43 protein-coding genes and 1 tRNA gene (1 of these 44 running past the window's edge) are annotated in these 45,270 nt (G+C 70.3%); 12 read left to right on the forward strand and 32 right to left on the reverse strand.

Annotated elements, in window-relative coordinates; genetic code table 11:
* The 5 genes in view from ACWCRB_RS01235 to mhpA are tightly spaced (at most 42 nt apart) and all read right to left on the reverse strand, a layout consistent with a single transcriptional unit that may run on beyond the window.
* On the reverse strand, window positions 1–710 hold the 5' portion of the coding sequence (locus ACWCRB_RS01235; RefSeq protein ID WP_450994009.1) for an EthD domain-containing protein. It extends 37 nt beyond the left edge of the window; the window shows 710 of its 747 coding nt (coding positions 1–710); its start codon is at window positions 708–710; its stop codon lies off the left edge, out of view.
* A gap of 42 nt (window positions 711–752) precedes the next feature.
* On the reverse strand, window positions 753–1,808 hold the full coding sequence (locus ACWCRB_RS01240) for a maleylacetate reductase (RefSeq protein WP_450994010.1): 1,056 nt from the start codon (window positions 1,806–1,808) through the stop codon (window positions 753–755).
* Complete coding sequence (locus ACWCRB_RS01245) at window positions 1,805–2,674, reverse strand: dioxygenase family protein (protein ID WP_450994011.1); 870 nt, start codon at window positions 2,672–2,674, stop codon at window positions 1,805–1,807. The genes ACWCRB_RS01240 and ACWCRB_RS01245 overlap by 4 nt, the downstream gene beginning before the upstream one ends.
* 15 nt (window positions 2,675–2,689) lie before the next feature.
* Window positions 2,690–3,772 (reverse strand): alpha/beta hydrolase family protein, encoded by a 1,083-nt coding sequence (locus tag ACWCRB_RS01250; protein WP_450994012.1) that lies wholly within the window; start codon window positions 3,770–3,772, stop codon window positions 2,690–2,692.
* Window positions 3,769–5,328, reverse strand: coding sequence for a bifunctional 3-(3-hydroxy-phenyl)propionate/3-hydroxycinnamic acid hydroxylase MhpA (mhpA, locus tag ACWCRB_RS01255; RefSeq protein ID WP_450994013.1), 1,560 nt, complete (start codon window positions 5,326–5,328; stop codon window positions 3,769–3,771). The genes ACWCRB_RS01250 and mhpA overlap by 4 nt, the downstream gene beginning before the upstream one ends.
* A 175-nt stretch (window positions 5,329–5,503) precedes the next feature.
* Between mhpA and ACWCRB_RS01260 the strand changes: the two genes are divergently transcribed.
* The 5 genes from ACWCRB_RS01260 to ACWCRB_RS01280 all read left to right on the forward strand — a co-directional run bounded on the left by ACWCRB_RS01260 (window position 5,504) and on the right by ACWCRB_RS01280 (window position 10,071).
* Window positions 5,504–6,151: a TetR/AcrR family transcriptional regulator gene (locus ACWCRB_RS01260; RefSeq protein ID WP_450994014.1), complete on the forward strand. Its 648-nt coding sequence runs from the start codon at window positions 5,504–5,506 to the stop codon at window positions 6,149–6,151.
* A 200-nt stretch (window positions 6,152–6,351) separates the two neighbouring features.
* A complete protein-coding gene (locus ACWCRB_RS01265; protein WP_450994015.1) occupies window positions 6,352–7,545 on the forward strand; it encodes a cytochrome P450 in 1,194 nt (397 codons plus the stop codon).
* A 1-nt stretch (window position 7,546) separates the two neighbouring features.
* Window positions 7,547–7,741 carry a ferredoxin gene (locus ACWCRB_RS01270; RefSeq protein WP_450994016.1) on the forward strand — a complete coding sequence of 65 codons (195 nt, stop codon included), beginning with the start codon at window positions 7,547–7,549 and terminating at the stop codon, window positions 7,739–7,741.
* Entirely contained in the window at window positions 7,738–8,868 is a 1,131-nt protein-coding gene (locus ACWCRB_RS01275) for an NAD(P)/FAD-dependent oxidoreductase (protein ID WP_450994017.1), read from the forward strand. The genes ACWCRB_RS01270 and ACWCRB_RS01275 overlap by 4 nt, the downstream gene beginning before the upstream one ends.
* Before the next feature lie 12 nt (window positions 8,869–8,880).
* Entirely contained in the window at window positions 8,881–10,071 is a 1,191-nt protein-coding gene (locus ACWCRB_RS01280) for a cytochrome P450 (protein WP_450994018.1), read from the forward strand.
* A 155-nt stretch (window positions 10,072–10,226) separates the two neighbouring features.
* Here ACWCRB_RS01280 and ACWCRB_RS01285 read toward each other — a convergent pair whose 3' ends face one another.
* From ACWCRB_RS01285 to ACWCRB_RS01350, 14 genes are all read right to left on the reverse strand, one after another.
* Window positions 10,227–10,388 (reverse strand): hypothetical protein, encoded by a 162-nt coding sequence (locus tag ACWCRB_RS01285; RefSeq protein WP_450994019.1) that lies wholly within the window; start codon window positions 10,386–10,388, stop codon window positions 10,227–10,229.
* Between the two features lie 201 nt (window positions 10,389–10,589).
* Entirely contained in the window at window positions 10,590–11,369 is a 780-nt protein-coding gene (locus tag ACWCRB_RS01290) for a carboxymuconolactone decarboxylase family protein (RefSeq protein ID WP_450994020.1), read from the reverse strand.
* Between the two features lie 42 nt (window positions 11,370–11,411).
* Entirely contained in the window at window positions 11,412–12,893 is a 1,482-nt protein-coding gene (locus ACWCRB_RS01295; protein ID WP_450994021.1) for an aldehyde dehydrogenase family protein, read from the reverse strand.
* A 130-nt stretch (window positions 12,894–13,023) separates the two neighbouring features.
* Entirely contained in the window at window positions 13,024–13,851 is an 828-nt protein-coding gene (locus ACWCRB_RS01300; RefSeq protein ID WP_450994022.1) for an NAD(P)-dependent oxidoreductase, read from the reverse strand.
* A gap of 64 nt (window positions 13,852–13,915) precedes the next feature.
* Window positions 13,916–14,692: an SDR family oxidoreductase gene (locus tag ACWCRB_RS01305; RefSeq protein ID WP_450994023.1), complete on the reverse strand. Its 777-nt coding sequence runs from the start codon at window positions 14,690–14,692 to the stop codon at window positions 13,916–13,918.
* Window positions 14,689–15,474: an SDR family oxidoreductase gene (locus ACWCRB_RS01310; protein WP_450994024.1), complete on the reverse strand. Its 786-nt coding sequence runs from the start codon at window positions 15,472–15,474 to the stop codon at window positions 14,689–14,691. The genes ACWCRB_RS01305 and ACWCRB_RS01310 overlap by 4 nt, the downstream gene beginning before the upstream one ends.
* A 45-nt stretch (window positions 15,475–15,519) precedes the next feature.
* Entirely contained in the window at window positions 15,520–16,218 is a 699-nt protein-coding gene (locus ACWCRB_RS01315) for a TetR/AcrR family transcriptional regulator (RefSeq protein WP_450994025.1), read from the reverse strand.
* Between the two features lie 102 nt (window positions 16,219–16,320).
* Window positions 16,321–16,557 carry a ferredoxin gene (locus ACWCRB_RS01320; protein ID WP_450994026.1) on the reverse strand — a complete coding sequence of 79 codons (237 nt, stop codon included), beginning with the start codon at window positions 16,555–16,557 and terminating at the stop codon, window positions 16,321–16,323.
* Complete coding sequence (locus ACWCRB_RS01325; RefSeq protein WP_450994027.1) at window positions 16,554–17,747, reverse strand: cytochrome P450; 1,194 nt, start codon at window positions 17,745–17,747, stop codon at window positions 16,554–16,556. The genes ACWCRB_RS01320 and ACWCRB_RS01325 overlap by 4 nt, the downstream gene beginning before the upstream one ends.
* Before the next feature lie 26 nt (window positions 17,748–17,773).
* Window positions 17,774–18,610, reverse strand: coding sequence for a mycofactocin-coupled SDR family oxidoreductase (locus ACWCRB_RS01330; protein ID WP_450994028.1), 837 nt, complete (start codon window positions 18,608–18,610; stop codon window positions 17,774–17,776).
* A gap of 71 nt (window positions 18,611–18,681) precedes the next feature.
* Window positions 18,682–19,371 carry an SRPBCC family protein gene (locus tag ACWCRB_RS01335; RefSeq protein ID WP_450994029.1) on the reverse strand — a complete coding sequence of 230 codons (690 nt, stop codon included), beginning with the start codon at window positions 19,369–19,371 and terminating at the stop codon, window positions 18,682–18,684.
* Window positions 19,368–19,847, reverse strand: coding sequence for a (2Fe-2S)-binding protein (locus tag ACWCRB_RS01340; RefSeq protein ID WP_450994030.1), 480 nt, complete (start codon window positions 19,845–19,847; stop codon window positions 19,368–19,370). Before ACWCRB_RS01340 ends, ACWCRB_RS01335 begins: the two co-directional genes overlap by 4 nt.
* Window positions 19,840–20,715 carry an FAD binding domain-containing protein gene (locus ACWCRB_RS01345; protein WP_450994031.1) on the reverse strand — a complete coding sequence of 292 codons (876 nt, stop codon included), beginning with the start codon at window positions 20,713–20,715 and terminating at the stop codon, window positions 19,840–19,842. Before ACWCRB_RS01345 ends, ACWCRB_RS01340 begins: the two co-directional genes overlap by 8 nt.
* The gene (locus ACWCRB_RS01350) at window positions 20,712–23,069 is read right to left on the reverse strand and encodes a xanthine dehydrogenase family protein molybdopterin-binding subunit (RefSeq protein ID WP_450994032.1); all 2,358 of its coding nucleotides are present in this window, start codon (window positions 23,067–23,069) and stop codon (window positions 20,712–20,714) included. Before ACWCRB_RS01350 ends, ACWCRB_RS01345 begins: the two co-directional genes overlap by 4 nt.
* A 145-nt stretch (window positions 23,070–23,214) precedes the next feature.
* Here ACWCRB_RS01350 and ACWCRB_RS01355 point away from each other — a divergent pair, with 145 nt between their 5' ends.
* Window positions 23,215–23,826, forward strand: coding sequence for a TetR/AcrR family transcriptional regulator (locus ACWCRB_RS01355; RefSeq protein ID WP_450994033.1), 612 nt, complete (start codon window positions 23,215–23,217; stop codon window positions 23,824–23,826).
* A 13-nt stretch (window positions 23,827–23,839) separates the two neighbouring features.
* Here ACWCRB_RS01355 and uidA read toward each other — a convergent pair whose 3' ends face one another.
* The 6 genes from uidA to ACWCRB_RS01385 all read right to left on the reverse strand — a co-directional run bounded on the left by uidA (window position 23,840) and on the right by ACWCRB_RS01385 (window position 32,131).
* Window positions 23,840–25,633, reverse strand: a complete 1,794-nt coding sequence (gene uidA, locus ACWCRB_RS01360; RefSeq protein WP_450994034.1) for a beta-glucuronidase — start codon at window positions 25,631–25,633, stop codon at window positions 23,840–23,842.
* A gap of 29 nt (window positions 25,634–25,662) precedes the next feature.
* Window positions 25,663–26,865: a glycoside hydrolase family 1 protein gene (locus ACWCRB_RS01365; RefSeq protein ID WP_450994035.1), complete on the reverse strand. Its 1,203-nt coding sequence runs from the start codon at window positions 26,863–26,865 to the stop codon at window positions 25,663–25,665.
* A gap of 150 nt (window positions 26,866–27,015) precedes the next feature.
* Window positions 27,016–27,855 (reverse strand): ATP-binding cassette domain-containing protein, encoded by an 840-nt coding sequence (locus tag ACWCRB_RS01370; RefSeq protein ID WP_450994036.1) that lies wholly within the window; start codon window positions 27,853–27,855, stop codon window positions 27,016–27,018.
* Window positions 27,852–29,618, reverse strand: a complete 1,767-nt coding sequence (locus ACWCRB_RS01375; protein ID WP_450994037.1) for a dipeptide/oligopeptide/nickel ABC transporter permease/ATP-binding protein — start codon at window positions 29,616–29,618, stop codon at window positions 27,852–27,854. The genes ACWCRB_RS01370 and ACWCRB_RS01375 overlap by 4 nt, the downstream gene beginning before the upstream one ends.
* On the reverse strand, window positions 29,615–30,559 hold the full coding sequence (locus ACWCRB_RS01380) for an ABC transporter permease (protein ID WP_450994038.1): 945 nt from the start codon (window positions 30,557–30,559) through the stop codon (window positions 29,615–29,617). The genes ACWCRB_RS01375 and ACWCRB_RS01380 overlap by 4 nt, the downstream gene beginning before the upstream one ends.
* Window positions 30,560–30,580: 21 nt before the next feature.
* On the reverse strand, window positions 30,581–32,131 hold the full coding sequence (locus tag ACWCRB_RS01385) for an ABC transporter substrate-binding protein (protein WP_450994039.1): 1,551 nt from the start codon (window positions 32,129–32,131) through the stop codon (window positions 30,581–30,583).
* Window positions 32,132–32,532: 401 nt separating this feature from the next.
* On the opposite strand from ACWCRB_RS01385, the gene ACWCRB_RS01390 reads away from it, so the two are divergent.
* From ACWCRB_RS01390 to ACWCRB_RS01400, 3 genes are all read left to right on the forward strand, one after another.
* Complete coding sequence (locus ACWCRB_RS01390) at window positions 32,533–33,135, forward strand: TetR/AcrR family transcriptional regulator (RefSeq protein ID WP_450994040.1); 603 nt, start codon at window positions 32,533–32,535, stop codon at window positions 33,133–33,135.
* Window positions 33,136–33,384: 249 nt separating this feature from the next.
* On the forward strand, window positions 33,385–33,807 hold the full coding sequence (locus ACWCRB_RS01395; protein WP_450994041.1) for a hypothetical protein: 423 nt from the start codon (window positions 33,385–33,387) through the stop codon (window positions 33,805–33,807).
* Window positions 33,808–33,822: 15 nt separating this feature from the next.
* Window positions 33,823–34,224, forward strand: coding sequence for a hypothetical protein (locus ACWCRB_RS01400; RefSeq protein ID WP_450994042.1), 402 nt, complete (start codon window positions 33,823–33,825; stop codon window positions 34,222–34,224).
* A 191-nt stretch (window positions 34,225–34,415) separates the two neighbouring features.
* Here ACWCRB_RS01400 and ACWCRB_RS01405 read toward each other — a convergent pair.
* A tRNA-Pro gene (locus ACWCRB_RS01405) sits at window positions 34,416–34,489 on the reverse strand.
* 169 nt (window positions 34,490–34,658) lie between these two features.
* Here ACWCRB_RS01405 and ACWCRB_RS01410 point away from each other — a divergent pair.
* Window positions 34,659–35,165 carry an excalibur calcium-binding domain-containing protein gene (locus ACWCRB_RS01410; RefSeq protein WP_450994043.1) on the forward strand — a complete coding sequence of 169 codons (507 nt, stop codon included), beginning with the start codon at window positions 34,659–34,661 and terminating at the stop codon, window positions 35,163–35,165.
* A gap of 12 nt (window positions 35,166–35,177) precedes the next feature.
* On the opposite strand, the gene ACWCRB_RS01415 is transcribed toward ACWCRB_RS01410, so the two are convergent.
* The 5 genes from ACWCRB_RS01415 to ACWCRB_RS01435 all read right to left on the reverse strand — a co-directional run bounded on the left by ACWCRB_RS01415 (window position 35,178) and on the right by ACWCRB_RS01435 (window position 40,791).
* On the reverse strand, window positions 35,178–35,945 hold the full coding sequence (locus tag ACWCRB_RS01415; RefSeq protein WP_450994044.1) for an NPP1 family protein: 768 nt from the start codon (window positions 35,943–35,945) through the stop codon (window positions 35,178–35,180).
* A gap of 112 nt (window positions 35,946–36,057) precedes the next feature.
* The gene (locus ACWCRB_RS01420) at window positions 36,058–36,969 is read right to left on the reverse strand and encodes a YceI family protein (protein WP_450994045.1); all 912 of its coding nucleotides are present in this window, start codon (window positions 36,967–36,969) and stop codon (window positions 36,058–36,060) included.
* A gap of 71 nt (window positions 36,970–37,040) precedes the next feature.
* A complete protein-coding gene (locus tag ACWCRB_RS01425; protein WP_450994063.1) occupies window positions 37,041–38,081 on the reverse strand; it encodes a maleylacetate reductase in 1,041 nt (346 codons plus the stop codon).
* A 35-nt stretch (window positions 38,082–38,116) separates the two neighbouring features.
* Window positions 38,117–39,028, reverse strand: a complete 912-nt coding sequence (locus tag ACWCRB_RS01430; RefSeq protein WP_450994046.1) for an intradiol ring-cleavage dioxygenase — start codon at window positions 39,026–39,028, stop codon at window positions 38,117–38,119.
* Between the two features lie 23 nt (window positions 39,029–39,051).
* Window positions 39,052–40,791 carry an FAD-dependent oxidoreductase gene (locus ACWCRB_RS01435; protein ID WP_450994047.1) on the reverse strand — a complete coding sequence of 580 codons (1,740 nt, stop codon included), beginning with the start codon at window positions 40,789–40,791 and terminating at the stop codon, window positions 39,052–39,054.
* 146 nt (window positions 40,792–40,937) lie between these two features.
* Here ACWCRB_RS01435 and ACWCRB_RS01440 point away from each other — a divergent pair, with 146 nt between their 5' ends.
* The gene (locus tag ACWCRB_RS01440; RefSeq protein ID WP_450994048.1) at window positions 40,938–42,686 is read left to right on the forward strand and encodes a helix-turn-helix domain-containing protein; all 1,749 of its coding nucleotides are present in this window, start codon (window positions 40,938–40,940) and stop codon (window positions 42,684–42,686) included.
* 111 nt (window positions 42,687–42,797) lie between these two features.
* Here the strand turns inward: ACWCRB_RS01440 and ACWCRB_RS01445 are convergent, their stop codons facing one another.
* Complete coding sequence (locus tag ACWCRB_RS01445; protein WP_450994049.1) at window positions 42,798–43,847, reverse strand: LacI family DNA-binding transcriptional regulator; 1,050 nt, start codon at window positions 43,845–43,847, stop codon at window positions 42,798–42,800.
* A 111-nt stretch (window positions 43,848–43,958) separates the two neighbouring features.
* Here ACWCRB_RS01445 and ACWCRB_RS01450 point away from each other — a divergent pair, with 111 nt between their 5' ends.
* Window positions 43,959–45,110, forward strand: a complete 1,152-nt coding sequence (locus tag ACWCRB_RS01450) for a Gfo/Idh/MocA family protein (protein WP_450994050.1) — start codon at window positions 43,959–43,961, stop codon at window positions 45,108–45,110.
* Window positions 45,111–45,270: the final 160 nt, after the last annotated feature.

Raw genomic sequence — 45,270 nt, forward strand, 5'->3', positions numbered from 1 at the left:
GTGAGGAGGAAGAAGCACAGTGCGGGCTGGAGGAGCACGCCGTGCTTCTCCGCGTGACCGGCCAAGGCCTGCTGATGGGCGCGGAAGCCCGTCAGGGCATCCGCCTCGTCGAACCACAAGGCGGAGTAGGCCTCGTACGCGGGCTGCTCCGACGCGCTTCCGAAGTACGCGGACATGCCGTCCCCGGGGAGGGCCGTGTTCCACTCGTGGCCGCGCAGGTACCGGGCGGGCCCGGACGGGTCGTCGAGCACGTCCTCGTACGCCCGTCGCAGGCCCTTCTGGAAGGCTTCCGGGGCGAGCCCGTCGGCGGCCTTCAGAAAGTGGAGGACCTTCACCGTGCCGTCCCCGGGTCGGGGCGCCTCGGCCTCGCCCTCCTCCTCGACGAGCAGGCTGAGCGCGGCCGGCTGGTCGCTGAAGTTGGCTGCGTCGGGGCCGACGACATCGCGCGCGTACGGGTCCGCGAAGGTCCGCCCCATGGACGCGAGATCGTCGAAGTACAGCTCGGTCACGGAGTCCCTGGGCAGTGTCAGCTGGTAGCCCACGTCCCCGATCGCGCCGTAGGCGCCGTCGAGGACGTGGTTCTGGACGTACCTGCGCACGGTCAGCCTGTTGGCGAGAGCTATCCCGCCGTGCACCTTCTCGATGTACCCGGCGTACTCGGTGCGGGTCATACCGGGACGTCGCCTGACGGCGGCCACCAACTTGATCATTTCCAGACTCCTGATGTGGGTGTACGGGTCGAGACCGCCTGGTCAGGGTGGGAGGGTGCCCTTCAGGGCCTCGGCGAGCAGGGAGCGGAGGGCTCCAGGGGTGACCGGTCGCGGGTTGGCGTAGGGCCGGGCCTCCGCCTGGGTGACGACCTCGTCCAAGTCGCGCTCGGCGAGGCCGAGTTCGGCGAGGGAGCGGGGAGCGCCGAGTTCGGCGGACGCTCGCGCGAGGTGCATCGGTACGTCGTCCGTGGCCAGCGCACGACGCAAGACCTGCTCGGCAGCAGGCACAGCGGGCAGGTTGAAGGCGGCGACGTACGGGAGCAGGACCGTGTGGGTGGCGGCGTGGGGCAGGTCGAAGGTGCCGCCGAGGATGTGGCAGAGCTTGTGGTGCAGCGACATGGTGGTGGCCGCCAGGCACGCCCCGCACAGCCATGCTCCGCGCAGCGCGTCGGTGCGGGCCCCCATGTCGCCGGGGTCGGCGGCGATGGCCGGCAGAGCTGCGGCCAGCGAGCGCACGCCTTCCTCGGCCATCAGGGACACGATCGGCGAGGCGTCGGGTGCGTACAGCGCTTCCACGGCGTGCGCGATGGCGTTGAATCCGCTGGTCACGGACACGTCCACGGGGAGTTGGAGGGTGAGTTGGGGGTCGTAGATCACGCTGCGCGGCAGGACGGACCGGTCGCGGCCGGTGCGTTTGCGACCCTGGTCGGTGAGTCCCCAGACGGGGGTCATCTCGGAGCCGGCATAGGTCGTCGGCACGCTGATCAGGGGCAGGCCCGCGGTCAGGGCGATCGCCTTTCCCAGGCCGACCGCGGAGCCTCCGCCGACGGTCAGGCAGCCGTCCGCGCCGGTGTCGCGTGCGGCTGCGCGGGCCTCGTCCGCGACGGCGACCGGTACGTGTGTCCGGGCCTCGGTGAACAACCCCGCGCACGTCTCACCCAGCAGGGTGGCGGCCTGCTCGGCGAGCGCACGCCGGCCCGGTGCGGCGAGTACCAGGAGCCGCCGCAGCCCCAACCGCTCGGCCTCCTCGGCCAGTTGAAGCAGGCTGCCGACGCCGAAGACCACGCGCATCGGCAGGGCCTCGTAGGTGAAGGTCATCGCGTCGGCTCTGCTTCCGGAGCCAGGACCATGTCGAACTCGGCGTGGATGAAAGGCACGTTAACGCCGAAGCGTTCGGCATCCCTCGTGTCGTGGGACTCGGTGAAGTCGGTGATCAGGCCCCGCTTGACCGCGAAGACCGCGTCCGAGTCGACGTACGGGCTACCGGCGACGAACGCGTGCGTGGTGACCGGCCGGTGGTGCTCGGCGCTCGCGATGAAGTGGACGTGAGCGGGCCGGTAGGGGTGCCTGCCGGTGGCTTCGAGGAGGCGGCCGACGGGGCCGTCGGTGGGGATCGGGTAGTGGGAGGGGACGACGGTCCGGAACCAGTAGCGGCCCTCGACGTCCGTGCGGAACAGGCCGCGCCCGTTTCCCTGCGGCTGTACGTCGGGTTGCTGCACGTCGTAGAAACCGTCCTCCGAGCACTGCCACACGTCGAGTTCGGCGTCCGGCAGCGGTGTGCCGTCGGCGGCGAGGACCCGCCCGGACACCACGCAGGGGCGGCCGGTGCCGAGGAGGTCGATGGAGGCGCCGAGTTCGCGGCGGGGGGACTCGGTCATGTGGAAGGGGCCGAGGACGGTGCTCTCGGTCCCTTCCTCGGACCCGTTCAGGGTCTCGACGAGCATGGAGACGCCGAGGACGTCGGAGAGGAGGACGAACTCCTGCCGGGTGTCGTCGCAGGTCCGGCCGACGGCGGTGAGGAAGCCGATCGCGGCCTCCCACTCCTCCATCGTGGGTTCGATGTCCCGTACGAAGTCGTGGAGGTGACGGGTCAGGCTCTCCACGATCTGCCGAAGCCGTTGGTCCTTGGTCTCCCGGAAGCTCTCCACCACCGCGTCGGTGGCGGTCTCGACGGTGAAGTCCACTGGTGGTCCTAACTGTTAACTGTTCGTGGTGAGGTGGTCGGTGAACCAGTCGCCGGTGAGCGCGTCGCGTTCGGCCGCGTGGTTGTAGAGGGTGTGCTCGCCGTCGGGCCAGATCCGGAGCAGGGAGGTGTCGGGGTCGGCGGCTCGGAGGAACGGCTCCTGGTCCTCGTAGCGGGCGAGGGGGTCGCGGCCGCCGTGCAGCAGGAGCAGCGGGCAGCGGATGCGGTGCTTGTCCGGGTCGAAGCGCAGAGCGTCCATGACCTCGGCCACCCGGCCCAGGTCGTCGGCGCCGGTCACGGCGGCCATCTGCTCACGGGCGGTACGGAATTCCGGGACGGCCGGTACGGCCGGAGCGCCGTTGACGACCACCGCGCCGACGCGCGGGTCGGCGGCGGCCAGGTGGGCGGCGAACAGGCCGCCGAAGCTGATGCCCTGGACGCCGATGGTCCCGTCGAGGCGGGGATGGGCCTCGACCAGGTCGACGAAGCGGGCGAAGCCGTCGGTGACGTGTTCGTCGGCGTACAGCCCGTGCCGCAGCCGCGACTCGCCCTGGCCGGGCCCTTCCGCCAGGAGACAGGCCAGTCCGCGCGCGGTGTACGCGTCGGCGACCGGCAGATACGCCGCTCCCCAGCCGCTGAGCCCGCCCCACACGATCACGGTGGCCCGGGGCGGGCCCGCCGGCAGGCACAGCCAGCCGCCGAGGACGCCGTCGCGGTACGGGATCTCCACACGCTCCACCTCGGGCGCGAGAGCGGCGGTCGCGGCGGTGTGCCGGGCGTACAGCTCCCGTTTCTCCGCGGTGTCGGTCTGGAACGCCATCTGCGCGAACATCAGGGCTGCGGCAGCGAACCGGTGCGCCTGCCGGGCGGTGACGGCGTGACCGTTCCTCTCGGCGAGCCGGGCGCGCTCCAGTTGGGTGTCGGCGAGTATTTCGGCGGCGTCCTGCCAGGAGAGTCCGGCGGCGCTGTCGGCGAGCAGGCGACGGGCGTCGGCCGGGTCCATCCCGCAGTCGGTGAGCCGGGTGAAGGGCATCGCCCGGTGCTGGGCTGCGACCAGCGGTGGCAGCTCCGCCTCTGCTCCAGGTTCTCCGGTCGTCATACGGCCACTCCCGCCGTCGTTCCGGACAGCGCGGCGTCGAGGTCGTCCACGAGCGCGCCCAGGTCCGTACTGTCGGCCGCCGTACCGAACAGCACGAAGTCAGGGCGTGCCAGATACGCGACCGCGTCGAGCCGCCGGAGGTACTCACCGTGCCGTCCGTCGAGGTCGGCGACCGTGTCGAGGGCCACCACGGCGCAGCCCAGGCGCTCCAGCCGGGCGAGCCGCTCCGGCCCGAGAGCAGCGGTGGGATCCTCGGCGGCGACCAGGGTGAAGCCGTAGCCGGTCAGGTCGTCGAGGCGTCCGGTGCGCCCGTCGGGCAGACGGATGCGGCCCTGCGGGGTGAGGGTGCCGATCGGTGCGTCGGTTCCCTGCCGCAGTACTCCGTCGCGCAGTGGCGGGAACGGCGGCGGAGGAGGCACCTTGCCCGCGAAGAAGGCCGCGTCCCGGGCGGCCGCCGCCTCGGCGTCGTGCGTGTTGGCGACCTTCCCGAGGCCGATCGCCGCGTGGGTGAGGGCGGTGACGTGCGGGCGGCGCTCGCTCTCGTAGGTGTCCAGGAGCGCGTCCGGCGACAGGCCGCCGAGTACTTGGTGCAGTTTCCAGGCGAGGTTGGTGGCGTCGCGAATGCCGCTGCACGCGCCCTGGCCGAGGTAGGGGGGCATGGTGTGGGCGGCGTCGCCGGCCAGGAAGACCCTGTCGGTCCGCCATCGGGTGGCGATGCGCGCCTCGAAGCCGTAGACCAGCTGCCGGATGATCCGCACGTCGTCCGGGCCCAGGTCGTGGTACTGGCGGAGCAGACGCCAGGCGGTCTCGGGGGCGGCCATCTCCTCCCGGGTCTCGCCCGGCAGCACAGCGAACTCGAAACGCTGGCGGGTGGCGCCGATGTTGATGGTCATGTGCCCGCGCGCGGGGTCGCAGTACTGGGTGCCGTACGCGAACTCCGGGGGCTGGGGGCGCAGCCACTCCGTGTCGATGTTGAGCCAGGGTTCGTTGAAGCCGAGGTCCTGGCGTTCCACGCCGAGCAGTTCACGTATCCCGCTGCGACTGCCGTCGGCGGCGATCACATGGCGGGCCCGGACCTCGTCGTGCGGGCCGTCCGCGCACACCGCGTCGGCGTTCCAGCCGCGCAGGCGCAGGGTGACGCCGTCGTCGTCCTGGTCGAGGCCGGTGACCGCCCAGCCCTGGCGGACGTCGACCGTCCCGTAGGCGCGCAGCCGCTTGTCGATCGCGTTCTCCACGTCCGGCTGGTACATGGAGATGTGGTCCGGGTATCCCATCGGGCCGTCGGGGTTCGCCGGGATGTCCACCAGGGTCTCGCCCTTGCCGTTGACCCACACGTACTGGCACATCGACGAGTCGTGCAGCGCCTCGTCGACGTCGCCCGCCGCCTGGACGGTCCTGGCCGTCTCGTCGTCGATGTGGGTGAGCCTGGGCAGCCCGTACAGCCCGGGCCAGCGCTCACAGACCACCACCCGGTGACCGAGCCGGCCGAGCAGGGACGCGGCCGCGAGGCCGGTCGGACCGTAGCCGACAACGGCGACGTCGTGGAGCGGAGTCATGGGACACCTCCAGGAACAGCCCCGCGCCGTTGCGAGGGGTGAGGTGGGAGAAGAGGGGCAGGGCGCGGACGGGCACACCCTCATGGATACGTGAGCAGCGGCTCACAGTTAATGTGAGTAGAGATTCACTTATCAGCAACATGGACGTCAAGAGCCCGGTCGATAAAATGCGCGAGTGACCGAGTCCACCGCCGCCAGGCCCGCCGCCCTCCAGGAACGCAGCCGCCGTTCGCAGCAGGGCATCCTCGATGCCGGGTACGCGCTGCTCGAGGAGGGCGGGGTGGACGCGCTGACCGTGGCCGCCGTCGCCGAGCGGGCCGGCATGGCGGTCGGCAGCATCTACCGCCGGTTCGGCGACAAGGAAGGACTCCTGCTGGCCATCCAGCACGCCTTCACCGAGAGCCTCCAGGCCGAGATCGTGGAGCGCATGTCCGTGGAGCGGTTGCGCATCCTGCGCGATCCGGCCGTGGCGATCGCGGAGGCGGTCGGCGCGATCAGTGACGCCTTCCAGTCGCACGAGGCCCTGCTGCGCGTCTTCCTGCTGCTCGGCACCCGGCACGAAGAGGTGCGGAAACAGGGCTCGCGCGTCAGCGTCGAGGGCAACCACCGCTTCGCCGAGGCGCTGCGCCACGCACCGATCACACATCGGGACCCCGAGGCCGCGCTGGACTTCGCCTTCCGCCTGATCTACGCCACCATCGCGCACCGCGTCACCCACGGCGAGTTCCTGGAGTCGGACCGCCCGCTGCCCTGGAACGAACTGCGCAGTCACCTCCAGACCGCGGTCGTCTCCTACCTCCTCAGCACCCCGGAAGGCCGCTGACCCTCGGCTCGCCGCCGCACACGAGTGCCTGCACGGGGCTTGACGGGCCATCCCGCATCTGTGAACTTATGCTCATCACCGACGTGAGCACCCATTCACATTTTACTTCCTCGCTGCCAACGTTCTCGTGACGACGGTCGAGCCCCTCCCCCGCCTCCGGAACCCCGTCGTGGCACGAGCGACTCAAGGGAGAGTTGTTGATGCATGCGACCGTGCCCCTGCCCACCTCCGACGTCGACCTGTTCGCCGACGACGTGCTTCGGGACCCGTATCCCGCGCTGCGCCGACTGCGAGAAGCCGGCCCTGCGGTCCGGCTGACGGCCTACGACGCCTGGATCCTTCCGCGCTACGAGCACGTCCGCTCCGCTCTGGCCGATCACGAACGCTTCTCGTCGGCGCACGGCGTCGGCTACGAGGACCGGTTCAACGCCCAGATGAAGGGAACCGTGCTGGCCAGCGATCCGCCGGACCACACCCGGCTGCGGGCGCTGCTCTCCGACAAACTCGCCCCCAGGGCCCTGGCGAAGCTCCGCAACCGGATCACCACCCTCGCGGACGACCTGGTCGCGGATCTCGTGGCCAAGGGCGGTTTCGACGCCGTCCCGGAGCTTGCCGCGGTGTTCCCGGTGACGGTGGTCGCCGACCTGGTCGGGCTGACCGAGGAGGCACGGGGACCGCTGCTGTCGTTCGCCGACGCGGCGTTCAACACCTTCGGCCCGTTCAACGCACGCGCGGCGGCCTCCATCCCCACGGTGGGCCAGATGTTCGAGTACCTCAACACCGTGATGGTGCCGGAGAACCTCGACCCGGACGGCTGGGCCGCCGCCATCCACCAGGCCGCGGACCGGGGTGAGATCGAGGCCGCCTCCGTCGTCCCGCTGCTGTCCGCCTACGTCATCGCCAGCATGGACACCACGATCAACGCCCTCGGCAGCACCATCCTGCTCTTCGCCCTGCATCCGCAGGCCTACCAGGAGGTGCGGTCGGAGCCGGGACTGATCGGCCCGGCGTTCGAGGAGTCACTGCGCCTGGAGTCCCCCGCACAGGGCTTCTTCCGGCGCACCAGCCGGGCGGTGGACATCGAGGGCATCACCATCCCCGCCGACACCAGGGTCCTGCTGTCCTTCGCCTCGGCCAACCGGGACGAGCGCAAGTGGGAGCGGCCTCAGGAGTTCCTGGTCCGGCGAAATCCGGTCGATCACGTCGCCCTCGGCTACGGCGTCCATGGCTGTGCCGGACAGGGCCTGGCCCGACTGGAGGCGCACGCCGTGCTCGGCGCACTGGTGCGGCGTGTGTCGTCGATCGAACTGGCCGGCGAGCCGGTCCGCAAGCTCAACAACGTGATCCGGGGCCTGGCCTCACTCCCCGTCACGGTACGCGCGGAAGGACAGTGAGATGCCCCGGATCCTGGTCGACTTCGACCGCTGCGAGGGCCACGGACTGTGTGAGCAGACCGCGCCCGAGGTGTTCCGGCTCGATGACGAAGGGGTGTTGCACCTCACCGGTGATGAAGTGGCGCCGAGCGAGGAGAGCGCCGTCTCGGCCGCTGTGCGGGTGTGCCCGGTCGCGGCACTGAAGGTCCAACTGTGAAGCGGGTCGTCGTGGTCGGCGGATCCATCGCCGCACTCACGGCGGTGCAGAGCCTGCGAGTCGAAGGCTTCGACGGCCGCGTGACCGTCCTGTCCGAGGAACCTCACCCGCCCTACTCGCGCGTTCCGCTGTCCAAGGGCGTCCTCGCCGGCCGGGAACCCGCGGAATCCGCTCTGCTTCCCCCGCCGGGCGACGACATCGAGTTCCGTACCGGGGCGCGGGCCGTTCGGCTGGACCCCCGCGGCCGTCTGGTGGTCCTGGCCGACGGCACAGAGGTGCCGTACGACGGGCTGGTCGTCGCCACCGGCGCCCGGGCCCGCCGCCTCACCGGTGACAGCGACCTCGTGGTGCGCACCCTGGACGACGCCGGGGCTCTCGCCTCCCGGCTGGCCACCGCGCGCAGCACGATCGTGCTGGGCGGCGGCTTCCTCGGCATGGAGGTCGCCACGACCTGCCGCGCCCTCGGCCTGGAGACCACCGTCGTCGACCTCGCGCCGCCGCTGCGCAGGCTGCTCGGGCCGTGGCTGGCCGAACTCGCCGTCACGGCCGCCCGTGATCACGGCATACGGGTCCTCGTCGCGCCGGACGGCGTCGCCGTGCTGGACGAACACCGCGTGCGCTGCGGCGATTCGGTCCTGGAAGCCGACGTGATCGTCTGCGCGGTGGGAGACGTGCCCAACACCGACTGGCTGAGGGACTCCGGCCTGCCCCTGAACGCCGGGGGCGGCGTCGCCGCCGACGCATGCTGCCGTGTCGCTCCCGGCGTGGTCGCCGCCGGGGACGTCGTATCGCGGCAGGGGCGTCGCACCCCGCACTGGACCAACGCGGTCGAGCAGGGGCGGGCGGCCGCGCTCGGCCTGTTGCACGGCGAGTCGGCACGCCCGTACCGGCCGGACCCCTATTTCTGGACCGAACAGTCCGGGCTGGACATCAAGATCAGCGGGGAACTGCCACTGACCGGCACTCCCGAAGTCCTCGCCGGCTCGGTGGACGCCCGCAGCGCGCTCCTCGCCTGGCATCACGACAGCGGGACGACCACGGCCGTCGCCGTCAACCACCGGCTCCCCGTCATCAAGCTCAAGCGGCTCGGGGCCGGGGCCCTCTCCGCTTCCCCGGCCCGTACCTGAAGGAGGACAACCATGCCCCTCCCGCACCACGCCCCCTACGATCCGCTCGATCCCGCCCACCACTCCGATCCCGCGCCCCGGCTCGCCGAGGCCCGCGACCGCTGTCCGGTGTCCGAGCCACGCCCCGGGGTGTACTTCCTCGCCCGGCACGACGACGTACGGGACGCCCTCGCGGACCACGGGGCGTACGCGTCCGTCGACAACTTCGCCCTGGAGGGCGGCACGAGGACGGCCGACCTGCCCGCGGTCCCGATCACCATGGCGGACCCGCCCTACCACACGGCGCTGCGCGCCCGTCTGCGGCGCTGGTTCGCTCCGGCCCTGCTCCGCAAGCAGGAACCGCGCGTCCGCGAGATCGTGGCCGGGGTCCTCGATGCGTGGCAGCCCGGCCAGAAGGCCGAGATCTACCACGATCTCGCCCGCCAGGTCCCGACGAGGGTGGTGTACGCCTTCCTCGGTCTGCCGGAGCAGGACTGGGAGCGCCTGCACCAGTGGGCCGACGCCATCGACGACATCCTCCCCGAACTCCGGACCGATATGCCCGAGTTCCTGGCAATCACCGGCTATCTCGGTGAGCAGCTCGCCGCCAGGGCCACCGCCCCACCCACCGGCAAGGACGTTCTGGACGGTCTCGTGCACCCCGCCGACGGCGAGCCGCCGCTCACCCCGGTCGAGACCGTCATTCACGCTTTCCAGCTGATCATCGCCGGCACGGACACCACCGCCAGTCTGATCACCAACCTCCTCCACGAACTGCTCGTGGACCGCAGCCGCTGGGAACGGCTGCTCGACGACCGGTCGCTCATCCCCGCGGCCATCGAGGAGTCGCTGCGCCACGACGCGCCCCTTCAGTACGTGCTGCGCACCGTGTCGCAGGAGCGGGAGATCTCCGGGTGTCCCGTGAAGCCCGGCGACCGCCTCGCCGTCAGCCTCCAGTCGGCCAACTGGGACGAACGGGCCTGGGGCGCCGACGCCGCGGACTACTCACTCGACCGTCCGGCGGGACAGGCCACCACGATGACCTTCGGCTACGGCATCCACACCTGCCTGGGCGCACCGCTGGCCCGGCTGGAGGCCCGCGTGGTCCTGGAGCAGTTGTTGGAGCGCTTCCCTGATCTGCGGCTCGCCCCCGGTTACCACCGCGCGCCGCCTCCAGGCCTCGTCATGGTCCGCCGCCCGGCTCGACTCGACGTCGTGCTCTGAGGCTTGCCGGCCGGCTGTCCCAGTCCGTCCACGCGACGGAGGCGGAGGGCCCGACCGCCCGGGCGAGAGCCGCTCTCCGGCGCGGCGCACGGGTAGGCACCAACTGACCACCCTGCCCGTACGTGGTGGTCGAGGGCGGCTGGTCGCCGGTCGGGCTACGACGCGACTGTCGGTTTCTCCCCCGGCTGCGGCGTCACCGCCGTTGTCGCGCCGACGACGTCACAGCCGTGGGAGTCGTTCATGGCGCCCAGCCACGCGGCCGGCAAGTCACCCAGGACCTGGGCCTGTTCGGCTGGGACGACAACGAGATCGGTCAACCACCATTCTTTCAGGCAGAGTTGCGGCGCGGGGCTTGTGCCTGTCAGCTCCGGCACGACCCGCGCCTCGCGCGGCAAGGCCTGTCCCTCCGCGCCCGGCCGCCGGCCACATCGCCCAGCGCGGGCCGCCCTTTCCGCGAGCCGGCGCACAGGACGACGGCCCGGGATGCGCCGGGGAGGCGATGGGGGCGCCGGGGCCGGTCAGTCGGGCTTGGACGCCCACGCCGTCTCGACCGCGTCCGCGAGCGCCTCCCCCTTCGCGAAGCCGTAGTACGCGGCGAACTGCAACACGATCTCGTCCATCTCCTCCTTGGTGAGGTCGCCGGAGTGGAGCGCGGAGGTGACGTGCGTCTGCAACGGAACGGGTGAATCGTCGAGCGCGACACTGGCGACCGTGATGATCCGGCGTTCCCGGCGCGTCAGCCCGGGCCGCTGCCAGACATGCCCGAACACAAAGCCGAGGATGCCGGCCTGCCGGTACGGCGAGTTCGTCGGCGGCGCGGGCATGAGGTTGACGTCGATGAACTCCTCCACGCCGCGCTTCAACCGCTCGTCCCACACGCCGGGGCCCAGGGTGTCGTTCGTCAACTGCGGCCAGGGCGGGGTCTCCTCACCGCGCTCGCGGTGGATACGGTCCCACTGCCGGGCGACGGCCCCTTCCAGGTGCGAGGCCTTGGGCCAGCCGCAGTACACCGCGAAGTGCAGGACGAACTCCAGCATGGCCTCGAGTTCTATGTCGCCGCCGACGAGTGCCGCGTGGACGTGCTCCTCGATGGGCCGGGGGGAGTCGGCGGCGGCCACGCACGTCAGCGTGACCCAGCGCCGGTCCCGACGGCTCAGTCCGGGACGCGACCACACCTCACCGAACAGGAAGTCACGCGATGCCCGGCCGAACGGGGTGGCCGGCTCGGGTGGTTGGGTGGTGGTCATGACCTCGGCCATCGTCCTTTCCACGCGGCCGTCGTCCCTGAGGTGGTCCATGGGGTGCCTCCTGGTGCCGGGATAAGGATTCGGGAGTGGGCGTCAGGCGCGGATGAAGACGTTCTTGGTCTGGAGGAACTCGTAGAGGCCCTCCTTGCCGCCTTCACGGCCGTAGCCGCTCTGCTTGTAGCCCCCGAACGGGGCGCCCGGCGGCTGGCCCGAGGCGCCGTTGACGAGCACGGTGCCCGACTGGAGCAGGGGCACGATGCGCTGCACCCGTGCCACGTCGCGGGTCTGCACGGCGCTGCCCAGGCCGTAGGGCGTGGAGTTGGCCAGTTCGACCGCCTCGTCCTCGCTGTCGAAGGGGGTGATGGACAGCACCGGCCCGAACACCTCGTGCTGAGCCACCTCGCTGTGCGGGTCCACGTCGGCGAGGACCGTCGGTTCGACGAAGTAGCCGTCACGGTTGTCCGGCGGCAGCTGCGACGGGTCGGTGGCGCGGCCGCCCACGACCACCCGGCTGTCCTTGGCCGCCCGTTCGATCACGCCGAGGATGCGTTCGTGGGCCGCCTTGCCGATGACGGGGCCGAGTGCCGTCCCCTGATCGAAGGGATCCCCGACGCGCAACGCGGCCGCGGCCTCGGCGGTGGAGCCGACCACCCGGTCGTACACGTCGCGGTGTACGAGCATGCGGGTGGTGAGGTTGCAGCCCTGGCCGGAGAGCGTGTAGCAGGACCGGACCGTCTCCGCGACCGCCGCGTCGAGATCGGCGTCGGGGAAGACGATGTTCGCCGTCTTCCCGCCCAGTTCGAGCAGGACCGGCTTGAGCGTGTGGCGTGCCGCGTCGAGGATCTTCTTCGCGGTCGGGATCCCGCCGGTGAAGGAGATCTTCGCGACGTCGGGGTGCCGGACCAGTCGGTCGCCTGCCTCGGGACCCCCTGGCAGGACGTGCAGCACACCCGGTGGCAGCCCGGCCTCCAGGGCGATCTCGGCGAACCGGGCCACGGTGAAGGGAGCGAGTTCGGGGGCCTTGACCACGACACAGTTCCCGGCAGCGAGCGCAGGCGCGATCTTCATACCGACCGACATGATCGGACCGTTCCAGGTCAGGATGGCGCCGATGACCCCGTACGGCTCCGGGACGGTGTAGTCGAGGCCGGGGACCATCCGCGGACTCGGTGGAATCGTCGCGCCCTCGATCTTGTCGGCCCAGCCCGCGTAGTAGCCGAACCAACCCGCGCACAGGTGTGCCAGCGCCGCCGACATGCGGAAGGGGACGCCAAGTTCAAGGGTGTTGAGCCGTGCTAGTTCGGAGACGCGCTCCAGCATCAGCTGTTCCACGCGCTGGAGGATGCGGCGGCGTTCGTCCGGGGACATCGCCCGCCATGCGGGGAAGGCGGCTTTGGCCGCGGCGACGGCGGCGTCGACCTCCTGAGGTCCGCTCAGCAGGACGGTACCGTTCGCGCGGGCGGTCGCGGGGTTGACGTGGTCCATCTGGCCGGCGGACGTCCGGTCGAGCCAGGTTCCGTCGACGAGGGGGCCGGTGGTGCCGAGGTCGTGGGACAGGGCTGGGGAGGAGGTCATGTCGGTTCCGCCTTGGTGTCGTCCGGGTGGGGCGGTGCCAAGCTCTTCGCTGGATGTCTGGATGTGCGGTGACGAGGTGTGGGCCGGTTAGGGCTGCCGAATTCGGCGAAGCCGCTTGGAGAAGGGGTGCTCAGGTCACCGGAGGCTCGGCCAGCGTCGACAGGGTGTGCGCGGCCAGGTCCGCCAGTATCCGGGGTCGTGGGCTCTTGGCCGCATCGGCGACGTCGAGCATGATGCCGACGTCCTTGCGCAGGAGCGGCAGGGCCTTGTGCAGCCCGGTGGTGTCGAAGCCGGACGCGGTCAGGATCGCCGCCGCCCGGCTGCCGCCGCTGCCGTGTGCCAGCACCTGCGCGACCGCCGCTCGGTCCATGCCGAGACCGTCGGCGAAGGAGAAGGTGTCCAGCGACAGGCCGACCTGGGCGGTGAACACGAAGTTGTTGAGCAGCTTGGAGAGTTGGCCGCTGCCCAGGGGGCCGAGGTGGATCACCGGGTCGGCGAAGGTCTCGAACACCGGGCGGCAGCGCTCGACGTCGGACTCCTGTCCGCCGGCCATCACCAGGAGCCTGCGCTGTGCGGCGGCGCCGCCCCCGCCGCTGACCGGGGCGTCCACGACGGCGACCTCGCGCTTGGCCGCCTCGTCGGCGATGTGCCGGCAGGTGTCGGGGTGGATCGTGGAGTGGATGGCCACGACTCCCCCGGGAGCCATGCCCGCCAGGACGCCGTCAGGCCTCAGGAGTACGTCCTCGACGTCGGCGTCGGCGACGACGCACAGGCACACGATGTCGCTCGCGGCCCCCAGCTCGGCCGGTGTGGCGGCCACGGTGGCGGCGGTGTCGGCGAACGCATCCGTGGACACGCGCCGACGTGCCCACAGTGTCAGGGGAAACGACTCCTCCGTGATGCGACGGGCCATCGGCGCACCTTGGCTGCCCAGCCCTATGAAGCCGACCCGTGTCATGGATGTCCCTTCCTCTGAGCGCCGGTTCGGACGCTCCGGCCCGTGCGTGGTGGGAGTGTGCCGGTCACAGCCGCGTCACCCAGCCGCCGTCGACGCTGATCGCCTGACCGTTGATCCATTCGCCGGCCGGGGAGGCGAGCAGGAGCAGCGTGCCGAGGAGGTCTTCCGCGGGCGCGGACTTCTTGCCCGGGATGGAGGCCGCCAGAGCGGCGCGCGCGGGATGGTCCGCCGGCAGGCTGCGCATGCCTGGTTCGTTCTCCACCAGGCCGGGAGCGATGGCGTTGACGTTGATGCCGAGCGGGCCGAGCGAGCGGGCGAGTCCGACGGTGACACTGACCAGGGCGAGTTTGCTGACCGCGTAGATGCCCCCGCCCATGAAGGCGCCGGCGGACACCTGGTTGATGATCCGCCCGCCGCCGCGCTCGACCATCGACGCCTTGACCGCTCCCGCGCACACGACGGCGCCCAGCACGTTCACGCGCATGACCCGGTCGAACCAGTCCGTGGGCAGGTCCAGGATGTCCACCTGGGGGATCTCGGCCATGAGGGCGGCGTTGTTCACCAGGATGTCGATGCCGCCGAAGGCGGCGGTCGTCTTCTTCGCCATGTCGGCCGCGGATGCGCGGTCGGTGATGTCGACCTGCACGCCGAGTGCGTGCAGACCGTCGGAGGTCAGCGCCGTGGCGGCGCTCTCGGCGCCTTCGCTGTTGAGGTCGGCCAGGACGACGGCGGCGCCGGCCTCGGCGAGCGCCCGGCCGTAGACCTGGCCGATGGCGCCGGCGCCGCCGGTCACGACGGCGACCTTGCCGTCCAGGCGAAGCCGGTCGAGTGTGCTGCTCATAGGGCGTCCTTGGTCAGGCGGGACAGATAGGCGTCGACATCGGTTCCGTGTTCGCGCAGTTCGTCGGCGGCTTCCTGTGCGGTGAGGAGGAGGAAGCGGTTCTCGGTGACGCCGTCGGCGACGAGTTCGCCGACCGCTTCGGCATCGAGAACGGGGAAGGCCGGCCCACGCGGCGGTGCCGGTTGTCCGTAGAAGGTGATCTGTTCGACGATGTTCGTGGCGACGCCGGCCGGGCACAGGCACGAGACGCCGATACCGCGCGGGCGCAGGTACAGCGCGAGTGCTTCGGACAACCCGACCACTGCGTGCTTGGTCGCGGTGTACGGCAGCCGGTCGAATCCGTAGGGCAACAGGCCCGCCGTCGAGGCGGTGTTGACCAGGTGGCCCGACCCCTGCTCCAGCAGGACGGGGAGGAAGATCAGGTTACTGCGCACCACGCCCAGCAGATTGACGTCGACGACGCGTTGCCACGCTTCGAAGGGGATGTCCTCTACGGGGCCGACAGCCAGGATCCCGACGTTGTTCATCACCAGGTCGACGCGGCCGTAGCGGTCGAGAGCCGCGTCCCGAACCGCTTGGAGGTCGTCGAGGCTGGTGACGTCGCACCCGGCGGCGAGGGACTGGGGCCCGAGTTCGTCGGCGACGGTCCGCGCCCGCTCGCCGACGAGGTCGGTGACCACCACGCGCGCGCCGCGCCGGGCGAAGGCATGGGCGGCGGCGCGGCCGATCCCGCTGCCGGCGCCCGTGACCACCGCGACGGCGTTGTGCAGATCGATGCTCATCAGACAGCCGTTCCTCTCCTCTGCTCACGGACGGAAGGCGGGTGTTCAGGGGTGGAGCGGCAGGGCCGGTTCCTGCGGATCGGTCTCGACGAGGGCGGTCGATGTCGCCGGGGACACCGGGGCCTGGAGGAATCCGACCAGGCCGTCGAGCAGGTCCCCGACGTGGACGGCGAACGGCAGTACGTGCCCGTCGTGCGCCCGGGTCCGCTCACGCTCGGACGCGGCGTGCACTCCGAACGCCAGGGCCTGCGCGATGCGATGGCCGCGCAGCGGCTCGGGAATGTGCCCCAGCAGCCCACCGACTCGCTCGACGAATTCCCTTGTGGGCCTGCTCAGTTCGGCGGGGAGGCGTGCGAAGACATCTCCGCGGCCGTGCTGTTGCAGCATCGCGACGAAGCTCAGGTAGTGGCTGCCTTCCTGCTCCCCCAGTTCCAGGACCGGCAGGATGTGACACTCGACCCAGGACCTGAGATCGCCCGGGCGCCGCCGGGCGACCAGAAGCCTGCGTCGCTCGTTCAGGCCGGGCAGGCGGTACTCGAAGATCTCCTGGACCAGACGTTCCTTCGAGCCGAAGTGGTACTGCACCGCCGTGTTGTTGCCGTTTCCGGCGGCCGCGCTGATCTGTCGCAGGGACACTCCGTCGAGGCCGTACTCGGCGAACAGGCGCTCGGCGGCCAGGACGATCTGTTCCTTCACGGACGGTCGAACCACGACACCGACCTCATCGAGAGTGGCGATTCGCAAGATCGAGAATGTCATTTCCGTATGACGCAAATGTAACTACACCCTGCTGGTGAAGTCAACTGCCTTAGCAGTCAGGCAGTTGACTTCACCTGGGGTCGTCCCTCAGAGGTCGGGCGGGAAGACCCGCTCGCCGGTGTCGGCGTCCGTGATGCCGATGGCCTCGATCGGGCACGACTCGGCCACTTCCAGCACCGCTTCGGAAGCCGGCAGCGTCTCGGACCTCGCGCGTCCCTGCCCGCCCTCGTCGAGTTCGAACTCCTCGGGCGCGGAGGCCACGCACAGACCCGTACGGACACACACCCGTTTGTCGACCTCGACGCTCCACCGACCGGCCGTCATCGGGCTCCTTCGACGACCAGCGGCAGTGTCTTCCAGCCGCGGACGGTCGAGGTCTGCGCCAGCTCCGCGTGGTCCCAGTCCACGTCCCAGGCCGGGAACCGCTTCAGGATCTCCTCCGCCGCCACCCTGCCTTCCAGCCGGGCCAGGGCCGCGCCCAGGCAGTAGTGGGCGCCGACGCCGAAGCTCAGGTGCTGGGTGACCCGGTGGATGTCGAACCGGTCCGGGTCGGGGAAACGCCGGGGGTCGCGGTTGGCGGCGGCCTGGATGAAGAGCATGGCGCTGCCTGCCGGCACCGTACGGTCGTACAGCTCCACGTCCTTGGTCACATGGCGCGCGGTGAACGGTCCGGTCGGCTCGAAGCGCAGGATCTCCTCGACGGCGTTCGGGATGAGAGACGGGTCGGCCGCGAGCTCACGGCGTGCTTCGGGGTAGCGGGCCATCAGGGCGCCGAACCAGCCGATGAGGCGGCCCGTCGTCTCGTTGCCGGCGCCGGCGACCACGGTGCAGTACGTCAGGACCTCCTCGTCGGTGAGTGTGCGCGTGACGCCCTTCTCGTCTTCGAACTCGGCGGTCATCAGCTCCGTCATGAGGTCGTCCGAGGGGTGCTGCTTGCGCCACTCGATGTAGTCCCGGAACGCCTCGGTGCTGAGGATGTCCTCCTTGTCGATCTTTCCGCCGTCCTCGGTGTTCAGCGTCTCGTCGGTGCGGTCGCGGATGGCGGGCTGGTCGGCCTCCGGGATGCCCAGGAGCATCCCGATCACCCGCATCGGCATCTCGGCGCCGACGGCCTCGACGAGGTCGAACCGGTCGGCACCGGTCACCGGTTCCAGCGCGCGTCGGCAGAAGGCCCGTACCCGTGGCTCCAGGCCGGCGAGACGGCGGGGGGTGAACACCCGGGCGAGCAGACGGCGGTGGATGTCGTGGACGGGCGGGTCCTCGAAGATCAGGGTGCCGGGCGGGAGTTCGATGTCCGCCTGGACGATCTCCAGGATGTCGCCGCGTGCCGAGGAAAAGGTCTGCCAGTCGGCGAGGCCGCGCTGGACGTCGGCGTGGCGGGTGACGGCGTAGAAGTCGTGCCGGTCGTTGTAGTAGAGCGGCGATTCCTCGCGCAGCCGCTCGTACAGGGGATAGGGGTCGCGGGCGAGAGTGGGGTCGTAGGGGTCCCAGTAGACCGGGTCGGCAGTGGTCACGGACACACCTCCCTATGGTGTGCGGCTCACTTGAGGAGGGCGCCGGCGTCGATCGGCAGCGTCACTCCGGTGACGAAACGGGCCTCGTCGGAGGCCAGGAAGAGGACGGCGTTGCTGATGTCGAGGGCCTCCACCCAGGGGGTGGGCAGCACGTGCATGCCCTGCGACACCGCGGCGAAGTCGTCGGCGGTGGGGTTCTCCAGGTCGGGGCGGAACATGCGGTAGGTGCCCTCGTGCATCACCATCGGCGTGTTGACCTGGGTGGGATGCAGCGTGTTGACGCGGATGGCGTGCTGCCCCAACTCACCGGCCATGGTGCGCATCAGCCCCACCACACCGTGCTTGGCGGCGATGTAGTGGCCGATGTTCGCGTAGCCCTTGAGCCCGCCCACGGAGCTGGTCAGGACGACCGAGCCGCCCCGGCCGCCCGCGACGATGTGCGGCGTGGACACCTTGGTGGACAGCCATACGCCGGTCAGGTTGACGTCGATCATGTCGCGCCAGGTCTTCTCGTCCATGACGTCGAGCGTGGCGCCGTCGCTGCCGAGGCCCGCATTGGCCACGACGATGTCCAGTCGGCCGAGTTCGGCGACGCCGTCGTCCACCGCCGCCTTGAGCGCGTCGTGGTCGCGGACGTCCGCCTGCACGGCGTGGATGCGCCGGCCCAGCTTCTGCACCTGGTTGACCGTCTCCTCCAGGTCCTCGGGCGTGGACATGGGGAACGTCACGCCGTCCAGCTGCTTGCAGACGTCGACGGCGATGATGTCGGCGCCCTCCTCGGCCAGCCGTACGGCGTGGCTGCGGCCCTGGCCGCGTGCGGCGCCGGTGATGAAGGCGACTTTGCCTTCGACTCGTCCGGGCATGACTGCCTCGCTTTCCTGGGTTGGGTGTTGGGTGTCGGGTCGGGTCGGGTGACGGTGGCGGGGAGGCCGGGTCACCGGTCGGTACGTCGACGGCCGCGCAGGACGAGCACGAGGAGCAGCAGCGCGGCGAGTGCGCTGGCGGGCGGCGCAACGCGCTTGAGGACGCCGACGCCGGCCGCGTCGATGAGGTCGATGGGTTCGGCGGGGCGCGGTGGTACGGCGGCGGGGGGCTCGCTGCGGGCGGACGCTGCCGCCGACCCGGTGTCGTCGGCTTCGGTCGGGGCCTCGGGCGGCGGATCGCCGGAAACCGGTGGGATCGTGGTCAGTTCGTCGGCGAGGTTCTTGGCGAACTGATCGATGAGGGTGCCGGCGACCTCGGCCAGGGTGCCGCGGCCGAACTGGGCGGGCTTGCCCGTGATGGCGAGGTCGGTTTCCACGAACACGTCGGTGGAGTTCTCGCCTGAGCCGACCAGGCGGCAGGTCACCAGGGCCTTCGCGGTCCCGTTGCCGCGCGTCTCCCTCCCGCCGGCCTCCAGGATCACGGTCCTGTCCGTCTCGTTCTGCGACAGGAACTTGACGGTGCCCTTGTAGGTCAGGCTGACCGGGCCGAGCTTGACCTTGATCCTGCCCTGGCAGGCGTCACCGTCCCGGGAGGTGAGCATCGCCCCGGGGACACAGGGGGCGACGCGCTCGATGTCGAGCAGGACCCGCCAGGCCTCGTCCGCCGCCACGGGAATGCTGAGGGTGTTCTCCAGTTTCATGCGGAGTCCTTCGTCTCGGCGGCGGCCCGGACGGCGTTGACGATCCCCTGGTAGCCGGTGCAACGGCACAGGTTCCCGGACAGGGCTTCGCGGATCTCCTCATCGGTGGGCTTGGGGTTCTCGGCCAGGAACGCGGTGACCGAGACCACGAACCCCGGGGTGCAGAATCCGCACTGCAGTCCGTGGTGTTCGCGGAACGCCGCCTGGACGAAGGAGAGTTCACCGCTGGGTGCGGCGAGCCCTTCGACGGTTGTCACCTCGGCGCCGTCCGCCTGCACGGCGAACACCAGGCAGGCGCGGACGGCCTCGCCGTCCAGCAGCACCGTGCAGGCACCGCAGACTCCGTGCTCGCAGCCCAGGTGCGTCCCGGTCAGGCCGCAGTTGACGCGCAGGAAGTCGGCGAGGGTGAGCCGGGGCGGCACGGTGTCGCGGCGCGGGACGCCGTTGATCCGTATCCGGATGTCGATGTCAGCCATGGACTGCCTCCTGTACGGCGCCCCGCCAGGCGCGGGCCACCATGGCCGCCCCCACGCGCCTTCGAAAGTCGGCCGACCCGTGCAGATCGGACGGAACCGAGTCGAGGCCCGACACCGCGGAGTGCCCGATGTCGTCGGCCATCGCCTCGGCGGGCTCGGAACCGACGAGTGCCAGCTCCGCCTCAGAGGCCCGGCACGCGGTCGGCCCGAGTCCGAACAGGCCGATGGCGCACCGGTCGACACGTCCGTCGGTGCCGAGACCCACGGCGACGGCGGCACCGGCGATCGCGAAGTCCCCGCTCCTGCGGGCGAATTCCTCGACGGCGAATCCACAACGGCCCTGCCGGGCAGGGAAGACGACACCTGTGAGGAGTTCGTCCTCCGCCAGTGCGGTGCTCCAGGTACCGGTGAGGAATCGCGCGGCGGGGATGACGCGGCGTCCGCGCGGAGACAGCGCTTCGAGTTCGGCGTCCAGGGTCAGTGCCACCGCGGGGTATTCGGCCGCGGCGTCGGCATGGGCGAGTGATCCTCCGACCGTGCCGCGGCTGCGGATCTGGAAGTGGCCGATCAGCGGTGTGGCACGGGCGAGAAGCGGTACAGCGGTACGTACCTCGTCGGAGCGCTGGATGGTGGCCTGGGTTGTTCCCGCACCGATCCACACCGCCCGGCCCCGGTGCTCGATACCCCTCAGCTCGTCCAGTCGGCGCAGATCGACGAGGTGCCCGAAGGCCGCGAGCCGGAGCGCCAGCATGGGGACCAGGCTCTGGCCGCCGGCGATGGCCTTCGCCTCGTCCCCGAGGTCGGCGAGAAGAGCGACCGCCTCCTCGACGTCGGCGGGGGCGTGATACTCGAACGGTGCGGGCTTCACGCGGTCACCGTCCCCCGCAGCCGGGCCTGCTCCAGCAGTTCGACGATCGACGCCGGCGTCAGCGGCAGCCGGGTGATCTCCACACCCAACGGTGCGAGGGCGTCGGCGACCGCGTTCACGACGGCCGGGGCCGAGCCGATCGCGCCGCCCTCGCCGACTCCCTTGTGGCCGCCGGGTCCTGGGCCCGGTGTCTCGATGTGCCCGAGCTCGATGGTGGGCACATCGGCGGCCGTGGGAAGCAGGTAGTCCATGAAGGTGGTGGTGAGCGGGTTGCCGTCGTCGTCGTAGACGAGGTGCTCGTAGAGGGCGCCGCCGATCCCCTGGACGGTGCCGCCGAAGATCTGGCCCTCCACCACACTGGGGTTGATCATGGGCCCGCAGTCCTCGCTCACGATGTACCGGAGCAGCTTCACCGCGCCGGTCACCACGTCCACCTCGCACGTGCACAGGTGCGTCGCGTTGGCCCAGATCATGAGGTGCGGTGTGCGGTAGCGGCCGCTGGCCTCCAGGCCGGCCGGTATGCCCGGTGGCAGCGCGTGGACCTGGAAGTAGGCGAGGTCGGCGATCTCGGCGAGGGTGAGTCCCTTGTCGGGGCTGCTCTTCACCGACGCCCGGCCGCGCACGAACTCCACGTCGTCGACGGCGACTTCGAGCCGGTGCGCGGCGATCTCCAGGATGCGTGTCCGTAATCCGGCGGCGGTTTCGGCGATCGCGCCGGCGGTCATGGGGCCCGAGCGGCTGCCGCCGGTGCCGCTGCCGAACGGGGTGACCGCGGTGTCGCCCTGGATCGTGCTGACGTCCTCGATGGCAACACCGAGCGCGTCGGCGGTGAGCTGGACGACCGTGGTCTCCAGACTGTTTCCGCACGATCCGCCGGCGACGTAGACATTGACCTTGCCGGAGGGCTCGATCCGGATGGTCGCGCCTTCCGTGCTGTGGAACGGCGTGGCGCCCGCGGTCGGTTCGACATACGTGCAGGTGCCGACGCCGATGTAGCGACCCTGGGCGCGGGCCTGTTCCTGCTCCCGCCGGAAGGCCGGGTGGTCGAGCATCTCCAGGGCCTGTTCGAAGGTCTCGTACGGCGTGATGTCGTCGTAGGGCATGCCGTTGAAGTTGACCGTCGGCAGGTCTTCGCGGCGCAGCATGTTCCGGCGCCGCAGTTCCACCGGGTCCATGCCCAGGCGGCGCGCGGCGGTGTCGAGCAGAACCTCGCGTGCCATCGACTCGAACTGCCAGGGACCGCGATAAGCCACCCGACCACTGGTGTTGGAGAACACGAAGCGGGACGAGAAGGTGCCCTCCGGGGTGCGGTACGGGCCGGGGAACAGCATGCCGACGGCGATACCGCTCTGGACCGGGGACGGCGTGGGATAGGCCCCCGCGTCCTGGACGTGGTCGAGGGTGGCGGCCAGGATCCGGCCGTCGTCGCCGAAGGCCATCCGCGCCTCGCCGTGCTCGTGACGCGCCTGGCCGGCCGCCAGCAGATGTTCCTGGCGGTCCTCGATCCACTTCAGGGCGGCGGGCAGCTTGACCGCCGCCAGCATGACGCACATGTCCTCGCGCTGCGGCAGGACCTTCTGCCCGAACCCGCCGCCCGTGTCGCGCATGACCACCCGCACCCGGTGCTCGTCGATGCCGAGCAGACGCGCGCAGAAGGAGCGGACCTCGTGCGGGGACTGGGTCGCCGCCCAGATCGCCATCTCACCGGCGGGCGCCGACCATTCGGCGACGATCCCACGTGTCTCCATGGGTACCGGGCCGTAGGACTGCTGGTGGAGGGTCACGCTCACCACGTGCGGCGCCCTGTCGAAGACCGGCGCGAGATCCTCCATCGGGCGCCCGCCAAGCTGCCCCACCAGATTGCCGGGATGTGTCGCGTGCACCGACTCGGCGGACTCCAGCGCCACGGCGTAGTCGACGACCGGCGGAAGCTCGTCGTAGTCGACGACGACCAACTCGGCCGCGTCCTCGGCCGTGTAGCGGTCCACGGCGACGACCATCGCCACCGGATCACCGACGAACCTCACCTCGTCCTCGGCGAGCGGCGGACGGGGCGTGTCCGGGTCGTCCCGCCCGTTCAACGAGTACCACTGCTCGCGTAGACCGGGGTTGAGGTCCTGCGCGACGAACACGGCGTGTACGCCGTCCAGTTGGAGCGCCTCCGACACATCGACGCCGGCGATGCGGGCTCGGGCGACGGGGCTGCGGACGAAGCAGGCGTGCAGCATGCCGGGGCGGACGATGTCGTCGACGTAGGTGCCGGTGCCGGTCAGCAACCGCGGATCCTCGACCCGCAGGGTGCGGGTGCCCGTGTAGCGGTGGTCCGGCGCCGCCTCGTCTGTGGTCCGTGCCATCGGTCTGGCCCTCCGTTCACCTCGATGTGACCGTCAGGGACGGGTGGATCAGCCCGAGAGATCCGGGCGCTGAACGAGTGTTCAACACACTCGCTGAACAACTGTTTAACATCGCCCTTCGGCGCCGTCAAGGACAATGAGCGGCATGACTGCGCCTCGCCGTATGGGCACCGAGAACTCCAAGACGCGCCGACAACTGCTCGATGTCACCGAGCGGCTGATGCTCAAGGAGGGGTACGCCTCCGTCGGCATCCGCCGGGTGGCCCGCGAGGCCGAGGTCGCCCCGGCGCTGGTGCTGTACTACTTCCGCACCCTCGACGACCTCCTCCTCGCGGTACTCCGACGACGTGCCGAGGAGGAGTTGGAGACCTCTGCGCGCGTACTCGACTCCCCTCAGCCGCTGCGTGCCCTGTGGGACATGAGCAGCCAGCCCGGCGCCGCCCTCACCTCGGAGTTCATGGCCCTCGCCAACCACCGCAAGGCCATCCGTGCCGAACTGGCCGAGCACGCCGAGCGCTACCGCCGGCTCCAGGTGGAGATCCTCACCAGGAAGGCCGCCGAGGAGGGTCTCCCACTCCCCGATGTCCCTCCCGTCGCGCTGCTCGTCCTCACCACGGCTCTCGCCCGGGTCCTCGTGATCGAGAGGGGCCTGGGCATGACCGGCGGGCACGCGGAGACCGAAGCCCTCGTGGAGCAACTGCTCCAGCGGTTCGAGGGCGCCCCGGCTGCCGACCGCGGCCCATCGGCCGGCGAGTGATCAGCGCAAGCGGTCACGTCCCGGCCGAGGGCTTTCGGCCGTCGAGTCCTCGCCACCGCTCCCGCACGGCACGCGCCGCCGCCTTGGGCCGTCGGTCCCGGGTGAAGACACCCTTCCGGTTGCCGTCGACCCGGTGGATGCCGTTCGAGGTCTGGAAGTCGGCGAAGTTCCAGACGTGTTCGCCGACGACCGCTTCGATCCGGTCGAAGACCCGGTGGTACGCGGCAAGATGGGCGGCCTGGTACTCCTCCGTCCACGGCAGGTCCCACACCGAGTGCAGCCCCGGCAGGGTGTCCGCCCCGTACTCGCTCATGATGATCGGCTTGCCGAACTTCGCGGCCCAGCCGCGCAGATCGCCCGCCAGGTAGGTCTCGGCCGTGGCCAGGTCGCCGGTGGCGATGTACCAGCCGTAGTAGCGGTTGATGCACAGCACGTCGAAGAGGTCGGCGATGCGGTCGTTGTCGGACGTCGCGAACATGACGGCGGCGTAGCTGAGGGGGCGCGTGGGGTCGAGCTTGCGGGTCAGCTCGACGAGCGGCTCGAAGTATTCGCGGGCGCCCTCCTCGTTGGAGGACGGCTCGTTGGCGATGCACCACATCACCACGCTGGGATGGTTCTTGTCGCGGGCGACGAGTTCACTGATGGCCTGGGCATGGGCGGCACGGGTGTCGTCGTTGATGGTGTCGGGCGAGAAGGTGGGGCGTGGCGGAGTACCCGTCAGCCCGCCCTCGACGGCCAGGTTCAGGCCCACGGCCGCCGTCTCGTCGATGACGACGATGCCGTGCCGGTCGGCGAAGTCCAGTACCTCCTCTGCGTACGGATAGTGCGAGGTGCGGAAGGAGTTGGCGCCCACCCACTCCATGAGCTGGAAGTCGTGCACGAGGTACGCGTCGTCGTGGCCCTTGCCGCGTACCGGGGTGTCCTCGTGCTTGCCGAAGCCGGTGAAGTAGAACGGCTCACCGTTGATGAGGAACTGGGTGCCTCTGACCTCGACCGTGCGCACGCCGAAGGGCTGGACGTAGGTGTCCACCACCTGGTCACCGTCCACGACGTCGGCGACGAGGTCGTACAGGTAGGCCGCGCCCGGGCGCCACGGTGTCACGCCGTCGATCCGTACGGTGCCGCTCGCCCCGTCGGCCGCCGCCACCTCGGCTCCCGACGCGTCCAGGACACGGACGCGGACCGGGGCGGGCGTGCTGGTGACGACCTCGTACCCGACCGTTCCGGTGGTGCCGTCGAGGCCGGTCACGAGCGTGATGTCGTCGATGTGCACGGCGGGCACGCTGTGCAGCCACACCGAGCGGGCGAGGCCGGCATAGTTGTAGAAGTCGTGCAGATACGTCTGCTTCCTGCGGCCGTCCTGGCTCACGGTGATCGTGCCGGGCGGGATGGTGGTGTTGGTCAGCTCGTTGTCGACCCCGATCGTGAGCCGGAACTCCTGGCCGGGGCGTACGTTCTCGGTGATGTCGGCCTCGAAGGGCGTGTAGCCGCCGATGTGTTCGGCGACCAGGACGTCGTCGACGTACACACTTCCCTGGTGCGTGGCGGCGTCGACGCGCAGGACGACACGGTCGTCCCCCCAGCCGCGCGGCACGCGCACCCGGCGCTGGTACCAGACCCGGCCGACGTGGTCACGGATCGCGCTGTCGGTGAACAGGTCGTTGTAGCTGGCCGGCACCGGGGCTTCGAGTTCGGTGGCCAGTGGGCCGGTCCAGGGGCGCTCGCCCACGGCCGTGTCGACGGCGAACCTCCAGATTCCGTCGAGGTTCACCAGTTCGCGAGTGGCGGTGGGTCGGGGTTTCAGCATCGGGTTCCTCTCCGGTGTGGGGATGCTCATCAGAGGTGCCCGCAGCGCGCCACTTCGCCCAGCCAGGCCAGGCTCGGCTTGGGTTGACGCTCGAACGTCTCGCGGTCGACGGCGATCAGGCCGAACGTCGGCCCCCAGTGCCCCCATTCGTAGTTGTCCAGGGCGCTCCAGTGGAGGTAGCCACGAACGTCCACGCCGTCGTCGATGGCGGCGAAGAGGTGGCCGAGCGCCTCCGTGGTGTAGCGGATCCGCTGCTCGTCGTCGGCCGTGGCGATCCCGTTCTCGGTGATCAGGACGGGCACACCGCCGGTCCTCTCCCACACGTGCCGGACCGAGGTGCCGATCCCGTCGGGCCGGTACGCGGTGCCCGTCAGGGTGGTGTCCGGGCCCAGCGGATGCGGGACGACGCCGTTCTCGTCGACGGCCTGGCTGGAGTACACCTGCACACCGATGAAGTCGTCGCCGAGCGCCGCGTCGAGGTACAGGTCCTCGCGCACGTAACGGACCTCTTTCAGCTTCTCCTCGTTTCCGGGGGTCGCCGTGAGCGCCGGGCAGGCCACCGTCCAGCCGACGGCCGCGTCCGTGTGCTTCTTCAGAATGTCGCGGACGGCGTGGTGCGCCTCACCGAGCCGGCGCCCCACCTCCGGGTCGGGGTCCGGAATGACCGGGCGCGCGGCGCCGTCGACCGTGGGGCTCATCCACTTCTTCGCGTCGCCGGAGTCGGCGGAGTACTGCCGGCCCATCGTCACCATGACAGCGAGCATGTTCGGCTCGTTCATGGTGCAGACCCACTTGACGCCGTCCAGGATTCCGGTGACCGCCTGGACATACGTCTGGAAGCGCTCGATGGCCCGGTCACTCGTCCAACCTCCCTCCTGCGCGAACCAGTTGGGGTTGGTGAAGTGGTGCAGCGTGACGACCGGTTCGAGTCCCAGATCCCGCGCGGTCTCGATCATCCGGCGGTAGTGCGCGAGTTCGGCCCGCGATATCTCGCCGGGGGCGGGCTCGATCCGCGCCCATTCGATGCCGAAGCGGTACGCGGTCAGGCCCGCGTCGGCCAGCAGGCGCATGTCCTCGGCGTAGCGGTGGTAGCTGTCGCAGGCGTCGCCGCTGAGCTCGAGGCCGGGCGCAAGATGCTCGCGGGCCCAGAAGTCGCTGTTGAGGTTGTTGCCCTCCACCTGGTGCGGCGCCGTGGACGCGCCCCAGAGGAATCCGGGAACGAGTTCGGTCATCGTCAACTTCCTTGTCCGAGGGAGCAGAACACTGCGGAGAGAAAAGAACGAGGTCGAACCGCAGAGGGCGCTGCGAGGCCCACCGGTCCGGTCGACGCAGAGCGGCTGAGGGTGGACCGCCCTTCGACGCTGACAGCGAATGTGGAGAGTTCACAGCGTGCTCCGTGCCGCGGCCGACCGCCGTCGCTCCTCGCGCCGTTTCCGCTGCTCGGCCGGGTCCGCGACCGGGCCGGCGAGCAACAGGCGCTGGGTGTAAGGGTGTTCGGGGGTGGAGGTGACGCGGCCGGCCGAGCCGGTCTCGACGATGTCGCCGCGGTGGACCACGCTCACCCGGTGGCTCACATACCGGATGACCGCCAGGTCGTGCGAGACGAAGAGATAGGCGACGCCGGTACGCCGCTGGATGTCGACGAAGAGGTCGAGCACGCGAGCCTGTGTCGTCAGGTCGAGTGCGGAGACCGGCTCGTCGCAGACGATCAGCTTCGGCCCCGGGGCCAGGGCCCGGGCGATCGCGACGCGTTGGCGCTGGCCGCCGCTGAACTCGCGAGGCAGCCGCTCGGAGGCGTCCGCCGGCAGCCCCACCTGGTCCAGCAGTTCACGCACGCGCGCCCGGGCGTTGCGCGGGGTCGCCCCCTGCACCACAAGAGGCTCACTGAGGATGTCGCCGATGGTGAGCGACGGGTTGAGGGAGGTGTAGGGGTCCTGGAAGACGACCTGGAGATAGCGCGCGAGGGCGCGACGCTCCTTCGCGGTGCAGTGGGTGATGTCCTGGCCTAGAAAGCCGATGCGTCCGCCGCTGGGCTTCACCAGGCCGAGCACCGCCCGGCCGATGGTCGTCTTGCCGGACCCGGACTCGCCCACGATGCCGAGCGTTTCGCCCTCGTCCACCGCCAGGGACACCCCGTGCAGCACCTCATGCGGCCGGGCACGGAACCCGCGCCCCGGGTAGGCCACGCGCAGGTCGCTCACATCGAGCAGGGACGTCGTCATCGCGCCTCCGTCTCGAGCGCGTCCGTGGCCGGCCGGTCGGTGCGCAGGGTGCGCTCGTCGAGGATGGAATCCAGCAGCATCCGGGTGTGGGCATGCCGCGGAGTGCGGAAGATGTCGAGCACGTCGCCCGTCTCGACGATCCGGCCCTCCCGCATGACCGCGACGCGGTCGCAGATGTCCGCGACCACACCGAAGTTGTGGGTCACCAGGAGCACCGCCATCTTCAGTTCCTTCTGCAGGTCGCGCAGCAGGTCGAGAATCTCCGCCTGCACGGTCACGTCGAGCGCGGTCGTGGGCTCGTCGGCGACGAGCAGCCGCGGACGGCTCGCGACCGCCCCGGCGATGAGCGCGCGCTGTGCCATGCCGCCGGAGATCTGATGCGGGTAGGAGGAGAAGGTGCGCGTCGGATCCGGGATGCCGACCCGGTCCAGGAGAGCGAGGACACGCTCGCTCGCGTCGCGCCGCGACATGGGCGAGGCCGCGCGCAGGCCCTCGACGAGCTGCGCTCCGACGGTGCAGTTGGGGTCGAGGTTGGACATGGGTTCCTGCGGCACGTACGCGATGGATGTCCCGCGTACGCTGCGCAGTTCACCCTCGCCGAGGCCGAGGAGTTCACGTCCGTCGAGCCGGATCGAGCCGCGGGTGACGACCGCTTCGGCGGGCAGCACGCCCAGGATCGCGAACGCGGTCTGGGTCTTGCCGGATCCCGACTCGCCGACGAGACCGAGGGTCTCCCCTGCCTCCAGGCTCAGCGTGACGCCACTGATGACCTCCTTCAGCTCGCCCGACGGCGTCGGGTAGGCGAGCGCGAGGTCCTGCACCGCGAGCAGACCCGGTGCCGCCGCCAGGGTGCCGGTCGGCGCGGTCGTCGGTCGGCGCTCCGGAGCCGCAATCCGGGACGGTTCGGGCCGGCCGCCCTCCAGGGCGTCCCTCAATGAGTTGCCCAGCAGCACCAACGATGCGGTGATGATGCCGAGCAGCAGGCTCGGCCAGAGGAACTGCAGTGGTTCCTCGTAGAGGTTGGTGAAGCCCTCGGAGATCATCGCTCCGAAGCTGGGGACCGAGCTGGATCCGACGCCGAGAAAGGCGAGGCCCGACTGGACGGCGATGGACGATCCGGCGAGGAACGCGGTGGCGATGACGACCGGTCCCCGGACCACGGTGAGTACGTGCCGTCGCAGGATGCGCCGGTCGGGCAGGCCCGAAACACGTGCGGCGTCCACGTACAGCTCGTTCTTCACACCGAGGACGAGGTTGCGTACGAGGCGGTAGATCCCGGGTGAGAGCAGTACCCCGAAGATCAGCATCGTCGCGCGGTAGTCGCCGTCCGTCACCGGGAGCAGGACGATGAGCAGGATCAGGCCCGGGAAGGTCATGACGAGACTGAAGACCCATTCGGTGACGCCCCGGACGCGGCGGCCGAAGTAGCCGCCGACGAGCCCGAAGGTGACACCGACGGCCAGGGCGATGCTCGTGCCGATGAGGGCGGAGACCACGCTCGTGTTGATGGAGGCCAGCAGCCGCGCGAGGATGTCACGCCCGCTCTTGTCACCTCCCAGCGGGTAGTCGTGAGTTCCGACGCCGGCGTTGACCGCGTCGAGAGAGGCGTTGTCGGGGCCGTGGTCGCTGATGAGCGGGGAGAGCAGGCCGAGGAGGAGCACGGCCAGGAGGAGGCTCGCGCTGATGACGGCCTGTGGGTCCGTCAGGAGCCTGCGCAGCGGCGACCTGCGGCCGGGCACGGCGGTGCGGCGTTCGGTGGTCAACTCAGGATCCTCGCCTTCGGGTTGAGCCAGCCGTTGACGAGATCGACGACAAGATTGACGCCTACCACGAGCAGCACACCGAACAGGCTGATGCCCATGATGATCGGGATGTCGCCCTGCAAGGAGGCGCTGAAGGCGTACTGGCCGAATCCCGGCAGTGCGAAGACCTGCTCGATGACGAGAGCCCCGCCGAGCATCTGGATGAACTCCAGGGACAGGACGGTGAGAGCCGGGCCGGCCGCACCTCGCAGGGCGTGGCGCAGCACGATCGACCGGGTCGGCAGCCCCCGTGTCCGCAGGGTGCGGATGTAGTCCTTGCGCAGTTCGCCGATCATGGCGCCGCGGATCTGCGAGGTGAGGTTGGCTACGCCCCCCATCATCAGGGCGACGACGGGGATGGCGATGGTGGAGGCCCAGCGGGCCGGGTTCTCCGTCAGCGGTGTGTAGCCGGTGGCCGGGAACCAGTGCAGCTTGACGGCCAGGACGTAGACGAGGGCGATCGCGATCAGCAGGTTCGGCACCAGGTGGCCGACCAACGCCGTGCCCTGCGCGATCCGGTCGACGGCGCCGCCGCGGGAGGCGGCCAGGACGCCGAGCGTCACGCTGATCACCGAGGTGGCGAGCAGGGCGAGGAGCACGATGGACAGCGTGACGCCGAGGCGGGCCGTGATGGCCGAGCGGACGGGCTCACTGGTGAAGTAGGAGAAGCCGAGGTCCCCACGTACCGCGTGGGACAGCCAGTCCAGGTACTGGGTGAGCAGCGGGCGGTCGAGTCCCATCTGTGCCTTCTGGGCCTGAACGCGGGCGGGCGTCCCGCCGCTTCCCACGATGCTGCCGGCGACGTCGTCGAAGGAGGTGCTCAGCAGCAGGAACGTGATCATGGTCACCAGGACGGCGAGCACCAGGCCCGCTCCGAGGCGACGCAACACATAGACGATCATGATGCGGCTCCCTCCCGGGCACTAGTCGGCGGCACCGAACTGCCGGATGGTGGCGAGCGTCGAGGAGCCGTCACCGAGGTAGGTGATGCCCTTCTTCGTCACCCAGTCGCTCCCGATGTGGAACACGGGGCCGTACCACGCGTTCTCGACTCCGAACTTGTTGATCTCCTTGTAGACGTCCGCCGCCTCGGCGGGGTCCAGCTCCCGGTTCGCCTGGTCCAGCAGCCTGGTGAGCTCGGGGTCCGTGGAGTTGAAGACGTTGCGGTAGCCGGTCGGGCTGTAGAAGTTGCGCGCCTCGATCGGGGTGGTGTTCAGCCCGTCGACAATCAGGAACATCGGGTACTTCTTGGAAGCGAGGGCCGAGACACTCTGCTGCGGCGGCACCGGCTGCCACTTCACCTTGATCCCGATGTCGGCGAGCGCCTGCGTGAACGTCGGCTCGAACGACTTGGTGAAGACGAGGCTCGGCATGGTCACCGAGAAGCCGTTCGGGTAACCGGCCTCGGCCAGCAGCTTCTTGGCGGCTGAAGGGTCGTAGGAATACGTCTGGTCCAGCACCGGGTCGTGGCCGGGCCCCTTGGGGTTGAAGATCTGCTCGGTCGGCCGGCCCGATCCCCGGAGCAGCTGCTTCACCATCTTCGTGCGGTCGAAGGCCATGTTGATCGCCTTGCGGACCCGTACGTCACCGAGCGGCTGGAGTACGTCGCCCGCGCGGTCCCCCAGAACCAGGGCCGCCACCGCTGTCGCCTGAACGTGCTCGGTCTCGAAACCGGCCGACTCGAAGGCACCGACCTGCGAGACGTCGACGGTGCCGGCGTTGGTCTCGCCGGCCTTCAGGGCGTTGGCCATCGCGGTCTGGTCGGAGATCACCCGGATCTTGACGGTCGGGAAGGGGTAGGCCTTCTTGTTCCAGTAGTCGTCGCGCCGCTTGAGCACGTACACAGACCCGTTCACCGTCGCCCCCTTGTCGAGGGTGTAGGGGCCGGAGCCGACCGGGTTCAGCGCTGCGCTCTTGGAGGTCATCGTCTTCGGGTCGCCGATGACACCGGCGGCCGTCGAGAGGGACGTCAGCAGTGAACCGTCCGGCTGCTTCAGCTTGATGACGACCGTGCCGGCATCGGGGACCTCGACCGAGTCGACGGAAGCCAGCACCCCCTGGTTCGGTCCGGGCGTCGTCATGATCCGCTCCAGCGTTGCCTGCACGGCGGCCGCGTCGACGGTGCTGCCGGAGCTGAACTTCATGCCGGTGCGCAGCTTCAGCGTCAAGGTGCGCGCGTCGCTGGAGTACTGCCAGCTCTCGGCCGCGCCGGCCTGTAGCCGACCCTTGTTGTCCTGGATCAGCAGCGTGTCGTAGACCGAGTCCCAGACGTACATCTGCTGGCCTTCGAGGAGTTGGGTGGGGTCGAACGAGTTGGGCGTGCCGAAAACAGCGATGGCGAGCGTCGTACCCGAGGACGACGAGGCTTCGGTCGACTGGCTGTCGCACGCAGACGATGCGAGCAGGGCAGTGGCGGCCCCCAGGGCGGCCAGGACTCGAACACGCGATGGTGGGTGCGGGTGTCGGATGCGCATGGGGTGGATTCCTTCGTCCGGGAACCAACATGTGCCGAGACCTCTGTCACGGCCCGATGGCCATGGCGGAGTGAAGTGGTGAGCGCCGTGCGACTGAAGGGGGCGTGCGTCTACCGGTTCAACGGCGTGCGGGTGTCGTCGTACATGGGCGCGTCCACCCCCTTGGTCGGCCCTATGGGTGAACGATCGCGCCAACTATTGCCAGCTGTTCGGTTTTCGATCGGACGTTAGGCCTGCGCAGCGGGCACGGGAAGAGTGCGATCAGCCTTCGTAACCAGAGCGTTACCTTTCACTCGGTCGCGATCACCACCGAGTGAATGCCGACCATGTGATAAATTTTGGTGCCCAGTTGCTGCGCAGGACCGCTGCGGCCCGGCACCGTCGAAGAGGGTGAGCCCACCGTGGGGCAGGCAAAAGCACGTGGTCCGTACGCCGGAACACCAGCCCGCAAAGCGGAGATCGTACGGGCGGCACGCGAAAGTTTCGCCGAGAACGGCTACGCCAAAGCCTCCCTGCGGGACATCGCAGACCGGGCCGGCATCACCCACACCGGTCTCGTCCATCACTTCCGCAACAAGGACGAACTCCTTGCCGAGGTGCTCGCCGCACGCGACTCGGAGGAATGGCAGCAGGGCCTGGCACAGGTCGACAGCCCGGACCAGCTCGCGCCCTACCTCGGCGAGCTCATCCGCCACCACCAGAAGGCGCCCGAGCTGATGCGCCTGTGGATCGAACTCGCCGCCGCGGCCTCACGGCCCGACCATCCCGCCCACACCTATTTCATCGAGCGCTACGAGCGCGGGCGCGCGCAATTCGCCGAGGGGCTCCACGACGAGGCGGCCCGCAGCAAGCTGCGCGAGGATCTCAGCCCCGAGAGGGCCGCGGTTCTCTTCCATGCCGTGCTCAACGGGCTCCAACTGCAGTGGGTGCTCGACCAGGATCTCGACATCGTCGGCCCCATCAACGACTTCGTACGCATGCTTCTCGATCGGGACGACCGGTGAGGTAGCGGGGAGCAGGTGGACGCGGCAGGCCGTGAGTACGGCGGAGAACGGGTATACGGCTCCGATCCGGTCCTGATCATCGAGCGTGAGGAAGTCCTAGTCCGCCAGCACATCACCTACGGTTCGGCCGTACGGGCGGCGACCTCTCTCAGTGCGCCGGAATCTGGCGCACGCTCGAGACACGCACCTCGTGCCGCCCTGTCAGTGATGACATTCTTCCGCCCTACGGCCATCTCAACCATCTCCGTAGTGCTGCGGCCCGTCACCGCCAAGGGGCCAGACACCGCCGGAACCACCAGCAGGAGAGTGCCGTTCACCCAGGTCCACTCCGAAGCCCGGTGTGATGACACCGCCGCCAGCCCGTCTCCCCTCCTGGACAACGCCTGGTATTCGACCAGCGCACTCACCGCCCGGTTGCGTGTGGACGCCTCGTCTCTGCGCCGCTGGCGCACCGTCAGGCCGCCACAGGGCCCGCCGCTCGTCTCGGTCTCGGAACGCGTCGTCCTCTACAGCGCGCTCGAGGACGAGGCGAAGGAGTGGCTGCGGGCCATCATCGAGGCCGCGCAGGCCGGCCTCACCCCGTCGCTCGCCACGATCAAGCTCGCCGACTACGGCGAAGCGAACATGGATCTCGCCCTGCGCGGCCCGGAGTTGAGAACCCTCGACCCCTGACTCTCGGGCTGGCGTATGCGCGTGGTCCCCGCCCTGGGCCACCTCGCCGTACGGATGATCACCAACGGCGTCGCCGACCGCACCGCACAGAACTGGATCGTCGACGAGCACAGGCGCTCAACGGTCAAGAACGCCATCGCCGTTCTCGTCCGCGTCATGGAGCAGGCGGTCCGCGACGGCATCATCAAAGTCAACCCGGCCCGGGTCGGCGGCCGGCAGAAGCTCTACAAGCAGGCCGAGGACGAACTCCTCAACCCCCGGGCGCTCGCCCTGCCCGACTGGGACACCCTCGTCATCCTCTTCGCCGCGAGCACCGCCGCCCGGCTCGGAGAGGTCTCCGGATACCGCGTCGGCGACATCGCGACCAGTGGATCTGGACCGTACAGCGCCAGACCACCCCCGCACCCGGCGGACTGACCGACAAGGGCACCAAGGGCAAGCGCGCCCGCAGGGTTCCCATCATCGAGGAGATCCGATCGGCTACGAACACCTACGCCGCCACGACCTCCGGCACACCGGAAGGGCCGCTCCCCATCCGGTCCCCAGAAATGATCAAGGGGCGGTTTCGAATTCCTCCGAAACCGCCCCTGCCCTGCGACTCTCACGAGTCGGGACGACAGGATTTGAACCTGCGACCCCTTGACCCCCAGTCAAGTGCGCTACCAAGCTGCGCCACGTCCCGGTGCGTCGACCCGCGGTCGCCCCGCGTGATCGCACAGACAAACCCTACCGCACACCCGCCCGTGCCTCCGAGGGGTCACGGAACGGTCACCGAGGCATCAAGGGCCCCTTACCGCATCATCCGCCGCACTACCGTCGACCCACCTGAAACACGACCCAGGGGGACGACCATGAGTAACCCGTACAACACTGCCGGCACCCCGCAACCGGCTCCGATACCGGGTCCCGGACCGGACCGGCAGAGCCCGAGATGGGCCCGCAAGAGATTCGTCCTGCCCGCCCTCGGGCTGGCGTTCTTCATCGGCATCGGCGCGGGCGCCGGCGGCGAGGGGGACGGGAAGGACCCGGTGTCCGCCGATCCGCGGCCCACCGCGACCGTCACGGCCACGGCGACCGCGACGGTCACCGCCACCGAGACGGCCGCACCCGAACCCGCCCCGACGGTCACGGTGTTGGCGACCAGGACCGTCACGGCCGAACCGGCTGCCGACACCGGCACCGACACGGGTTCGGGCTCCGACGACGGCTCTGGGTCCGATTCCGGCTCCGGTGACGAGAGCGTGTACTACGACAACTGCTCCGCGGCCCGCGCGGCCGGTGCCGCCCCGGTGCGTGTCGGCGATCCGGGCTACGGACGGCATCTCGACCGGGACGGCGACGGGGTCGGCTGCGAGTGACCCCTGCGAGGGTCAGGCGTTCGGGTCGAACGTGATGCCCGCCGGCATGGCCGCCGCCAGGTGGGAGTTGAAACTGCCGTCCTTGAGGCCGAAGTTGGCGCTGCCCCAGTTGGCGGAGGTCAGGGTGTCACGGATGCCTGACGGGTAGCCGTTCCAGCCGACCAGCGGCGGGTACTGCCAGGTTCCCTCGTGGTTCTCCGGCGGCTCGTCATTTGTGGTCGCCAGGCGGAAGCAGTGCGTGCTGATGCCGTCCTTGTGGTAGACGATCTTGGGGTGGGTGCCGTCCCAGCGGACCTGGCTGCGGTTGTAGATGCTGAAACTGCCGTGGTTGGACGTCGAGACGTACTGCGCCACGTTGTTCTGCACCCACACCACCACGTGCTCCCAGTCGTGCCGGTGCCCGCCGAGGCTGCTGCCCGCGAGGGCCTGGTCCTTCTCGAAGTAGAGGCCGTAGATGATCGCGCACCAGCCGTTGTTGCACTTGTAGCGGGAGTAGCCGTTGGTGTTGTCGAGGTCGGAGGCGTCACGGCACTCCCCGTTGAGGGCGCCGGTCGGGTTGAGGCCGCCGTTGAGGGTGCCCGTGGGGCCGATGGCGGGGGTGGAGTAGCAGCCGTCCGTGTCGTAGTCGTAGGCCGGCTGGTACGTCTGCTCGGTGCTGTCCGCGTTGGCCGGCAGGGCTGCGGGCGGGGCGGCGAGGGCGGTGCCGGGAAAGGCGACGAGCAGCGCGATCGCGCTGCCGAGGACGAGCGAGGCTCTGCGGATGCGCACACGTCTCTTCACTGGGGCCTCCTGATCGACGTCCGGGGTGCGGGGCTCGGCCAGATTGGCATGCCCATATCACGGAACGGTCACTCGGAAGGAAAGGTTCAGGGGCGCGCAGTGGACGTCCCGGCTACTCCGGCGGCGTGGGCGTGTCATGTGTCCGGTACATCGCCTGTATGTCCAGCTCCAGTTGGACGGTCGGACCGACCACCGCGATGCCCCGGGCCAGCATGGAACGCCAGTTGAGGGTGTAGTCCTCCCGGTGCAGTTCCGCCCGGGCGAGGGCCGCGCAACGCAACTCCTCGCCGTAGCCGCCGTTGACGGATCCCAGGTAGGTCGTGTCCAGGGATATCGAACGGCTCACCCCGTGCATCGAGAGCGAGCCCTGCACCGTCCACTTCGCGCCGGCCCGGTAGGAGAAACGCGAGCTGACGAAGTCGATGTACGGAAAGCGCTCGACGTCCAGGAAGTCCGCCGACCGCAGATGGTCGTCCCGGGTCCGGTTGCCGGTCGTGATGCTCGACGCGTCGATACGGACCTGGACCCGCGAGTCGGTCATCGACGGCGCCACCTGGATGCCGCCCTCGAACCGCTCGAAGCGGCCGTGCACATGGCCCATGCCGACATGCTTGGCGATGAACCGGATCGCCGTGTGCGGCGGGTCGAACAGCCAGGCGCCGGGCACCGGAAGGTCCATCGGCCGGGCGGGCTCCAACTGGACGCGCTGCGCCGGGACCATCACACCGTCGAGGAGATCGACCGTCTCGCGGTGCGGCGTCAGACCCTCGGCGAAGACCATCAGGCTGTAGCGGCCCGCCGGAAGAACGGCGAGGAAGTAGCCGTACGGGTCCGTCGTACCGCGTGCCACCACCTGGTGGGCGTCGGACCTGCTCACGGTCACCTCGGCGCCGCCCATCGGCTGCCCCAGCGGATCCAGCACCTCACAGCCGAGGGAACCCGCACCGGGCGGGAGGGCAAGGGAGAGGCCCGCGCGGTCGGAGACGCCTTTGGACCGCAGGCGCCTGAACAGTGCGAGGGCCATGGGATCACCTTTCTGTTGCTGTGCTGGTTGACCGGGATGAGGTGGATGAGGCGAGGGAGGTGCCGGTTGCCTCAGTCCGTTCCCGGTGCCGCGCCCCGGTACGCCGCCCGCAGCACCCCGACCACACCCTCCGCCGTGACCTCGCGCGGGTTGGCGTACGGCTGCCCGGTGACCTGGTCCGCCGCCACCGTCAAGTCGGCCTCGGTGAGGCCGAGTTCGGCGAGGGAGCGCGGGGCACCGAGGCGTCCGGCCAGTTCCCAAAGGGCGGTTGGGGCATCGGCCGCGGCGCCCAGGGCACGGGCGACGGCGTCGGCCGCGTCGGGTGCGGCGGGCGCGTTGTAGGCCAACGCGTAGGGCAGGACGACCGTGTGGGTCTCGGCGTGCGGCAGGCCGAAGGTGCCGCCGAGGACATGGCACAGCTTGTGATGCAGGCCCATGGTGGTGGCGCCGAGGCAGGAGCCGCAGAGCCACGCCCCGTACAGGGCCCGGCCGCGCGCGTCGAGGGACGTGGGGTCGGCGGCCACGTCCGGGAGTGCCTCGGCCATCGCCCGTACGCCCTCCCTCGCCATCAGGGAGACGATCGGTGAGGTGTCGGGGGCGTACAGAGCCTCGACGGCGTGCGCGATGGCGTTGATTCCGCTGGTGACGGAGAGCGGGACGGGCAGGGAGAGGGTCAGTTCGGGGTCGTACACCACGCTGCGCGGGAGGACGGTCCGGTCGCGGCCGGTGCGTTTCACGCCGTGCTCGGTCAGGCCCCAGACGGGGGTCATCTCCGAGCCTGCGTAGGTGGAGGGCACGGCGATCAGCGGCAGCCCAGTGCGCAGCGCGATCGCCTTCCCGAGCCCGATCGCGGAGCCGCCGCCGACGGCGACACACCCGTCGGCTCCGGCCGCGAGCGCCACCTCGACGGCCCGGTCGGCGACTTCGACGGGTACGTGCATCCGCGCCTCGTCGTGCAGACCCGCCAGGGCCGGTCCGAGCGAGTCGGCGACGGCCTCCGCGGTGTCCTTGCCGCGTGCCCCGCACACCACCAACAGCCGCCGCAGACCGAGCCGTTCGGCCTCCCCGGCCGTCGCGGTCACGGCGGCCCCGGCCCGCAGCACGACCCGCATCGGCTGGGCCTCGTACACGAAGTCCGGTCCACCGATCACGACTTCTTCTCCGACTTCTCGAGTACGAGGTCGAAGCGTGCGTGGCGGAACGGGTTCGGTACGCCGAACTCCCGTGCCAGGGACGGGTCGTCGGTCTCGGTGAAGTCCTGGACGAGGCTCTCCTTGACCGCGAACACGGCGTCCGAGTCGAGGTAGTCGCTGCCCGCGACGAAGATGTGGGTGGTGACGGGCTCGTGGCCGTCGGCCGTGGTGATGAAGTGGATGTGGGCGGGGCGGTAGGGGTGTCGGCCGGTGGAGTGGAGGAGTTCACCGACCGGGCCGTCCGTCGGAATCGGGTACGGGCTCGGCACGCACGTACGGAACCAGAAGCGGCCCTCCGCGTCCGCAGTGAAGAGTCCGCGGCCGTTGCCCGGTGGCTGTACGTCCGGCTGCTGGACGTCGTAGTAGCCCTCGGCGTCGGCCTGCCAGACGTCGAGTACCGCTCCGGGCAGCGGAGTTCCGTCCCGGTCGAGGACGCGCCCGCTGACCACGCAGGGCTCGCCGGTGCCGACCAGGTCGATGTCGGCGCCGAGTTCGCGTACCGGTGACTCGGTCATGTGGAAGGGGCCGAGGACGGTCGACTCGGTGGCGCCCGGGTCGCGGTGGCCGTTGAGGGTCTCCACCAGCATCGAGACGCCGAGGACGTCCGACAGCAGGATGAACTCCTGCCGGGTGTCGGTACAGGACTGGCCGGTGGCCGTGAGGAAGCCGATGGCCCGCTCCCACTCCGCCATCGTCGGCTCGGTCTCCCGTACGAAGGCGTGCAGGTGCCGGGTGAGGGCGGTGAGCAGTTCGCGCAGACGTGGGTCGGCGGTCCCGCTCATGCTGTCGACGACCGCTTCGGTGACGGCCGTCGTGAATCCGGCGGCGCCTTCACCCGTGTCGGTTCCCGTGGTTTCCGTGCTCATTCCGTGCTCCTCGTCCCGTCCCGTCAGGCATGTCCGAGGATCTGCCGCAGCGCGTCCGTCAGCAACTGTTCGGCGTTCTCGGCCGCTTCGGCGTGTCGGAAGGCGACGAACCCGTCCGGGCGTACGAGGAGCACGCCCGCGTCGGACACCTCGCTGAGGCCGGCCCAGTCGCCGTACGGGTCCTCGTACTCCTGGCCGGGGCCGACGACGACCGTGGCGATGTCGAGGGGCTGGGCCTTCGCCGCACGCACCCAGGCGTCGCCGCCGATGCCCGTGAGGAGGGTGAAGCGGCCCCGGCCCACGGTGTCGAGGGTGGACAGGGTGCGGGTGCCGGAGGTGAGCCAGGCGTGCGGGATCCTGGCGCCGGGGCGGGTGGAGGGCTGGTGGTACAGCTCGGGGTCGCGGGCGAAGCCGGGGTCGGGGGTGCCGTCGGGGACGATCGCGGCGGACTCGTAGCGCTGGTTGAGGTCGACTCCGTGGGCGTTGAACTCGTACACCTTGGCGGCGATCGCCTCGCGCAGCCGGGCGCGCTGCTTCGCGGCGGCCTCGGTGGCGTCCTTGCGGGCGGCGATGTTGGCCCACAGCTCCTCGGGGGTCTGCGGGGAGAGCCCGTCGAGCGCCTCGAAGATCGGGGCGGTCTCGGCGATGGACTTGTTGGCGCGGGTGACGATCTGCTTGCCGACGGGGGCGCGTTCGGCGGTGTAGGTGTCGAGCAGCGCGGGGGTGGCGACCCCGTCGAGGACCAGTTTCAGCTTCCAGGCCAGGTTGTAGGCGTCCTGGATGGAGGTGTTCGAGCCGAGCCCGTTGGACGGCGGGTGCCGGTGGACGGCGTCACCGGCGCAGAGGACGCGCCCGTTGGCGTAGGTCTCGGCGTACATCTCGTTGACCGTCCAGGCCGAGGACGACTTGATGGTGACGGGGATGTCGTCGTCACCGACGAGCCTGCGCACGACTCCCTCGGCGTACTCGGTGGTGAGGTCGGGGGCGCCGGCGGTCACGTCGTAGCCCCAGACGATCATCCACTCGTTCCAGGGGCGGACGTTGCGGACGAGGCCCGCGCCGATGCCACCGACGGTGGCCCCGGGGGCGAGGACCCAGTAGAGGGTCGAGGGGCGATGGGCCGTGTACGCGCTGAGGTCGGCGTCGAAGACGATGTTGATGCTGCCCGCGACGCCCATCTGACCGCCCATGGGCAGTCCGGCGTCCTCGGCGACCTTGGACCGGCCGCCGTCGGCACCGATCAGATAGCGGGCGCGGATCTCGTACGTGTCGCCGCGCAGCCGGTCGCGAACGGTGGCCGTCACACCGGACGCGTCCTGAGTATGCGTCAGATACTCGGTCTGGAACCGGAGTCGGGTGCCACGCGCGACGGCCGCGTCGACGAGGACCGGCTCCATCAGATGCTGCGGCATGTCGCACATCCGAGTAGGGCTGGCCAGGTCGTGCGCGGCCTGGACCAGCGGGTCGTTGCCCCAGGAGCGGACCCGGCCCAGTTCCTCGCCGGCCAGACTGGTGCAGAAGGTCGTGTTGCCCATGAGGTGCTGGGGCGTGGCCTTGGCGACCACGTCCTCCTCGACGCCGAGGTCGCGCAGGACCTCCATCGTGCGCTGGTTGGTGATGTGCGCGCGGGGTGTGTCGGCGAGGCTCGCGTACCGGGTGACGACGATGTTGGGCACGCCGTAGGTGCTCAGCGCGAGCGCGGCCGACGCCCCGGCCGGGCCGCTGCCCACGATCAGTACGTCGGTGTCGACAACGGTGTGCACGGGAGACGCTCCAGATTCCGGACGGACGGCCATCCGTGATCGTGGAGCGGAACGGCGGTTTCCGGGTGTCTCAATACGAGACACTCCACACTCTTCAGCACCTCTCCGACGGTCTCCGGACCCGGCCCGATACCGTGAGTGGTGCCATGACCACAGCCGAAGAAACAGCCCAGGGCTCCCCCGCCCTCCTCCTGCTCAGTCAGGCACGTCAGCGGTTCCTGACCGGGCGTCCGCTGCCCGACGACGTCCCCGACGAGACCGTCGCCGCCTGGCGGCGCGCCCGCTTCCTCGGCGTACGGCACGATGTGCGCGAGCCCGCCTCCGTCGACGGTCTGGTGGTCGGTTCGGTGTTGCTGGCGGCGGCCGGGCCGGTCCTCGAACGGCTCGCCCCGGCGCTCGGCACCGGCCGGTCGGCGCTGCTGCTGACCGACGAGCGGCTGCGGGTGCTGTGGTCGGCGGGCGGTGCGCCCGGCGGGGAGTTGCACCGCGATCTGGCCGAGCGGGAGGTCGGGCACAACAGCGCGGCGCTCGCCCTGCGCACCCGGCGGCGCGCCGAGGTGCACGGCCCCGAGCACTTCCTCGACGTGTGGCAGAACGTGTCGGCGGTCAGCGTGCCGGTGTTCGCCCCGGAGTCCGGCCGCCCCCTCGGCACGATCACGGTCGCTTCCGGTCTGTGCGCCGACGCCGGTCCGCATCCCGGGGCCGCCCTGGCTGAGGCGGCAGCGGCGGCGGTCGAGGCGGAGCTGCTGGCCCGCTCCCGCTCGGCGGAACGGACACTCCTCGACGCCTACACCCGCGCGACAGGCGGACCGGCGGGCGTTCAGGAGCGGGCGGTGGTGGCCCTGGACGGGCGTAACCGGCTGGTCAGCGAGGCGGCGGTGCGGCTGGTGTCGCCGCAGGTGCTGGAGTCGCTGGAGCGGGGCGCGCGGGCGCTGCTGCGGTCGGCGGCGCCTGTCGAGTCGTACGACATCGCACTGCCCGAAGGGGCGGGCTGCACCGCCGAGTTCCGTCCGGTGCGGGAGCAGGGCGGTGGCCGGGTGCTCGGGATCGTCGCCGTGCTGGAGCCGGTCACCGAGGGTGCGGTGGTACGGGCGTTGCCGCGTCCGGCGGCGGGGCGGCTGGCCGGGAGTTCGGTGCCGTGGCGCCACGCGGTGGGCCGGGCAAGGGAGTTGGCGCACGGCAGCGAACCGCTCCTGCTGACCGGGGAGCGCGGCTCCGGCAAGACCGCGCTGGCCCGCGAACTGCTCGGCGGCACCGAACCGTTGGTCCTCGATGCCGCCGAGGCGCCGGAACTGGGCCTGGGGGACGGCACGTTGACGGGCGACCGCCCACTGCTCCTCCGGCACGCCGAGCGGCTCGCCCAGTCGGACGTCGCCGCACTGAACGGCTTCCTCGACGAGCATCCGGACGTCCACCTGCTGGCGACGTACACACCGGGCACGCCCCCGGGCCCGTGCCTCCAACGGCTCCTGGACACCCTGGCCGCCCGCTCGGTCACCCTGCCCGCGCTGCGTGAACGCCCGGAGGACATCCGTGAGTTGCTCCCCGCCCTGGCCCCGAGACCGGTCGACGGCACACCGCCGCTCACCTGGACACTGGACGCGCTACGGGCGCTGGAGCGGCACCCGTGGCCCGGGAACCTGACCGAACTCGCCCACCTGGTACGGACGTTGGCGGAGACCCGGCGGGCGTCGGGACCCGTCCGGCGGGCCGAACTCCCGGACCCGGTAAGGGAAGGGCCCGCCGCGCGCCCGCTCAGCCCGATGGAGCACGCCGAGCGCACCGCGATCCTGGAGGCACTGCGCCGCAACGGCGGCAACAAGGCCCGTACGGCGACGGCCCTGGGCATCGCCCGCGCGACGCTCTACCGGAAGCTGCGGGAGTACCGGGCCTGAGGCGGCCCCACGGACCTGGAGCCCGCCGTTCGGATCAGGCCGCGGGATGCGCGAGGTGCCGGTGGCGTCAGTCGCTCCGAGGCGGGCGCACATCGCCCCGCTCACCGGTGCTCACGAAGTGCCGTCGCTTCCTTTCGGCCCGCTCCGCACGACAGACCCTGGGGCCGGTGGTGCCGTCGTCCCCCGGATCTCCAGGGTCGGGGCGGCCAGGTGGACGCTGACCGGGCCGGCGGGCAGGTCGAGCCGGTCGAGGAGGCAGCGGGCGGCGCGGCGGCCGACCTCGTGGCCGGCGTTGTCCACGGTGGTCAGCCAGACGTGGCGCAGCCGGGAGATGTTGGTGTTGTCGTAGCCGATGACCGACAGGTCGCGCGGGACGCTCAGCCCCAGTTCCTCGGCGGCGGAGAACGCGCCCACGGCAGTCATGTCGTTGACGGCGAAGACGGCGGTGGGCCGATTGGCAGGGTCCCCGAGCAGCCGGACGGTACTTCGGTAGCCGCCCTCCTCGGTCAGGTCGCCGGCCTCGACGAGCGCGCTGTCCGCCAGACCGTGCGCGCGCATGGTCGCCTCGAAGCTGCGCCGACGCAGCTCACCGACGGCGCCGTACCCGGCGATGTGGGCGATCCGGCGATGGCCCAGCCCGATCAGGTACTCGGTGGCGATCCGGGCGCCGTGTTCGTCGTCGTTGGCGACCACGTCCACGCCGGGCAGCACGGGCTCGCGGGCACCCGCGACGACGACCGGGATGCGCTCGGCGAGGGTGCCGAGGACCGCGGGGTCGGGCAGGGTGCCGACCACGATCAGGCCGTCGACGCCGAGGTCGCGGAAGGGGCCGGTGAGGTCCTGGCCGCTGCGCCGGTTGAGACGGGCGTCGGCGAGCAGCATGTGCAGGCCGTTGTCGTGGAGGAGGGAGTTGAGTCCGTCGAGCAGGTCGACGAACCAGGGGTTGCGCAGGTCGTTGAGGAGGACGCCGACGGTTCGGGTGCGCTGTTCGCTGAGGCTGCGCGCGGCGGCGTTCGGCCGGTAGCCCAGCTCCCGTACGGCGAGTTGGACGGCCGCGCGCTTCTCGGGACGCACCTGTTCGGAGCCGCGCAGCACCAGCGAGACCAGGGACTTCGACACACCGGCGCGTTCGGCGACGTCTCGGATGGTCGGCGGTCTCATGCCTTGGACCGTTCCACAGATCTCCATGTCCTGTCAAAGGGTTGACAGCAAAGGCCGAAGGCACCGAGGGTGAGTGGGAAATGTTCTGGACCGGTCCAAAGAGGGGCTGTCATGGCAAGTACGCTCGGTGTCGCCGTCGTGGGGTTCGGCTGGATGGGACGGGTGCACACCCAGGCGTACGTCCGCCTGGCGCACCACTTCCCGCAGCTGGGGCTGCGGCCCGAACTGGTCATGGTCGCCGAGGAGGTGCCGGGCCGGGCCGAGGAGGCCGCCGCGCAGTTCGGGTTCGCCTCGACGACCCGTGACTGGCGTGCCGTGGCCGCCGATCCGCGCGTGCAGGCGGTCAGCATCACCGCGCCCAACTTCCTGCACCGGGAGATCGGCGTCGCGATGGCCGAGGCGGGCAAGCACATCTGGATCGAGAAGCCGGTGGGCCTGTCGGGGGCCGACGCGGGCGCGGTCGCCGACGCGGTCGCCAAGGCCGGCGTCCAGGGCACGGTCGGCTTCAACTACCGCAACGCCCCTGCCGTGGAGCGGGCCAGGCAGCTCATCGCCTCCGGCGAGATCGGCACGGTCACGCATGTCCGCGTCCGCCTCTTCAGCGACTACGCGGCCCATCCGGACGGGGCGCTGACCTGGCGGTACGAGCGGGAGCGGGGCGGCAGCGGAGTCCTGGGCGACCTCGCCTCGCACGGCGCGGACCTGGCCCGTTTCCTGCTCGGCGACATCTCCGCGCTGATCGCCGACACGGCGGTGTTCGTGCCTGAGCGGGCCCGTCCGACGGGTGCGACGGCGGGGCATGCGCGGGCGTCGGGTGGTGAGTTGGGGCCCGTGGAGAACGAGGACTACGTGTCCTGCCTGCTGCGGTTCGCCTCGGGCGCGCGGGGGGTCCTTGAGGCTTGCCGGGTGTCGGTCGGGGAGCAGAACAACTACGGGTTCGAGGTGCACGGTACGAAGGGTGCGGTGTTCTGGGACTTCCGGCGAATGAACGAGCTGGGCGTGAGTACGGGGGCTTCGTATCAGGATCAGCCGGTGAGCACGGTGTTCGTCGGGCCGGGGGACGGGGAGTTCGGGGCGTTTCAGCCGGGGGCGGCGAATGCGATGGGGTACGACGATCTGAAGGTGATCGAGGCGTATCGGTTTGTGCGGTCCGTGGCTGAGGGGACGGCGTACGGGGCGACGTTGGCGGATGGGGTGCGGAGCGCTGCCGCTGTGGATGCGATGGGTCGGTCTGTGGAGTCGGGGGCGTGGGAGACGGTGTGACGCGGTGGGGGCAGCATCTTCTTCAACAACGCCTCCGCGCTGCGGAACGGGCCGTTCGACACACCACCCGTCGCCGTACCTGCGGAGCGTTCCCCCGAGCCCCCTTGGACCCCGTATGAGACTTCTTCTTCGCAGCCTCCGCCGCAGCCTTGGCGGCTTC

It is taken from the genome of Streptomyces sp. NPDC002156, assembly GCF_053593675.1.

Coding starts and splice junctions, on each gene's coding strand:
- ACWCRB_RS01240 (WP_450994010.1), bottom strand. CDS start 1,808: ATGACCTTCACCTACGAGGCCCTGCCGATGCGCGTGGTCTTCGGCGTC.
- ACWCRB_RS01250 (WP_450994012.1), bottom strand. CDS start 3,772: ATGACGACCGGAGAACCTGGAGCAGAGGCGGAGCTGCCACCGCTGGTC.
- mhpA (WP_450994013.1), bottom strand. CDS start 5,328: ATGACTCCGCTCCACGACGTCGCCGTTGTCGGCTACGGTCCGACCGGC.
- ACWCRB_RS01265 (WP_450994015.1), top strand. CDS start 6,352: ATGCATGCGACCGTGCCCCTGCCCACCTCCGACGTCGACCTGTTCGCC.
- ACWCRB_RS01270 (WP_450994016.1), top strand. CDS start 7,547: ATGCCCCGGATCCTGGTCGACTTCGACCGCTGCGAGGGCCACGGACTG.
- ACWCRB_RS01280 (WP_450994018.1), top strand. CDS start 8,881: ATGCCCCTCCCGCACCACGCCCCCTACGATCCGCTCGATCCCGCCCAC.
- ACWCRB_RS01290 (WP_450994020.1), bottom strand. CDS start 11,369: ATGGACCACCTCAGGGACGACGGCCGCGTGGAAAGGACGATGGCCGAG.
- ACWCRB_RS01295 (WP_450994021.1), bottom strand. CDS start 12,893: ATGACCTCCTCCCCAGCCCTGTCCCACGACCTCGGCACCACCGGCCCC.
- ACWCRB_RS01300 (WP_450994022.1), bottom strand. CDS start 13,851: ATGACACGGGTCGGCTTCATAGGGCTGGGCAGCCAAGGTGCGCCGATG.
- ACWCRB_RS01305 (WP_450994023.1), bottom strand. CDS start 14,692: ATGAGCAGCACACTCGACCGGCTTCGCCTGGACGGCAAGGTCGCCGTC.
- ACWCRB_RS01310 (WP_450994024.1), bottom strand. CDS start 15,474: ATGAGCATCGATCTGCACAACGCCGTCGCGGTGGTCACGGGCGCCGGC.
- ACWCRB_RS01320 (WP_450994026.1), bottom strand. CDS start 16,557: ATGACGGCCGGTCGGTGGAGCGTCGAGGTCGACAAACGGGTGTGTGTC.
- ACWCRB_RS01330 (WP_450994028.1), bottom strand. CDS start 18,610: ATGCCCGGACGAGTCGAAGGCAAAGTCGCCTTCATCACCGGCGCCGCA.
- ACWCRB_RS01335 (WP_450994029.1), bottom strand. CDS start 19,371: ATGAAACTGGAGAACACCCTCAGCATTCCCGTGGCGGCGGACGAGGCC.
- ACWCRB_RS01340 (WP_450994030.1), bottom strand. CDS start 19,847: ATGGCTGACATCGACATCCGGATACGGATCAACGGCGTCCCGCGCCGC.
- ACWCRB_RS01350 (WP_450994032.1), bottom strand. CDS start 23,069: ATGGCACGGACCACAGACGAGGCGGCGCCGGACCACCGCTACACGGGC.
- ACWCRB_RS01355 (WP_450994033.1), top strand. CDS start 23,215: ATGACTGCGCCTCGCCGTATGGGCACCGAGAACTCCAAGACGCGCCGA.
- uidA (WP_450994034.1), bottom strand. CDS start 25,633: ATGCTGAAACCCCGACCCACCGCCACTCGCGAACTGGTGAACCTCGAC.
- ACWCRB_RS01365 (WP_450994035.1), bottom strand. CDS start 26,865: ATGACCGAACTCGTTCCCGGATTCCTCTGGGGCGCGTCCACGGCGCCG.
- ACWCRB_RS01370 (WP_450994036.1), bottom strand. CDS start 27,855: ATGACGACGTCCCTGCTCGATGTGAGCGACCTGCGCGTGGCCTACCCG.
- ACWCRB_RS01380 (WP_450994038.1), bottom strand. CDS start 30,559: ATGATCGTCTATGTGTTGCGTCGCCTCGGAGCGGGCCTGGTGCTCGCC.
- ACWCRB_RS01385 (WP_450994039.1), bottom strand. CDS start 32,131: ATGCGCATCCGACACCCGCACCCACCATCGCGTGTTCGAGTCCTGGCC.
- ACWCRB_RS01400 (WP_450994042.1), top strand. CDS start 33,823: ATGCGCGTGGTCCCCGCCCTGGGCCACCTCGCCGTACGGATGATCACC.
- ACWCRB_RS01410 (WP_450994043.1), top strand. CDS start 34,659: ATGAGTAACCCGTACAACACTGCCGGCACCCCGCAACCGGCTCCGATA.
- ACWCRB_RS01420 (WP_450994045.1), bottom strand. CDS start 36,969: ATGGCCCTCGCACTGTTCAGGCGCCTGCGGTCCAAAGGCGTCTCCGAC.
- ACWCRB_RS01425 (WP_450994063.1), bottom strand. CDS start 38,081: ATGCGGGTCGTGCTGCGGGCCGGGGCCGCCGTGACCGCGACGGCCGGG.
- ACWCRB_RS01430 (WP_450994046.1), bottom strand. CDS start 39,028: ATGAGCACGGAAACCACGGGAACCGACACGGGTGAAGGCGCCGCCGGA.
- ACWCRB_RS01440 (WP_450994048.1), top strand. CDS start 40,938: ATGACCACAGCCGAAGAAACAGCCCAGGGCTCCCCCGCCCTCCTCCTG.
- ACWCRB_RS01445 (WP_450994049.1), bottom strand. CDS start 43,847: ATGAGACCGCCGACCATCCGAGACGTCGCCGAACGCGCCGGTGTGTCG.
- ACWCRB_RS01450 (WP_450994050.1), top strand. CDS start 43,959: ATGGCAAGTACGCTCGGTGTCGCCGTCGTGGGGTTCGGCTGGATGGGA.